42 protein-coding genes and 1 tRNA gene (2 of these 43 running past the window's edge) are annotated in these 57,671 nt (G+C 67.0%); 20 read left to right on the top strand and 23 right to left on the bottom strand.

All coding sequences use genetic code 11. The annotated features are described in order from the left end of the window. Positions 1 to 1,023: the 3' portion of a YdcF family protein gene (locus FHS02_RS19350; RefSeq protein WP_217496853.1), read on the top strand. Its footprint begins 141 nt before the window's first position; the window shows 1,023 of its 1,164 coding nt (coding positions 142-1,164); its start codon lies beyond the left edge, outside the window; it ends in the stop codon at positions 1,021 to 1,023. 10 nt (positions 1,024 to 1,033) lie between these two features. Here FHS02_RS19350 and FHS02_RS19345 read toward each other — a convergent pair whose 3' ends face one another. Together FHS02_RS19345 and FHS02_RS19340 are read right to left on the bottom strand one after the other, a co-directional pair. Beyond that, positions 1,034 to 3,322, bottom strand: coding sequence for a sensor domain-containing diguanylate cyclase (locus FHS02_RS19345; protein WP_221403899.1), 2,289 nt, complete (start codon positions 3,320 to 3,322; stop codon positions 1,034 to 1,036). A 151-nt stretch (positions 3,323 to 3,473) separates the two neighbouring features. Then, positions 3,474 to 4,013, bottom strand: a complete 540-nt coding sequence (locus FHS02_RS19340; RefSeq protein WP_137317650.1) for a DUF2058 domain-containing protein — start codon at positions 4,011 to 4,013, stop codon at positions 3,474 to 3,476. 104 nt (positions 4,014 to 4,117) lie between these two features. Here FHS02_RS19340 and kefC point away from each other — a divergent pair, with 104 nt between their 5' ends. Further along, positions 4,118 to 5,908, top strand: coding sequence for a glutathione-regulated potassium-efflux system protein KefC (gene kefC, locus FHS02_RS19335; RefSeq protein WP_137315959.1), 1,791 nt, complete (start codon positions 4,118 to 4,120; stop codon positions 5,906 to 5,908). Positions 5,909 to 5,975: 67 nt separating this feature from the next. Further along, a complete protein-coding gene (locus FHS02_RS19330; RefSeq protein WP_137315958.1) occupies positions 5,976 to 7,619 on the top strand; it encodes a M28 family metallopeptidase in 1,644 nt (547 codons plus the stop codon). On the opposite strand, the gene FHS02_RS19325 is transcribed toward FHS02_RS19330, so the two are convergent. From FHS02_RS19325 to FHS02_RS19315, 3 genes are read right to left on the bottom strand one after another with little or no spacing between them, the layout of a single operon-like run. Then, positions 7,616 to 8,563: a DMT family transporter gene (locus FHS02_RS19325; protein ID WP_137315957.1), complete on the bottom strand. Its 948-nt coding sequence runs from the start codon at positions 8,561 to 8,563 to the stop codon at positions 7,616 to 7,618. The two genes, FHS02_RS19330 and FHS02_RS19325, sit on opposite strands and share 4 nt — an antisense overlap. Before the next feature lie 41 nt (positions 8,564 to 8,604). Further along, positions 8,605 to 9,387: a helix-turn-helix transcriptional regulator gene (locus tag FHS02_RS19320; protein WP_137315956.1), complete on the bottom strand. Its 783-nt coding sequence runs from the start codon at positions 9,385 to 9,387 to the stop codon at positions 8,605 to 8,607. 49 nt (positions 9,388 to 9,436) lie between these two features. Next, entirely contained in the window at positions 9,437 to 11,266 is a 1,830-nt protein-coding gene (locus FHS02_RS19315) for a SagB/ThcOx family dehydrogenase (protein WP_137315955.1), read from the bottom strand. A gap of 115 nt (positions 11,267 to 11,381) precedes the next feature. Between FHS02_RS19315 and FHS02_RS19310 the strand changes: the two genes are divergently transcribed. The 4 genes from FHS02_RS19310 (at position 11,382) to FHS02_RS19295 (ending at position 18,742) form a co-directional block, all read left to right on the top strand. Beyond that, a complete protein-coding gene (locus tag FHS02_RS19310; RefSeq protein ID WP_137315954.1) occupies positions 11,382 to 13,175 on the top strand; it encodes a tetratricopeptide repeat protein in 1,794 nt (597 codons plus the stop codon). A 142-nt stretch (positions 13,176 to 13,317) separates the two neighbouring features. Next, on the top strand, positions 13,318 to 14,760 hold the full coding sequence (locus FHS02_RS19305; protein ID WP_137315953.1) for a hypothetical protein: 1,443 nt from the start codon (positions 13,318 to 13,320) through the stop codon (positions 14,758 to 14,760). Between the two features lie 168 nt (positions 14,761 to 14,928). Beyond that, positions 14,929 to 17,250, top strand: coding sequence for a putative bifunctional diguanylate cyclase/phosphodiesterase (locus FHS02_RS19300; protein ID WP_229422331.1), 2,322 nt, complete (start codon positions 14,929 to 14,931; stop codon positions 17,248 to 17,250). Between the two features lie 334 nt (positions 17,251 to 17,584). Next, positions 17,585 to 18,742: an acyltransferase family protein gene (locus tag FHS02_RS19295; RefSeq protein WP_137315952.1), complete on the top strand. Its 1,158-nt coding sequence runs from the start codon at positions 17,585 to 17,587 to the stop codon at positions 18,740 to 18,742. Positions 18,743 to 18,776: 34 nt separating this feature from the next. On the opposite strand, the gene FHS02_RS19290 is transcribed toward FHS02_RS19295, so the two are convergent. After that, positions 18,777 to 19,055: a hypothetical protein gene (locus FHS02_RS19290; protein ID WP_137315951.1), complete on the bottom strand. Its 279-nt coding sequence runs from the start codon at positions 19,053 to 19,055 to the stop codon at positions 18,777 to 18,779. A 388-nt stretch (positions 19,056 to 19,443) separates the two neighbouring features. Here FHS02_RS19290 and FHS02_RS19285 point away from each other — a divergent pair, with 388 nt between their 5' ends. After that, complete coding sequence (locus FHS02_RS19285; protein WP_137315950.1) at positions 19,444 to 20,334, top strand: cyanophycinase; 891 nt, start codon at positions 19,444 to 19,446, stop codon at positions 20,332 to 20,334. Beyond that, positions 20,331 to 22,961 (top strand): cyanophycin synthetase, encoded by a 2,631-nt coding sequence (gene cphA / locus FHS02_RS19280; protein ID WP_137315949.1) that lies wholly within the window; start codon positions 20,331 to 20,333, stop codon positions 22,959 to 22,961. Before FHS02_RS19285 ends, cphA begins: the two co-directional genes overlap by 4 nt. A gap of 128 nt (positions 22,962 to 23,089) precedes the next feature. On the opposite strand, the gene FHS02_RS19275 is transcribed toward cphA, so the two are convergent. Further along, complete coding sequence (locus tag FHS02_RS19275) at positions 23,090 to 24,373, bottom strand: hypothetical protein (RefSeq protein ID WP_137315948.1); 1,284 nt, start codon at positions 24,371 to 24,373, stop codon at positions 23,090 to 23,092. Continuing rightward, positions 24,370 to 25,539 carry a mechanosensitive ion channel family protein gene (locus FHS02_RS19270; protein WP_137315947.1) on the bottom strand — a complete coding sequence of 390 codons (1,170 nt, stop codon included), beginning with the start codon at positions 25,537 to 25,539 and terminating at the stop codon, positions 24,370 to 24,372. Before FHS02_RS19270 ends, FHS02_RS19275 begins: the two co-directional genes overlap by 4 nt. 186 nt (positions 25,540 to 25,725) lie before the next feature. On the opposite strand from FHS02_RS19270, the gene FHS02_RS19265 reads away from it, so the two are divergent. Then, the gene (locus tag FHS02_RS19265) at positions 25,726 to 27,978 is read left to right on the top strand and encodes a sugar nucleotide-binding protein (RefSeq protein ID WP_229422330.1); all 2,253 of its coding nucleotides are present in this window, start codon (positions 25,726 to 25,728) and stop codon (positions 27,976 to 27,978) included. A 105-nt stretch (positions 27,979 to 28,083) separates the two neighbouring features. Here the strand turns inward: FHS02_RS19265 and FHS02_RS19260 are convergent, their stop codons facing one another. Then, complete coding sequence (locus FHS02_RS19260; RefSeq protein WP_137315946.1) at positions 28,084 to 30,054, bottom strand: hybrid sensor histidine kinase/response regulator; 1,971 nt, start codon at positions 30,052 to 30,054, stop codon at positions 28,084 to 28,086. 117 nt (positions 30,055 to 30,171) lie between these two features. On the opposite strand from FHS02_RS19260, the gene FHS02_RS19255 reads away from it, so the two are divergent. Further along, the gene (locus FHS02_RS19255; protein WP_229422329.1) at positions 30,172 to 31,197 is read left to right on the top strand and encodes an outer membrane protein assembly factor BamE; all 1,026 of its coding nucleotides are present in this window, start codon (positions 30,172 to 30,174) and stop codon (positions 31,195 to 31,197) included. 73 nt (positions 31,198 to 31,270) lie between these two features. Here FHS02_RS19255 and FHS02_RS19250 read toward each other — a convergent pair whose 3' ends face one another. Beyond that, entirely contained in the window at positions 31,271 to 32,014 is a 744-nt protein-coding gene (locus tag FHS02_RS19250) for a YoaK family protein (protein WP_137315945.1), read from the bottom strand. 133 nt (positions 32,015 to 32,147) lie between these two features. Between FHS02_RS19250 and FHS02_RS19245 the strand changes: the two genes are divergently transcribed. After that, a tRNA-Phe gene (locus tag FHS02_RS19245) sits at positions 32,148 to 32,223 on the top strand. Positions 32,224 to 32,403: 180 nt separating this feature from the next. Then, positions 32,404 to 32,676: a DUF4242 domain-containing protein gene (locus FHS02_RS19240; RefSeq protein WP_137315944.1), complete on the top strand. Its 273-nt coding sequence runs from the start codon at positions 32,404 to 32,406 to the stop codon at positions 32,674 to 32,676. Between the two features lie 208 nt (positions 32,677 to 32,884). On the opposite strand, the gene FHS02_RS19235 is transcribed toward FHS02_RS19240, so the two are convergent. From FHS02_RS19235 to FHS02_RS19225, 3 genes are all read right to left on the bottom strand, one after another. After that, entirely contained in the window at positions 32,885 to 35,674 is a 2,790-nt protein-coding gene (locus FHS02_RS19235) for a TonB-dependent receptor domain-containing protein (RefSeq protein ID WP_137315943.1), read from the bottom strand. 112 nt (positions 35,675 to 35,786) lie between these two features. Then, a complete protein-coding gene (locus FHS02_RS19230) occupies positions 35,787 to 36,983 on the bottom strand; it encodes a glutamate carboxypeptidase (protein ID WP_137315942.1) in 1,197 nt (398 codons plus the stop codon). Next, positions 36,980 to 38,446, bottom strand: coding sequence for a M20 family peptidase (locus tag FHS02_RS19225; RefSeq protein ID WP_229422328.1), 1,467 nt, complete (start codon positions 38,444 to 38,446; stop codon positions 36,980 to 36,982). The genes FHS02_RS19230 and FHS02_RS19225 overlap by 4 nt, the downstream gene beginning before the upstream one ends. A 184-nt stretch (positions 38,447 to 38,630) precedes the next feature. Between FHS02_RS19225 and FHS02_RS19220 the strand changes: the two genes are divergently transcribed. The 3 genes from FHS02_RS19220 (at position 38,631) to FHS02_RS19210 (ending at position 43,756) form a co-directional block, all read left to right on the top strand. Continuing rightward, positions 38,631 to 39,734, top strand: a complete 1,104-nt coding sequence (locus FHS02_RS19220) for a GlxA family transcriptional regulator (protein WP_229422327.1) — start codon at positions 38,631 to 38,633, stop codon at positions 39,732 to 39,734. Next, on the top strand, positions 39,731 to 41,146 hold the full coding sequence (locus FHS02_RS19215) for an MFS transporter (RefSeq protein ID WP_137315940.1): 1,416 nt from the start codon (positions 39,731 to 39,733) through the stop codon (positions 41,144 to 41,146). Before FHS02_RS19220 ends, FHS02_RS19215 begins: the two co-directional genes overlap by 4 nt. Before the next feature lie 288 nt (positions 41,147 to 41,434). Next, positions 41,435 to 43,756 (top strand): putative bifunctional diguanylate cyclase/phosphodiesterase, encoded by a 2,322-nt coding sequence (locus FHS02_RS19210; RefSeq protein ID WP_229422326.1) that lies wholly within the window; start codon positions 41,435 to 41,437, stop codon positions 43,754 to 43,756. Between the two features lie 77 nt (positions 43,757 to 43,833). Here FHS02_RS19210 and FHS02_RS19205 read toward each other — a convergent pair whose 3' ends face one another. The 5 genes from FHS02_RS19205 to FHS02_RS19185 form a co-directional block, all read right to left on the bottom strand. Beyond that, positions 43,834 to 45,363 (bottom strand): carboxylesterase/lipase family protein, encoded by a 1,530-nt coding sequence (locus FHS02_RS19205; protein ID WP_137315939.1) that lies wholly within the window; start codon positions 45,361 to 45,363, stop codon positions 43,834 to 43,836. Positions 45,364 to 45,495: 132 nt separating this feature from the next. Continuing rightward, positions 45,496 to 46,491 carry an MYG1 family protein gene (locus tag FHS02_RS19200; RefSeq protein WP_229422325.1) on the bottom strand — a complete coding sequence of 332 codons (996 nt, stop codon included), beginning with the start codon at positions 46,489 to 46,491 and terminating at the stop codon, positions 45,496 to 45,498. Positions 46,492 to 46,544: 53 nt separating this feature from the next. Continuing rightward, positions 46,545 to 46,979, bottom strand: a complete 435-nt coding sequence (locus tag FHS02_RS19195) for a YgiW/YdeI family stress tolerance OB fold protein (RefSeq protein WP_137315938.1) — start codon at positions 46,977 to 46,979, stop codon at positions 46,545 to 46,547. A 94-nt stretch (positions 46,980 to 47,073) separates the two neighbouring features. After that, on the bottom strand, positions 47,074 to 48,480 hold the full coding sequence (locus FHS02_RS19190) for an ATP-binding protein (protein WP_137315937.1): 1,407 nt from the start codon (positions 48,478 to 48,480) through the stop codon (positions 47,074 to 47,076). Further along, positions 48,470 to 49,135 carry a response regulator gene (locus FHS02_RS19185; protein ID WP_137315936.1) on the bottom strand — a complete coding sequence of 222 codons (666 nt, stop codon included), beginning with the start codon at positions 49,133 to 49,135 and terminating at the stop codon, positions 48,470 to 48,472. Before FHS02_RS19185 ends, FHS02_RS19190 begins: the two co-directional genes overlap by 11 nt. A gap of 311 nt (positions 49,136 to 49,446) precedes the next feature. On the opposite strand from FHS02_RS19185, the gene hpaI reads away from it, so the two are divergent. Genes hpaI through FHS02_RS19170 form a run of 3 tightly spaced genes read left to right on the top strand, consistent with a single transcriptional unit; the run spans position 49,447 to position 52,439 of the window. Further along, positions 49,447 to 50,217, top strand: coding sequence for a 4-hydroxy-2-oxoheptanedioate aldolase (gene hpaI / locus FHS02_RS19180; RefSeq protein WP_137315935.1), 771 nt, complete (start codon positions 49,447 to 49,449; stop codon positions 50,215 to 50,217). A gap of 42 nt (positions 50,218 to 50,259) precedes the next feature. Next, the gene (locus tag FHS02_RS19175) at positions 50,260 to 51,156 is read left to right on the top strand and encodes a 2-hydroxy-3-oxopropionate reductase (RefSeq protein ID WP_137315934.1); all 897 of its coding nucleotides are present in this window, start codon (positions 50,260 to 50,262) and stop codon (positions 51,154 to 51,156) included. Beyond that, positions 51,153 to 52,439, top strand: coding sequence for a glycerate kinase type-2 family protein (locus FHS02_RS19170; RefSeq protein ID WP_217496852.1), 1,287 nt, complete (start codon positions 51,153 to 51,155; stop codon positions 52,437 to 52,439). Before FHS02_RS19175 ends, FHS02_RS19170 begins: the two co-directional genes overlap by 4 nt. 52 nt (positions 52,440 to 52,491) lie before the next feature. On the opposite strand, the gene FHS02_RS19165 is transcribed toward FHS02_RS19170, so the two are convergent. Both FHS02_RS19165 and FHS02_RS19160 read right to left on the bottom strand, forming a co-directional pair. Continuing rightward, entirely contained in the window at positions 52,492 to 53,808 is a 1,317-nt protein-coding gene (locus tag FHS02_RS19165) for a GGDEF domain-containing protein (protein WP_137315933.1), read from the bottom strand. A 98-nt stretch (positions 53,809 to 53,906) separates the two neighbouring features. Continuing rightward, positions 53,907 to 54,116: a hypervirulence associated TUDOR domain-containing protein gene (locus tag FHS02_RS19160; protein WP_137315932.1), complete on the bottom strand. Its 210-nt coding sequence runs from the start codon at positions 54,114 to 54,116 to the stop codon at positions 53,907 to 53,909. A gap of 139 nt (positions 54,117 to 54,255) precedes the next feature. Between FHS02_RS19160 and uvsE the strand changes: the two genes are divergently transcribed. Beyond that, positions 54,256 to 55,143, top strand: a complete 888-nt coding sequence (gene uvsE / locus FHS02_RS19155) for a UV DNA damage repair endonuclease UvsE (RefSeq protein ID WP_137315931.1) — start codon at positions 54,256 to 54,258, stop codon at positions 55,141 to 55,143. 14 nt (positions 55,144 to 55,157) lie between these two features. On the opposite strand, the gene FHS02_RS31965 is transcribed toward uvsE, so the two are convergent. The 3 genes from FHS02_RS31965 to pepN all read right to left on the bottom strand — a co-directional run. After that, positions 55,158 to 55,475, bottom strand: coding sequence for a hypothetical protein (locus FHS02_RS31965; protein WP_307722168.1), 318 nt, complete (start codon positions 55,473 to 55,475; stop codon positions 55,158 to 55,160). Between the two features lie 204 nt (positions 55,476 to 55,679). After that, complete coding sequence (locus FHS02_RS19145; protein ID WP_137315930.1) at positions 55,680 to 56,939, bottom strand: hypothetical protein; 1,260 nt, start codon at positions 56,937 to 56,939, stop codon at positions 55,680 to 55,682. Positions 56,940 to 57,240: 301 nt separating this feature from the next. Then, positions 57,241 to 57,671, bottom strand: the final stretch of a protein-coding gene (pepN, locus tag FHS02_RS19140; protein ID WP_137315929.1) for an aminopeptidase N. Its footprint extends 2,215 nt past the window's final position; the window shows 431 of its 2,646 coding nt (coding positions 2,216-2,646); its start codon lies beyond the right edge, outside the window — the gene reads right to left on this strand; it ends in the stop codon at positions 57,241 to 57,243.

The following is a 57,671-nucleotide window of genomic DNA, read 5'->3' as shown; positions in this document are numbered from 1 at the left end:
GCCGCGCCGCCGCCGGCGCTGGCCGCGGTGCTGGACAGCCGCAGGAAGCGCATCGACGCATGCCAGGGCGCTTCGAAGTGCCTGTTCCTGGCATCCACCTGGACCGACGAGGAAATGGACGCGGTGGCGCGCGCCGTGCCGGCGCTTCCCACGGTCGCGCCGAACGGCCCGCCGATCGCCGACGACGGCGTCAAGGCGCAGGTCGTGCGCGAACTGCGCGGCCTGAACGCGATCCTGCAGATCTACGGTTTCGGGACCGAGTCGCGTTATCCGAAGATCGACGGATCGGTGGAAAAGACGGGCAGCGACGAGTTCAAGGCGCTGGTGGCGGACGCCATCTGGCTGGCCGGGGCGGGCAGGAATGATCCGGCCCTGAGCCTGGATGCCAGCATTCCGCTGGCGGTCGCCCTCATCGACGTCAACGAACGGCGCGACGCGGTGGCGTTCGAGCCGCTCGACAAGACGCACAACGCGGCGGCGTTCGCGCGGGCCCGCGGCATCGACTGGAAGCGCTACCGGTACACGGCGATCATCATCCCGGGCGTGGGGCCGGAGAACCCGGCGATCTCGCTGAGCGCGCGCGGCAAGCTGCACCTGCGGCTGGCCGCCAGCCGGTTCGCCGAGGGCGAAGCGGCGTTCATCATCACCAGCGGCGCGGCCGTCCATCCGAAGGATTCGCGCTTCAACGAGGCCGTCGAAATGCGCAAGGTGCTGATCGAGCGCTACGGGATTCCGGCGGACCGCATCGTCATCGAGCCCTATGCGCGCCATACAACGACGAACCTGCGCAACGCCACGCGGCGCCTGGTGGGCATGGGCGCGCCGCTCGACCGGCCGACGCTGATCGTCGCCAATTCCAGCCAGAGCGCCTACATCGAGAGTCCCGAGTTCGCGGCGCGCAATCCGGCGGAACTGGGCTACCAGCCGGGCACGGTCGGCACCCGGCTGTCGCCCTACGAGCTGGAGTTCCTGCCGTCGCCGCGCTCGCTGCGCGTCGACCCGTGGGATCCGCTCGATCCCTGATGCGCCTGGCCTAGGTCACGCTCCGGTCGTCGCCCGCCGCGGCGATCCGGAAGCAGTTCCGCCCCGCCCGCTTGGCGTCGTACATCGCCTGGTCGGCGGCGCGGATCAGCGTGCGCGCGGTCTGGCCCGCGGCGAACGTGGCGATGCCGATACTGGTGGTGACCTGCAGCGTGGCGGCGCCGAGCTGGAACGGCGGCACCATCGCGCCGACGATCTTTTGCGCGATCACGGCGGCGGCCGCGGGGCCTTGCAGGCCTTCGGCGATCAGCACGAATTCGTCGCCGCCCAGGCGCGCCACGAAGTCGGCTTCGCGGACCACGGCCTGCACGCGGCTGGCGAACATGCGGATCACTTCGTCGCCCACGTCGTGGCCATGCGTGTCGTTGATGCCCTTGAAGCGGTCGATGTCGAAATACATCAGCGCCAGGCCGCCGTGCCGCTGGGCGCGCGCGACCGCCTGTTCCAGCTGGCCGTTGAAGTAGCCGCGGTTGGGCAGGCCCGTCAGCGAATCGTGGTGGGCCAGGCGGAACAGCTCCTGTTCCATGTACTTGCGCGCCGTGATGTCCTCCGTCACGGCCAGCACGCCGGTGACGTTGCCGGCATCGTCCTTCAGCGGGATCTTGCTGGTCTCGACCCAGCGCTCGGCGCCGGCGATGTCGCGGTCCAGCGCCTGCATCCGCATCCGCGCCACGCCGGACTGCATCACTTCCAGGTCCACCTGCCGGTATTGCGGCGCCCGGTCCTTCCAGTGCAGGTCGGCATCGGTCCTGCCGATCAGGTCCGCATCGGTGGCCAGCCCCGCATCGGCCAGCAGCGCACGGTTGCCGCCTTCGTACACGCTGTCGGCGTTCTTCCAGAACACGCTTTGCGGGATATTGTCGAGGATCAGCTGCAGCATCTGCCGCGACTCGTACAGCGCCCGTTCGGCGTCCTTGCGCTCGGTGATGTTCTCGGCAAAACCCAGCACGTGCGTGACGTCGTCGCGGGTGCTCATCGGGATCAGCACGATCGACATGTCCACCATGCGGCCGGCGGCACCCGGCACGCGGGTCGCGAAGGCCACCGCACGCCCGGCCAGCGCTTCGTCCAGCTGCCGTTCCACGCTGGCAAGGTCGGCCGGATCCACATAGGCGCCGGCCCGCTTGCCGAGCAGTGCCTGCCGGTCGACCCCCAGCTCCCTGAGCAACTGGTCGTTGGCATGCAGGAAGCGCCGCTGCTTGTCGATCGCACACACGGAAAACGGATGATGCTCGAAGAAGGCGGCGAAGCGTTCGCTGAAATCGTGCATGGCACGCTGGCGCGCGCGGTTGCGCAGCCATGCGGCCGTTGCCCAGGCGGCAGCCAGCGACAGCAGCGAACTGGCCATCGCGAACAGCACCGCCGCGCGGGCGGGTTCCGTATCGCCTGCCCCCGGCCTGGCATAAAGATGAATCAGCCACGCGCGGTTGGCAAACCGCACGGCGCTGCCGTAGGCGGGGCGCTCGCCCCGCTGCGCCAGCGCATGGGGCGCACGCGCCGCGCCGTACACCAGGTTTTCCGGCGCCACCGAGCCGTCATAGACTTCCAGGTCGAACTGGCGCGACATGCGGCCGTTGTCCAGGCCGGCGAACATCACGTTCGTGTACAGCGTGGAGAAGATGTACCCTTTCACAGTCCCCGAGCCCGGCGGCCTCACCGGTGCATAGACCTGGACGATCGAGCGCCCTTGCGAGTCGAGGATGGTCGACATGCGCCGCGTCGCCACCGGCTCGCCGCGCCGCGCCGCCTCCTGCATCGCCGCCCGGCGTTCGGGAAACGCCGCGAAGTCGACGCCCAGCAACGCCGTCATCCGCGCCGGGTCGAAGGCATGCTCGCCGTACACCACCGGGTAATACTCGTGCGCGGGCGCAGGATCGACGAGGTGGAAACCCGGCACTTCGCGGCGCGTATCGCGTTCGAACCGGGCCACGTCGCCGGCCGGCACGCGTGCCACGTAGCCGAACACGCGGATACCGTCGTAGCGCTGGAACACCTGGCTGGCGGTAATGAAGGCGGAAAACTCTTCGGCCCGGATGGCATCGGAAGCACTGAACAGCGCAGCCAGGTCGCGGGTCGCGCCCTCGTACAGCGTCAGGCGGTGCCGCAGCAGGAACAGGAAATCCTCGGCGGCGTCCTGCTGTGCGGCCGCGCGCTCCGTCTGCGCATGGTCGTAACGGACCACGCCGGCATAGGTGGAGGCGAGTACGCCGGCAACGAAAACGCCCACCGGAAGCGCGCGCGCCCCCAGTGACAGTCCGATACGTTGAAAAAGCGAACCCATGTTGTCCTCGCGGCCGACAGCCTGAGCCGACATGGTAGCAGTCCGCTAGTTTCTTTACGTTAATACCTGTTTTCCAAACAACGCTTTCAGCGGAAATGCAACAGTGTGTTTTCCTTTATGACACAATTGCGCCGCCGGCCGCCAACGCCGCTTACCAGTCGAAGTCGTCCGGGATCTTGTAGTCGGCATATGGATCGTCTTCCGCTGCCACGGCGGCGGAGGGCTTGCTGACGCGAACCACCAGCGACGCATCGCGCTCGGCGATCTTGTCCGCCACCACGCGCGGCACCAGCTCGAACGTCTGGCCCTGGCCGACGATCACCAGCCGCCCCGCCACCAGGTGGTCGCGCACGGCGGCCGACACATGGATCCGCTCGACCTTCGTGCCGTACGTGAAGTTGTAGGCAATGTCGCCGTTGCCCTTCGGCTGCCGGTTCTGCTTCACCAGTTGCGCGATCTGCGCGGCGATCGCCTTCTGCTGCGCCGCCGCGTCGCGCTGCGCGTTCAATTCGCGTGCCCGCTCGGCATTGCGGCGCTGCGCCTCGAGGGCCGCTTCCTTCGTTTCATTGACCACCACCGTGCCGCTGCGCAGTGCTTCCTTCTTCTGCTTGCTCTTGTCCTGGTGGACCTTGGCGGCCTTTTTCTTGTCGACCAGGCCGGCCTTCATCAATTGTTCCTGCAACGAGACCATCATTCGCTCCGTAATTCGTTGAACTTCGCAGCATAGCAAATGCGCCGCGGACAGTGCCAGGAAGACGTACCATTGCAACCTGCTCAACTGCAACCCACGACGCCATGCACGACCTGCTGCTCACACCCATCGTCTTCCTCGTTACCGCCGTGCTGCTGGTGCCGCTGGCCCAGCGCCTCGGCCTCGGCTCGGTGCTCGGCTACCTGATCGGCGGCGCCATCATCGGCCCGTGGGGGCTGGGCCTGATCGGCGAGGTGGAACTGATCGGCCACGTGGCCGAGATCGGCGTGGTGCTGATGCTGTTCCTGATCGGCCTGGAGCTGCAGCCGGCCAAGCTGGTGGCGATGCGCCGTCTGGTATTGGGCGGCGGCGCACTGCAGATGGCGGCCTGCGGCCTCGTGCTCGGCGCCGTGGCCTGGCTGCTCGGCATGCCGTGGCTCGGCGCGCTGGTGGCCGGCATCGCGCTGGCCCTGTCGTCGACAGCCATCGCGGTACAGAACATGAACGAACGCCACCTGGACAACACGCCGGCCGGCCAGGCGGCCTTTGCGATCCTGCTGTTCCAGGACATGGCGGCGATCCCGCTGCTGGTGGCGGTGCCGCTGCTGGGCGGCGGCGGCGCGGCCGACTTCAACCCGCTGTTCGCCGTCGCCGCCGTGGCCTGCGTGCTGCTGGTCGGCCGCTATGCGATGCGCCCCGCGCTGCGGCTGATCGCCCGCACCGGCCTGCGCGAGATTTTCACGGCGTTCGCGCTGCTGCTGGTGCTCGGCATCGCCCAGCTGATGGAACTGGCCGACCTGTCGATGGGCCTGGGCGCCTTCCTGGCCGGCGTGCTGCTGGCCGGCTCCGAATACCGCAAGGCGCTGGAAACCGACCTGGAACCATTCAAGGGCCTGCTGCTGGGGCTGTTCTTCACGTCGGTCGGCATGTCGGTCAATTTCGGCCTGCTGGCCGCGGCGCCGCTGTGGATCGCCGCGCTGACCGTCGGCTACGTGCTGCTGAAGATGGTGCTGCTCGGCCTGGCCGCGCGCGCGCTGCCGGTGCCGGCGGTGCAGCGCTGGCCGTTCGCCGGGCTGCTGGCACAGGGCAGCGAATTCGCCTTCGTGGTGCTGGCCGTGGCGCAGGACGCCAACGTGCTCACGGCCCAATGGCGCGAGACGCTGGTACTGGTAGTGGCGGTATCGATGGCGCTGACGCCGCTGGCGATGGCGGGCGCCGAGCGGCTGAGCCGGCGCCTGCACGCCGTGCCGCCGAAGCCGGCCGACACCATCGAACCCGATGGCGCGCGCGTCATCATCGCCGGCTTCGGCCGCGTGGGCCAGATCGCCGGCCGCATGCTGGCCGCCTCCGGCATCCGCATGACGGTGCTGGACAACGATCCGGACCTGATCGACATGCTGCGCCGCTTCGGCCTGCGGGTGTTCTACGGCGACGCCACGCGGCTCGACCTGCTGCGCGCCGCCGAGGCGGACAAGGCGGTGCTGCTGATCAATGCGATCGACGACATGGACACCAGCCTGCGGCTGGCGGACCTGGTGCGCGAGCATTTCCCGCACCTGAAGATGATCGGCCGGGCGCGCAACGTGACGCACCTGTTCGAGCTGCGCGAACGGGGCGTCGACATCGTCGAGCGCGAAACCTTCGAAGCGGCGCTGCGCATCGGCGAGCACGCCATGCGCCAGCTGGGCATCGACGAAGCCAGCGCGCAGCTGGCGCGCACCAGGTTCCGCGAACACAACCTGGCCACGCTGGAAGCGATGTTCCCGCACTTCCGCGACGAGTCGCAGATGATCTCGATCCAGGAAGAAGCGCGGCAGGAACTGGCGCAGTCGTTCGAGCACGACCGGATCGGCCTGCAGAACGCCGGCAGGCGCGAAGGCGCCGAAATGCCCTGAAGGGTTTACCGCGGCGGCCGTTCGGACGATACTTGCTGCTTCATCGTTTGACACATGGAGATCCCGAGTGAAAAAAACCCTGCTGGCCACGCTGCTGCTGGCCGCGTTCGCGGCGCATGCGGCCACCCCGACATTCGACCCGCAACGCCTGTCCCAGCACGTCAAGGTGCTGTCTTCCGATGCCTTCGAAGGGCGCGAGCCGCATACCGCGGGCGAGACGAAAACGGTCGATTACCTCGTCGAGCAGTTCAAGGCGGCCGGTGCGCAGCCGGGCGGCGACATCGCCGGCGGCAAGCGCGGCTGGACGCAGGAAGTGCCGCTGGGCCGCTTCCAGATCAAGGGCCCGGTGGCGCTGACCGTCCACGCCGGCAAGGATGCGCTGAAGTGGACGCAGGGCGAGCAGATGGCGGTGCGCGCGGCAATGAACGGCAAGCCGCTGGTGGACTTCAAGAACGCGCCGCTGGTGTTCGCCGGCTACGGCGTCACCGCGCCGGAACGCAACTGGGACGATTTCAAGGGCCAGGACCTGAAGGGCAAGCTGGCGATCGTGCTGATCAACGATCCGGATTTCGAAACGGGTGCCGGCGACTTCGGCGGCAAGGCGATGACCTACTACGGCCGCTGGACCTACAAGTACGAGGAGATGGCGCGCCGCGGCGCGCTGGGCACGATCATCGTGCATGAAACGGCGCCGGCATCGTACGGCTGGGCCACCGTGAAGAATTCGAACACCAACGTCATGTACGACATCGTGCGCAAGGATCCGGCCAAATCGCATGCGCCGATGGAAGCATGGATCCAGCGCGACGCCGCGGCCGACCTGTTCAAGCGCGCCGGCCTGGATTTCGACGCGGCCAAGAAGCAGGCGCAAAGCCGCGACTTCAAGCCGGTGCCGCTGGCCGGCGTGACGCTGTCGGCCCGCTACGCGGTCGATGCGCAGGTGATCAAGTCGCGCAACGTGGTGGCGCTGATTCCGGGCAGCGAGCGTGCCGACGAAACCATCATCTACAGCGGCCACTGGGATCACCTGGGCGTGGGCGCGCCGGATGCCAAAGGCGACAAGATCTACAACGGCGCCGTCGACAACGGTACCGGCATGGCCGCGCTGATCGAACTGGCGCGCGCCTATGCGCAGGCGCCGGCACCGAAGCGCAGCGTGGTGTTCCTGGCCGTGACGGCCGAAGAGAAAGGCTTGCTGGGCTCCGAGTACTACGCGGCCAATCCCCTCTACCCGCTGGAGAAGACGGTCGGCGTGATCAACGTCGACGCCCTGAGCCCGCACGGCCCGTCGCGCAACTTCACGATTTCCGGCAGCGCGAAGCTGGACCTGCTGGACCGCCTGGTCGCCAAGGCGCGCGAACGCAACCAGGCCTACGCGCCGGATCCGAAGCCGGAAGCGGGCTACTTCTTCCGCTCCGACCACTTCCCGTTCGCCAAGCGCGGCGTGCCGGCGGTATCGTTCGGTTCTGGCGAGGACTGGGTCGCCGGCGGCACCGCGGCCGGCAAGGCCGAGGAAGAGAACTACACGAAGGACCGCTACCACCAGCCGGCCGACGAGTGGAATCCGAAGTGGCCGTTCACCGGCATGGCCAGCGACCTGGAGATGCTGTATGGCGTGGGCCGCGACCTGGCCGAATCGCGCGACTGGCCGAACTGGGGCAAGGAGTCCGAGTTCCGCGTGCTGCGCGAAGCCAGCGCGGCCAAGCGCTAAGGCAAGGGCTGCGGTTGGGCGCCTGCAGGCGCCCGCCGCGGCCTGTCGCCGCGATGTGCCACGGCGCAGGCCACCACGCCGGCCACCAGCAGCACGATCGCCGCGCTTTCGTACCGCGTGGGCAAGCGTGCTTCCCACAGGAAGCCGTACAGCAGGCCGAACAGCGTCTCGAACACGACCATCTGCCCCGTCAGCGCCAGCGGCAGGGCGCGGCTGGCGAAGTTCCACAAGGTATTGGCGAACACGGAGCACAGCAGGGCGACGGTACTAACGACGCCGATGAAGCGCCACCATGCGGCCGCCTCGTGCGCCCCCTCTGTCCACACGAAGGCCGGTACCGCGAGCACGAGGGCCTCGAGCCCCGTGACCACGCCAACCAGCAAGCTCCACTGCCCACCCGACACCGTGCCCGCCCGCGCCAGCACGCGGCTGTTCCACACCGCGTACAGCGTCCACGAAACCAGTGCACCGAGCGCGCACAGCAAGCCGACTGGCGAACCCGACGTAGACAGCGCATCCCTGCCGATACAGGCCAGGCCGGCCGCGCTCAGTGCCAGCGATGGCATCAGCCGCCGCAGCGGCACAGCGTGCCGGTCGCGGCTGCCGGCAAGCGTGATGGCGATCGGCGCCAGGCCGATGACGAGCGACGCCATGGCCACGCCGCCGGCCTGCACCGCGGCGGCCAGCAGTACGTAGTAGACGATATTGCCGGCCAGCCCCAGGCCGGCCAGCGCGCGCCAGTCGGCCGCCGTGAGCCGCGCCGTCACGGCGCGCCACGTTGGCGCAAGCAGCAGCGCGGCGATGATGCCGTAGGCCAGGTAGCGGCCCGCGGAGAGCTGGAGCGGCGTGAAACCGGGCGCCAGTCCGGGGGCCACGAAGATCAGCCCCCAGACGGCGCCGGCCGCGATGCCCGCGGCGATACCGCGGCGGTGATGTTCGACCATCTCGAATCTCCTCGAAAAGGAGATTCTCGACGTTGGCGGCCTTATTTTCTTGGCGATTCCTCGCGCGTTCTTGCGCCATTCTCCTGGCTGGCGCGGCGGTACGCGGCCGGCGTTGTGCCGAGCGCGGCGCGCATTGCCCGCGTCAGCGCGCTCTGGTCGGTGAAGCCCGCGGCCAGCGCCACCTCGGCGATGGTACCGCTGCCGGCCGCCAGCCATTCGCAGGCACGCCCGAGCCGCCGCGCCATCAGCCATGCATGGGGCGTCGCATCGAGCTCTTCCCGGAACAGCGCATGAAGCCGGCTGATGCTGACGCCGGCGTACCGCGCCATCGATGCCGTCGTCCATGGCTGTCCCGGCCCGGCTTCGATGCCGGCGCATAGCGCGGCCAGCCTGGACCGGGGCTGGGCCGGGGCCTGCGCCAGCGCATCGAGCAGCAGCGGCACCCAGCCATGGACCAGCGCCGGGCGCAGCGCCGGCGTGCCATGCATCAGTGCCATGTACTCGACGAGCTTGCGCGCGGCCGCCGCCAGCGGCGTGAACGGCCGTTCCAGCAGGCGCTGCCAGTCGCCCTGCGCGAGGAAACCGCTGTCGTCCCCGATGTCGACAATGACCGACCGGTTGCCATCGGTACCGCACTGCGCATGCCACGCGCCAGGTGCCACCAGTGCGCCATGCAGCGGATCGAGCCGGCCTTCGTGCCCTTCGATGTCGAGCAGCACCGTGCCCGCGACGGGCAGCACCAGCTGCGCGAACGCATGGCGGTCGGACTCGCGCTGCGCACCGTAGCTGCGCAGGTGGATATCGGCGGCGGGAAGGTCGGGCATGACGAAAAATGGCTGGGGGGAAGCGGAAAGTCTACCATCGGCAGGGCATTTACTGCGGCGCCGCGACGCCCAGCGCGGCAAAGTGCAGCACCCATTCGCGTCGCCCATCGACACCGACCAGCGCGGCGGCTTCGTCGTCGTAGAACGCCCCCACGGGGCAGGCGCCGAGGCCGCGGGCGGTGGCGCCCAGCAGCCACCGTTCGCCGACGAGGCCGGTTTCGAGGAAGGCATGGCGGTAGCCGCGCGCCCCTTCGGCCAGCATGGTGCGGCGGTCGGCGGCGAGGACCAGCACGACGGCGGCATCGCCGATCGCGTCCTGGGCCAGCGCGGCCGAGCGCGCGGCGGCGGCGAACGTGCCGCTGCGCACGCGTTCGAGTCCATGGCCCGGCCCGTAACGATAAACCCCCGGTCTCAACCCCTGCACGCGATTGACGACGAGATGGATGCGCACGGCGGCGGACAGTTGCACCGGCTGCCGCAGGTCGGCCAGCAGCGACGCCAGTACCGGCAGCGGCACGGCAGCGGCGGTGAACCGGCGCTTGCTGCGCCGTTCGGCGATGGCCCGGGCCACCGGCATCGCGGATGGCTGCGGTGCCGGCAGGGCAATGGTGGCCCCGTTGCGGAGAGCGGGGATGCGCAGCGACGTGGCCTGCTGTATCCGGCTGGTGGCACCCAGCGCGGCGGGGTTTGCCGATGCAGGTATCGACGCGGGCGCAAACGCGGCCGGTACCGGGCCGCCGTCACGGCGCAATTCCATCACGGCCAGTGGCGCTTCGCGCACGCCATCGACGCCCAGCGCGCCGGCCAGCAGGCCTTCGTCGAAACGCGATGACAGCGCTGCATGCAGCCCCGCCGCGTGCGCCGCCACGCGCAGGTTTTCCAGCAGGTGGCCGGCATCGGCCACCGCATAGCGCCAGGCCCGCTCGCGATACTTGTAGCCGGAACGGTGGAAGATGGACGTGAGCACGATGGCGGCATCGGCATCGGTGGCGGACGGCATGCCGTCGATCGCCGGCAGCGCGCCCAGCGAAGCGAGGCGCCCGCCTGCCACGTCGTAATGGTAAATGCCGGGCGCCAGCCCTTCGACGCGGCGAGCCAGCAGGTACAGCTCGCTGGGGAACAGCCCGCCGGACGATGGCGCGGCACGCAGCACCTGCCCGCCGCGCCGCTGCGTGATGCCGGCGGCCAGTTGCAGCAGCGTGCCCGCTTCCGCCAGCGTGGGCGCTCCCGTTCGTGCAGCCGGTACCCGCAGGGCGGCCGACAGGGCGGTGCCCGCACCGGCCACCGGCCCGAGCGCAATGCCCGCGGCATCCGGATAGCGCTTGAACGGCGGCGGCGCGTCGCCCCAGTCGAAGCCGGGCATGCTGCCGAACACGCCGGTACGCGATAGCGACGAGTGCTGGTGGAAGCGCACCACGGCAGCCACGTCGTCTTCCAGCGCCACCGCCGCCGGAGCGGGTGCGCGCAACGCGCCCGCCAGATATCCGGCGCCCGCTGACGCTACGACCGCCGCGGCCACGATGGCCAGCGCCGGCAGCGGACGCCGCGGCCCGGCAGCGGTCCTGGCCGTGGTCCGGGCCGTGGTGCGGCCACCGCCGCGCAACGTGCGCCATACGACCGGCAGGTTGAACCACAGGTGCAGCGCCACCAGCGCAAGCGTGCCGTAGCCAAACAGGTAGTGCCAGTCGAACACCGGCAACTGCTGGTTCGCCACCCAGAAGATGCCCAGCCCGGCCGTGGCGAGCAGATAGCCCATCAGCAGCACGCTGAGCTGCACGTTCAGCCCGTGGCGCGACGGTGCCCTGCCGCGCGCCAGCGCCAGGCAAAACCCGGCGCCGTACAGCGCCAGCGGCAACAGGACCCAGGCCAGCTTCGGCATTGCATTCCCGGAGAAATGACGTAACTTGATTCTACACATAACGCCATTCAAGACCCGGAACCCGCCCTGCCTCCGGCATTCAAATCGATTACACCCATAACGTTCGAAGCGAGGGATGATGAAAGCGAAACCGGTACTGGCGGCCGCGGCCGCCGTCGCCGCCGTCACGGCGGTCCTGGCGCCCTCGCTGGCCGAGCGGCGCGGCGGAGCCGGCCCGCTGCCGGCCGATGCGCCCGTGTGCACGTCGGCCCGGCCGGGTCCTCCGCCACTGCCGGCGGGACTCGTGCTGGCGCAGGCCGAAACGGCGCCGTTCCGGCCCTCGGCCAGCGACAGCGCGACACCACCGGCAGGCATGCCGCCGCTGTATGGCAACCTGGGCACGCTGCACGTGCCGGTCACCACGAAGCAGCCGAAGGCGCAGGCCTATTTCGACCAGGGCCTGCGGCTGGCGTTCGGCTTCAACCATGCCGAGGCGGCGCGCGCCTTCAACGCCGCGCGCACGCTCGACCCGGACTGCGCCATGTGCTGGTGGGGCGAGGCGCTGGTGCTGGGTCCCAACATCAATGCGCCGATGTTCGCGCAGGCGGTGGAACCGGCGTTCGCCGCGGCGCAGGCAGCCGCGAAGCTGGCACCGCGGAGCACACCCGTCGAGCAGGCCCTGATCCGCGCGGTGGCCCGGCGCTACGCAGCTTCGCCAGGCGCCGACCGGGCCGCGCTGGACAAGGCCTACGCGGCAGCGATGACGGATGCGGCGCGCGCCTTCCCCAACGACGACACGGTGCAGGTGCTGTTCGCCGAAGCGCTGATGGACCTGGCGCCATGGGATTACTGGGAAGCCGCCGGCACGCGGGCCAAGGGCCGCACGGCCGAGATGGTCGATGCGCTCGAGCGCGTGCTGGAACGCAACCCGCGCCATCCGGGCGCCGCCCACTACTACATCCATGCGGTGGAGGCATCGAGCCATCCGGAAAAGGCGCTGCCCTCCGCCCGGCTGCTGGCGGCGCAGGCGCCGGGCGCCGGCCACCTGGTGCACATGCCCTCCCACATCTACTACCGGGTGGGCCTGTACCGGGAAGCGCTGCGTTCGAACCAGGACGCGATCGCGGCCGACGAAGCCTATTTCGGCAATGCCGCCAGCGATGCGGTGTACAAGGGCGCCTACTATCCGCACAACATCCATTTCGTGATGGTTTCGGCGCTGATGGGCGGCGACGGCGCCACGGCGCTGGATGCCGCCGCCAAGCTCGACCGCGCACTGCCGGCGGAACTGGTGCAGGAATTCGCGATGATGCAGCCGGTGAAGGCGGCGCCCTACTTCTCGCACGTGCAGTTCTCCAGCCCCGATGCGCTGCTGGCCCTGCCCGACCCCGGCAACGGGCTGGTGCTGGTGAAGGCGATGTGGCACTACGCGCGTGCCGTCGGCCACGCCCGCAAGGGGGCCCACGCCGCGGCACAGCGGGAAGTCGCCGCGCTGTCGGCGCTGGAACGCACGGCGGACTTTGCCCCGGTCGAGGCGGCGAACGTGCCGGCGCGGGCCATCGTGCGCACGGCGCGGGCCGTGGCCGCCGGCCGCCTGGCCGATGCGCGCGGCGACCTGCCGGCCGCACTGGCGGCGTACCAGGAAGCGGTGGACGTGCAGGACACGCTGCCCTACACCGAGCCGCCTTACTGGTACTACCCGGTGCGCCAGTCGCTCGGCGCGGTCCAGCTGCGCGCCGGCCGGCTCGATGCCGCCGAACGGACCTTCCGCGCCTCGCTGGCGCGTACCCCTGGCAATGGCTGGGCGCTGCGCGGCCTCGTCGAGGTGTACCGGCAACGCGGCGACGCTGCGGCGCTGGCGGCGACGCAGCAACGCTTCGATGCCACCTGGCTGGGTCGCGATGGCCCGCCGGCGCTGTCGCTGCTGTGAGCTTGTATTGCCACTTACGAAAAGTTATTTCATTGACATTCAATAGTGCGCGCCTTAGCCTGCCTTTTCATCGATCGCGCGGAGGAACAGGATGGCAGGGCAGCGGAACGGCAGCGTCACACGGGCATCGCACGAATCCCGCTTGCGCACGGCCTTCCGGTCCTGCGTGGCCGCCACCGTGTCCGCGGCCTTGCTGGCCGGCTGTTCCGGGCCGCTGGTGCGCAGCGCGATCACGTCCAACATCGTGCAGGAAGATGCGCACAATGCCTACCTGGTACTGAACATCGCCCGCGCGCACGAGCGCATGCCGATGCATTTCACGCAGGTGAACGCGGTGCGCGCCTCGCCCGGTGGCGGCGGTCTCGGCACGCCGATCGTCGGGCTCGACATCCCGTTCGGCGGCGCGGCGGCGCCCTACTACGCCCTGCGGCCCACGCTCGAATCGGCATCGGCGGTGGATACCGTCAGTCTCGTTTCCCAGGAATTCATGAACGGCCTGACGACGCCGGTCGATGCCAGGCTGATGACCTATTTCGCCAGCCAGGGCTGGCCGCTGCCGATTCTGCTGTACATGTTCGTGGGCGCGGTGGAAACCTACGACAGCCACGGCAACCTGCTGCACAACCTGGTCAACAGCCCGCGCAACGAAACCTTCCCGGCATTCGGCGCGCTGGTCGACGTGGTTGCCGGCTGCCGGCTGGTACTGTCCGAATCCACGTCGCACGAGTTTTTCGGCGAGCCGTTCCCGGCTGAAAGACTGGCGGATGTCGGTGTCATCACCACGGCGAAAAACGCCGGGCTGGTGCCGGTGGAAGTGGACGCCGAAGGCCGGCAGCTGGCCGCGGAACCCGGCACGCGCAAGGCCGGCGCGCCACGCTACTACCGCCTCGCGCAGGTGACCAGGGAAGCGGGCGTCAAGCTCGATTCCTATGGCTCGGGCAAGTCCGGCATTGCCGGCGCGGCCGATTGCGCCATCGACGGCAATGCCGTGCAGGCAGCCGTGGCCGACGCTCCTGCCGACGCTCCTGCCGCGCTTTCCGCTGATTCCGGCACCGCCAGCGCAGCCGGCCCGGCCGAACCGCCGGTGGCCGATACGCTGAAGCAGATCGGCAAGGCGCTTTCCACCCTGTCGATCTCGGTAGGTGGCCCGGGCGACAAGCGCCGTCCGCAAGACAAGCCCGCCGATCCAAAGACGCCCGCACCGCGCGCCGCGGCAGGGCCGGACATCGCCGAAGCCAGGCTCGTGCTGCGCTCCACGCAATCGATGATGTACTACCTGGGTGAACTCAGCCGCTACCAGAACGCGACGGACGCGACCCGCATCGAGCCCGTGGCGATGCGCATCGGCCGGCACCGCCAGGCCTACCTGTTCCGCATGCAATGCTGCCAGCCGGCGCCCGGCGCCGCGGTCGCCGTGAACTACCGCGACAAGCACTTCAGCGTGCCGCCCTATGCGGAGTCGGCCGGCACCGGGCGCGAAGACCGCAGCGTGCAGACGCTGGCCCTGCTGTCGCTGGTCTACACCTTGCAAAACCGTTCCGCCGCGCCACCGGCGGTCAGCAATGTGCGCGTGCTGAATCGCTGATGCCGGAGCGGGCTTGCTGCTCCCGGAACTGTTTCCATCGTTGCCATGTTTGTGAGCAAGTCGCAACATGTTGCCACTTAGTTGCGGCACGGCCGTGCTTAAAGGATGACTTACCCCGTCCTGCCGCGTTATCCTATTTCCCATAGGAAACTTCATCCCGGCAGCATCGTGGCATTCAACGACATTGCGCACTGGCGCATCAAGATCTTTACCCTGCTGCTTTCGATCCTCGCGGTGCTCGGCGTGATCATGGCGCTGCCGAGCATCGCGGTCACGGCATACCACGGCCGCTGGATGGTCACGCTCGTCGATACCGTCGCGCTGGCGTGGCTGCTGGCGCTGTGGCGCGCGCACGGCCTGCCGTACCGCGTGCGGGTGTTCAACTTCCTGGCGATCCTGTATTTCGTCGGCGTGGCGATGATGCTGACCATCGGGCCGATCAGCCAGGTCTACCTGCTGGCGCCGCCGATCCTGGCCGCGGTGCTGCTCGGCACCTGGCCTGCCCTGGCCGCGCTGGCGCTGTCCGGCGCCACGATCGGCACGCTGGCGCTGACCGGCCATGCGCGCCTTTACGTGTCGGACCTGCCGGACCAGTCGCCGGTAGCCACGCTGGTCATCGTGCTGAACTACGTGGGCATCGGCCTGCTGCTGACGCTGACCAGCAGTGCGCTGCTGCAACGCCTGTCGCGTTCGATGGACGACCTGCGCTCCTTCAACGGTTCCCTGGAGGATGGCCGCAACAAGCTGCAGGCCGTGAATGCGGAACTGCGGCTGACGTCCGCCGCCGTGGCCAGCCTGAACGAAATGGTGATCATCGCGCAGGCGGTGCCGGAGCCCGGCGCCGAGCAGCCGATCGTGTTCGTCAACGATGCGCTGCTGCGCAGGACCGGTTACACGCGCGCCGAGATGCTGGGACAAAGTACACGCATGCTGCATGGGCCGGATACCGCCCGCGCCGAAGTCGCGCGGGTGGTGCAGGCGATGAAACGCGGCACACCGGTCACCGCGGAAATGCTGAACTACACGCGCAGCGGCGAGCCGTACTGGGTCGAGATGGAACTGACCCCGTTCGCCGGCGAGGATGGCATCAACACGCACTGGGTGCTGGTCGGGCGCGACGTCACCGAGCGCCGCAAGGCTGCCGAGGCAATCCACCAGCTGGCGTTCTACGACGTGCTGACCGGCCTGCCGAACCGCCGCCTGCTGATGGACCGCCTGCAGGCCTTGCTGGACGCCGGCCCCGCGGCGCCGCATGCGGCCGTGATGTTCATCGATCTCGATCACTTCAAGAACATCAACGATGCGCGCGGCCACGCCACCGGCGACCTGCTGCTGCGTGCCGCCGCGCAGCGGCTGTCGCAACTGGCCGGCCCCGCCGACACGGTGGCGCGGCTGGGCGGCGACGAATTCGTGATGCTGCTGGCCGGGCTGGCCGGCGACGATGCCGCCGGCGGCGCGCTGGCGGTGGCGGCGCGCATCCGCGCGGCCCTGGCGCAGCCGTTCGACATCGGCGGGCAGTCGTACCAGTCGAGCGCCAGCATCGGCGTCACGCTGCTGCCACGCGCGGACCAGAGCGTGGACGACCTGCTGCGCGAGGCGGACATCGCGATGTACCGTGCCAAGGCCGGCGGCCGCGACGGCGTAGCGCTGTTCGAGGACACGATGCGCGCCGAAGTGGAACGCCGGCTGGCGATCGAGCGCGACCTCGGCCAGGCGCTGGCCAACGGCGAACTGCAGATGCACGTGCAGTTGCAGGTAGACCGCGACGAGCGGCCGGTCGGCGCCGAACTGCTGATGCGGTGGCGCCGCGCGGACGGCACGTCGGTGCCGCCGGACGTGTTCATTCCCGCCGCCGAAGCCAGCGGCCTGATCGTCGAGCTGGGCTACTGGGCGCTGCAGCAGGCCTGCCTGGCCTGGCTGCGCCTGTCCGCCGCCGGGCATGCGCTGCCGCTGTCGGTGAACGTGAGCCCGTCGCAGTTCCGCGAACCGGATTTCGTCGCGCAGGTGCGCGCGATCCTGCACGAGACGGGCGCACCGGCGGGGCAACTGATCTTCGAAGTCACCGAAGGACTGCTGATCGAAAACCTGGACGACACGATCGCCCGCATGCACGAACTGGCGCGGCTGGGCATCCGCTTCTCGATCGACGACTTCGGCACCGGCTATTCGAACCTGGCCTACCTGCGGCGCATGCCGCTGTACGAGCTGAAGATCGACCGCAGCTTCATCCACGACACCCCGGGCGATGCCAACGGCACGGCGATCGTCCAGTCGATCCTGGCGATGGCGGGGCACCTGGGCTTGCGCGTGGTGGCCGAGGGCGTGGAAACGCAGGACCAGGCGGCATTCCTGGCCGCGCACGGCGGCCCCGGCATGCAGGGCTACCTGTTCGCGCGGCCGATGCCGCTGGCGGACATGCTGGCGCTGCTGGAACGCACGCCACGGGGCACCGCATCCGCGGCTGAATCCCCGGTCGGGACTGCCGCCTGATCTGTCCGGCGCTGTGGCAGCGTTGCCGGTTTTGCGGCGCGGCGTGATGGCCCGCGCCACGATCCCGCTGCTGGCCGCGGCCGCACTGGCGTAGCGCGCCTGGCAAGCCCTCCCGGCGTACCGGCAGCCTGCCGCTCCAGCACCGCTTCACCGCAAGCAGTGCACGGGCCGGCGCTTTGCCCTGGACCGCCGCGCGGCTATCTTCCAGAATCGGGCTGCGGCTGGCTGGCCATTCCTGTATTGCCGGACTTCGGCCACCAACATGCCGCCGCCCTCCGTACCGGCATACCCTTCCCGATAGAAGCGCCTGAACAATTCGAAGAAAATTCGCAAGATGCGTACCGATACGAAACACGTCCGCCTCGCCGGCCTGGATACACTGCGCATGCTCGCCATCGTGCTGGTCCTGATGTCCCACTACAATGGCTTCGTCAGCCAGGCGCCGACTTTCGGTGTCCCCGGCAACATCGGCTGGGCCGGTGTCGACCTGTTCTTCGTGCTGAGCGGCTACCTGATCGGCAACCAGCTGCTGGCGCCCGCCGCGCGCGGCGAGAGCCTGGACCTCGGGACGTTCTTCGCGCGCCGCCTGCTGCGTACACTGCCCAACTACTATGCCGTGCTGGCCGTCTACCTGCTGCTGCCGGACAGCCCGATCGCCGGCAAGAGCATGGCGCCGGCCTGGCGTTTTTTAACTTTCACCCAGAACTTCGGCCTGAACTACGGCGAGACCTTCACCCACTCCTGGTCGCTGTGCATCGAGGAACAGTTCTACCTGGTGCTGCCGCTGGCGGTGCTGGCACTGGTCGGCAGCCGGCGCTCGCCGCGACTGCTCTGGTGCGCCCTGTTCGCCGCCATCGGCGCCGGCATGACGGCGCGCGGCGCAGCGTTCATGGACGGCAAGGATGTCTTTGCCGCGCCGGTGTATTACTCGAGCCTGTGCCGCTTCGATGAATTGCTCCCGGGTGTGGCGATCGCGATGCTGAAGAACTTCCATCCCGGGGCGTTCGCGCGCGTTCTGCGCTACGGAAACACGCTGCTGGCGGCGGGCCTTGCGATGGCAGCGGCTGTCCTTTACGGCGTGATGAACGAGGCGCCAAGCGCCTTCGCGGCATCCGCCTTCGGATTCTCCCTGGTCGCTTGCAGTTTCGCGCTGCTGACCTGCTCGGCGCTCAGCCCGGGCTCGCTGCTGAATCGCCTGCGTATTCCCGGTGCGGCCAGTCTCGCGCTGTGGTCGTACGCGGTCTACCTGGTGCATAAACCTGTGTTCATGGCACTTCGTCCAGCGCTGGAGCGCCACGCCATCGATCCCGGCGCGCCGTCGACCATTGCCGCCGTCATGGCTGCCGGCATCCTGGGCGGCTGGCTACTGTACCGGCTGGTGGAGACGCCGTTCATGCAGCTGCGGGAGCGTTGGTATCCGGGTGTCGCATCGACCACGGGCCACACGGCCGCTTCCAGCGCTACGGGGAATGCGATCGGCCGCCGCGCATAGGGACGCTCGTAATCAGCCGCGCATCAGCCGCGCATCAGCCGGTCCGCCCGCGCGCGTTGCCGCCCTTGAAATCGCGCAGCTGGACCGAGCCGCCCGACACCATTTCCTTTTCGAAATCGGTCAGCTCATCGTCGCTGATGAACAGAACCTGCCGCGCCTCGTCGGCAGTGAAGTCGAAACCGCTGCGGCTGCCCAGTTCCGCCAGGCCGGCATAGTCGATCACCCCGCCGCTGAAATAGGGGACCACCTCGGCTTGCAGGGTGCTCATGCGGTTGATGTGCTGACGGAAATTTCGAGCGGCAATGATGGACATGCTGATACCCCAGATTAGATGTTATCTTATTGTAACTTATATGAACAACCTGCAACTATTTTAGTGCGGACGGCCGTTCGATATCAATCGATTCTCATGCCGCGGTCGAGGCCGCCATTTTAGCGGTGCTGGCCATTATCAAGCGTTTTCCCTTGCCAATTAACAATAAGTCATCTATGTAACTTCTTCGTCATCCAAATCTTACAAATGCACGAGTTGAACGCCACTTCTCCGCAGCCCCTCCCGCCTCTGATACTTCCACCACTATTTGCACCATTATTCAGCGCGAACGCACCGGTGAAGCGCAAATGCACCGGCGAAGCGCAGCGCGCCGACCGGCGCACCGCGACAGTGCAGCTGGCACAACCGGCATATCGAGGACAACGCCATGACTACTTCCGCCACCCAGGACGGCTGCCTGCTGATTATCGGCGGCGACGAACAGCGCAACTGCCGCGAGCGGATCCTCGCGCGTTTCGTCGAACTTGCCGGGGGCCCCGCGCGCAACTTCGTGCTGCTCACCAGCGCCAGCGAGGAGCCGGAGGAGATGGCCCGCCCCTACCGGGAAGCGCTGGCGCGGCTGGGCGTGACCCGATGCGACCTGGTCCACACGGCGGGACGCGAGGAGGCGAACGATCCCGCCGTCGCCGCGCGCATCGCCCATGCGGACGGCATCCTGATTACCGGCGGGGACCAGAAGCGCCTGATGGCCACCATCGGCGGCACGGCGCTGGACCAGGCGCTGCACGAGGCGCTGAAGCGCCGCTGCGCCTGCCTGGCCGGCACCAGCGCGGGCGCATCGGCGATGGCTGGCCACATGCTGGCTTCGGGCGCCGCCGAATACGCACCGGCGAAAGGTGCCGCCACGCTGGGTGCGGGACTGGGCTTCGTGCAGCACATCGTGATCGACCAGCACTTTTCGCAACGCCACCGTATCAACCGGCTGCTCAGCCTGATCGCACAGAATCCTTACCTGTACGGCCTGGGCATCGACGAGGACACGGCGCTCGTCGTCGAACGGGGCGTCGGCATCGAGGTGATCGGCGACGGCGGCGTCACCTTCGTCGACGGCCGCACGATGATCACGAACGCCGCCGACATCGGCGAGGGCGAGCCCGCCGAACTGATCGGCGTGCAATTGCACGTATTGCCGGCGGGCTCCGGCTACCTGCTGCCCGGCGAGGGTACCTCGGCACGGCTGCATCGCGTGACGCGCGAAGCACCGGCGCCACTACATGAATTCATCCGCAATCTGACCAAGAGGAACCCGTTGACATGAACATCATTGAGCAAAGGCTGCTGCGTGGCCGCAACCTGTATTCGCACCACCCATGCCTGTTGACGGTGGTCGATACCGGCGAACTGAAAGATGCCCGTACCGATGCGCTGCCGGGTTTCAACGACCGGCTGCTGGAACTGCTGCCGTCGCTGTACGACCATCGCTGCTCGGTCGGCAAGTACGCCGGCTTCGTGCAGACGCTGCGTTCGGGTACCAACCTGGCCCACGTGGTGGAACACGTGACCCTGGCCCTGCAATGCCTCGCCGGCACCACCGTCAATACGGGCCGCACGCACGAAGCCGGCGACGGCCGCTACCGCGTGGTGTGCGCCTACGAACTGGAGCAGGTGGTGAGCGAAGCGTTCGATGCCGCCGTGGCGCTGGTCACGGCGCTGGCGCGCGGCGAGACATTCGCGCTGGCCGATACCGTGGCCGCGCTGCGCGAAACGGCGGAAGATCATGCGATCGGCACCAGCACCGGCGCCATCGTCGGCGCGGCGAAGGCGCGCGGCATCCCGGTGCTGCGGCTGACGGAAACCGCGAACCTGTTCCTGCTGGGATGGGGCGCGCGCCAAAAACGGCTGCAGGCCACGATCACGGCCGATACCGGCCACATCGCGGTCGGCATCGCCAGCGACAAGCAACTCACCAAGACCCTGCTGCGGGACGCCGGCGTGCCGGTGCCGGAAGGCGTGACGGTGCGCACGCTGGAACAGGCGCAGCGCGCGGCGCGCCGCCTGGACTGCACCGTGACCGTGAAGCCGCTCGACGGCAACCATGGCCGCGGCGTGACCACCCGCTGCAATACCCCCGATGAAGTGGCGCTGGCGTTCGAGCGTGCGCGCCAGCACGGCCGCACCATCATCGTCGAGCGCTTCGTGACGGGGCAGGACTACCGCGTGCTGGTGGCCGACGGCCGCGTGGCCGCCGCCGCGCTGCGCCGCCCGCCCGCGGTCACGGGCGACGGCGTGTCGACCGTGCGCCAGCTGGTCGAGCTGGAAAACCTGAACCCGGCGCGCGGCGAAGGCCATGCCAACATCCTGACGAAGATCCCGCTCGACGGCCACGCCGACACGGTGCTGGCCGAACAGGGCTTCACCGCCGACAGCGTGCCGGCCGCCGGTATCCGCGTGCAATTGCGCGGCAACGCCAACCTGTCCACCGGCGGCACCGCCGAGGACGTCACCGACCTGCTGCCGCCGCAAACGCGGGCGCTGTGCGTGCGCGCCGCGCAGAAGATCGGCCTCGACGTGGCGGGGCTCGACATCGTCTGCGCCGACATCGCCCGGCCGCTGGAAGAACAGGGCGGCGCCATCATCGAAGTCAATGCCGCGCCGGGCATCCGCATGCACCAGTACCCCAGCGCCGGCACGCCACGCAACGCCGGCGAAGCGATCGTGGACGGCATGTTCGGCGACGGCGACGGCCGCATCCCCGTGATCGCGGTCACCGGTACCAACGGCAAGACCACCACCACGCTGATGCTGGAACACAGCATCCGGCAGGCCGGTCACCGCACCGGCTGCACCACGACCGAGGGCGTGTTCATCGACGGCACCTGCATCCGCAAGGGCGACTGTGCCGGCTACTGGTCGGCGCGCAGTGTGCTGACCGCCCCGGATGTGGACTTTGCCGTGCTGGAAACGGCGCGCGGCGGCATCCTGAAGCGCGGCCTGGCATTCGATCGCTGCGACGTCGCCGTGGTCCTGAACGTCTCCCAGGACCATCTCGGCATGGACGGCGTGAACACGCTGGAGGACCTGGCGCGCGTAAAGGCCGTGGTGGCGAAAGCCGCCTCGCGCGCCGTGGTGCTGAACGCCCAGGACGCCAGCTGCGTGGCGATGGCCGACGCACTGGAAAAGCGCGTGGAACGGCTGTACTTCAGCTGCGATCCGGACAACCCGGTGCTGCTGCGCCACCTGGAAAGCGGCGGCCGCGCGGCCTACCTGCAGGATGGCGCGCTGATCCTGGCGGACGGCACGCGCCGCCACCGCATCCTGTGGGCCGAAGAGATGCCGTCCGCGCTGGACGGCTGCGCGCGCCACAACATCGCCAATGCGCTGGCGGCCGGCGCCGCGATGCTGGCGGCGGGCCTGCAGATCGCGCAGATCGCCGATGGGCTGGCATCGTTCGTGTCCGACAACGTGCGCAATCCGCTGCGCGGCAACGTGTACGACGTGCGCGGCGTGAAGGTGGTAGTCGATTACGCGCATAACCCGGCCGCGTATGCGGCGCTGGGAGACACCGCGCGCGGCATGAGCGCACGCCGTACCGTGGCCGTGGTCACCGCGCCGGGCGACCGCCGCGACGAGGACCTGGAGCGGATCGGCGAGACCTGCGGCGAGGCCTTCGACGAGGTGATCGTCTACGAGTCGCCGGACGAGCACCGCGGCCGCCGGCCGGGCGAACGGGCGGCGCTGATGGCGGCCGGGGCGATCCGGGCTTCCACCCGCGTGCACCTGGAGCTCGCATCCGGCGCCGCGCTGCGCCTCGCCCTCACCCGCTGCCAGCCGGGCGACGTGATGCTGTTCGCCACCGGCACCTCGGTGGCCGAGCTGGTCGAGGCCCTGCGGGACTTCGATCCGGCCAGCGCCGAGAGCATCGCACTGGCGGCCGCCGGCGGCTGAAAAAGTTGCCCGGAAAATGGGGCGGTTCGGTGCTCGGCGCACCCCATTTCTCGGAAAAATGTTGCCCGAAAAATGGGGTACGTCCCCATTTTTCGGGCAACTTTCGCCACTATATTCAAGGCAACTTTTTACCGCAAATCGCTGGCCAGCCGGGGCGTCGACAGCAAGGTCTTGAACGCCGCCCACCGCTGCGCGCGCGCCTGCTGCGGGTCGGTGGCCGTTACCTGCTTCTCGACCCATGCCTTGACGAGGTCCTTGCCGAGGTTGTAGTTGATCACGTAGCCGCGCAGCGCGTCGTAGAACTGCACGCGCTGGCCGGCCTTTTCCGGCGGGTACAGCGCCACGTTGACCAGCCACTCGATCGCCTGCTCGCGCGTGAAGCGCCCTTCCAGGTAATGCATGGCATTGTCGTTGTCCGCGTAGGACAGCTGCGCCAGCAGCTTTTGCAGCGCCGCATACTGGCCGGCCAGGCTGGGGTCCAGGCCGGCCAGCGGATACAGCACGTCGCGCTCGAAGGCGAGGCGCTCTTCGTCGGGGAATGCCATCTCGATGCCGTAGTTCGCACTGCCCTCGGCGATCAGCGACATCGGCGAATACAGCGGGTAGACGCTGAACTCGACCCAGTTGCGCTCCTTCACCAGGTGCTGCTCCAGCAGCGCGTTATAGACGTGGTGGCCCGGATAGCCCTCGTGGCAGCCGAGGTCCACTGCACGCTCGATATAGATCGGGAACTCGGTGTTTATCTGGATCAGGCTGTGCGCATCGCCCTTGTACCAGTTGTAGCCGGACCACGGCTTGCCGGTCACGAATTCCAGCACGAAGCTTTCTTTCTTCGGCAGCGCCAGGTGCGGCGCGGTGCGTTCGCGGCAGGCGGCGATCGCCGCGTCGAACACGGGTTTCAGGCGCTCCTTCGGGATGGCGAAGCGGGCGCGGAACGCCTGCACGCGCTGCGGCAGCGGGCCCTGGCCCGGCACCAGCGCATCGATCTTCTTCAGCAGCGCCTCGTAGTACGCGCGGTCGTGGTGCGGCGTGACGGCGTCGTACAGCAGCGCGGTCTCCTCGTCGAAGCCGAATTTCTTACCGTCCAGCATATCGACACGCGCACGCAATGCCTTCAACTGCTTGTTCAGGAACGCCAGGCGCAGCGCCTCGTCGGGATTGGCGGCCCGCTTGCCGGCCAGGTCGCCCATCGCCGCCTGCGCGTCCTTGCGGATCGCGGCGAGGCTGCGCTTGTCCTTCTCCGCCTGGGCCTGCAGGGCCGGCGGGCCATAATACGCATCGACGTAACTCGCGTCGTGCTGGCCCACCGCCAGTACCAGCTTGCGATAACGCTCGGCCACGTCCTGCACCGAGGCCGCCAGCGCGCCGCCGGCAACCATCATTGCGAGTCCCCCCGCCACCAGTTTCTTCAAGCCCTTGCCCCTTTGTCGAGGCGCGTGTCCGGGCCCTTGTCGATGCCCCTGTTCGCGCCGTTGTCCGCAATGTTGTCGGAAACGGGCCAGTTTAGGGGAGACGACTGGCCGCTGTAAACCTCCGCGGGCCGCAGGTTGAGCTGGGTGGGGAACGCGATGTCGATGCCGCGCTCCGCCAGTCCCCTGACCACGCCGAGCAGCACGGCCTGGTTGGTATCCATGAACACGAAATAATCGGGCGTCTTGATCCAGTAGACGACTTCGTACTCGATCGCCCATTCGCCCAGGTTGCGCAGGTGGGCCCGCTCGAACGATGCGGTTTCTTCCTGCGTCTCGATGATTTCCTTCACCATGGCCGGGATGGCGGCCAGCTGGTCCGGCGTGGTGCCGTAGCGCACGCGGATCATGAACGCGGCGCGGCGCGTGAACATGCGGGTCTGGTTGGCGATGCGCGACTTGAGCATGTCGCCGTTGGCGAAGATGACCTGGTCGCCGCCCAGCCCGCGCAGCCGCGTCGTCTTCAGGCCGATGTATTCGACGGTGCCGAGGTATTCGCCGACGATGATGAAGTCGCCCACGACGAACGGCTTGTCCAGCACGATCGACAACGAGGCGAGCAGGTCGCCCAGGATGTTCTGCACCGCGAGCGCCACGGCGATGCCGCCGATGCCCAGGCTGGCCACCAGGGTCGTGATGTTGAAGCCCAGGTTATCCAGGATCATCAGCATGAACACGACCCATACGAACAGGCGCAGGATGAAGTCGATGATCGCCGTCGATGCCACGCCGGCGGTGCTGTCGGTGCCGCCGATGGCGGCCTGCCGGTAGCGGCGCCGCCAGACGCGCACGCCGGTATCGGCCCATACCGCCGCCTGGATCAGCATCGTCGTGACGGCCACGCGCCACAGCGACACTTCATATTTTTTCGAGAACTCCAGCATCAGCGAGCCGAGGTACAGCGCCAGGATCACGATGGACAGGCTGTAGGTATTGCGCAGCATGCGCAGCAGCCAGTCGTCCACCCGCGTCGCGGAGCGTTCGGCGACCAGGGCCAGCCGATGGATGAGGAAGGTCCGCACCACCAGCATCAGCACCGCCGCGGCGAACGCCACGGCCAGCGCGGTGGCCCATTCCTGGATCGGATTGCCCAACAAGACGTAACGCATGCACTCTCCCACTTTCCTTTACGCTCGCGAGAGTGTACCGAAGCACCGTGTGCCACCGCGCACACGATACGCCGCCGCCGGCCGGGCATTGGCCTCATAAACCCTTAGATGACGCCCGGCAATACGGCGACAGCGTTTTGATTTTTTCGCCATACTTTTCGCTCGTTCGACTAGCTCACCGACTATATGAAAAAAGATGACGCAATCCACACCCGGGCGATCGAGCTCTGGGGCGGACTGGAAGGCACGGTCAACCGCGTGCGCGATCAATATTTCAGCCAGATGGATCAGAATGGGCATGGCCAGCGAATAAGCGATCTGGACCGCTTTGCGGCACTGGGCATCACCGCCATCCGCTACCCCGTGCTATGGGAGCTGACCGCTCCCGACGGCGTCGAGCAGGCCGACTGGACATGGGCCGACGAGCGCCTGCCGGCGCTGCGCGACCTGGGCGTGAACCCCATCGTGGGGCTCGTGCACCACGGCAGCGGCCCCCGCCACACCAGTCTCGTCGATCCCGAATTCGGTCCCAAGCTGGCCGAATTCGCCGGTGCCGTTGCGCGCCGCTTCCCCTGGGTCGAGTACTACACCCCCGTCAACGAACCCTGCACCACCGCGCGCTTTGCCGGCCTGTACGGCGTGTGGTATCCGCACGGCCGCGACGACCTGACGTTCCTGCAGGCGCTGATCAACCAGTGCAAGGGCGTGGTGCTGTCGATGCGGGCGATCCGCGAGGTCAACCCGAACGCCAAGCTGGTGCAGACGGACGACCTGGGCAAGACCTACAGCACGCCCGAGATGGCCGAATGGGCCGACTTCTACAACGAGCGGCGCTGGCTGGCGTGGGACCTGCTGTGCGGCATGGTCGACGAGGACCACGCGCTGTGGAAATACTTCCTGAAGAGCGGCATCAGCGCCGAGGAGGTACTGTGGTTCCGCGACAATCCCTGCCCGCCGGACGTGATGGGCCTGAACTACTACATCACCAGCGAGCGCTGGCTCGATCACCGCGGCGACCGCTACCCGGCCCAGTACGTGGGCCCGCACGGTTTCGCGGACATTGAAACGGCCCGCGCGCTGGCCACGCCCACACCGGGCATCGGCCCGCTGCTGGAAGAAACCTGGGAGCGCTATGGCCTGCCGATGGCGGTGACCGAGGCGCATATCGATGCCAACCGCGAAGACCAGCTGCGCTGGCTGTACGAGGTGTGGAATGCCGCGCACGACGTGCGCCGCAAGGGTGCGGACATGCGCGCCGTCACCGTGTGGTCGCTGCTCGGTTCGTACGACTGGAATTGCCTGGTCACCGAATGCCGCGGCTACTACGAGAACGGCGCCTACGACCTGCGTTCGCCCGAGCCGCGCCCCACCGCGCTGGCCCGCCTGATGCGGGAACTGTCGAGCGGGCGCGCACCATCGTCGCCAGTGCTGCAGGGCCTGGGCTGGTGGCGCCGGCCGGGCCGTTTCCTGTGCCCGCCGGTGGCCACCAGCGCCACCGTGGCGGCCCTGCCGGCCGAACGCAACCTGGCGCACCGCCCGGTGCAGCCGATCCTGATCAGCGGCGCCACCGGCACGCTGGGCAGCGCGTTCGCCCGCATCTGCGAGGAACGCAACCTGGCGTTCAAGGTGCTGACGCGGCAGGAGATGGACATCGCCGATCCCGCCTCGGTGGAAGCGGCGATCCGCAAGCACCGGCCGTGGGCGATCATCAACGCCGGCGGCTACGTGCGGGTCCACGATGCCGAACAGGAATCGGACCGCTGCCTGCGCGAGAATGCGCACGGCCCGGTGGTGCTGGCCAACGCCTGCGCACGCCACGAGATCCGGCTGCTGAGTTTTTCCAGCGACCTGGTGTTCGACGGCTCGAAAGGCGCCGCCTACGTGGAAAGCGACCCCGTCGCGCCGCTGAACGTGTATGGCCAGAGCAAGGCCGAAGCGGAGCGCCGCGTGCTGGCGGTGAATCCGGACGTGCTGATGGTGCGCACCAGCGCCTTCTTCGGCCCGTGGGACCGCCACAACTTCGTCACGCTGGCGCTGCAGGCCCTGCAGGAAGGCCGTGCCTTCACGGCCGCCAGCGACCTGGTGGTATCGCCGACCTATGTGCCGGACCTGGTGCAGACCTGCCTGGACCTGCTGATCGACAACGAGCACGGCATCTGGCACCTGTCGAACGGCGAAGCGGTATCGTGGGCCGAGCTGGCACGCCGCGTCTGCACGCTGGCGGGGCTGGACGAAGCGCTGGTCGACGCGCAGCCGGCCACCGCGCTGGAAGGCCAGGCGCCGCAGCCGCGCTACTCGGCGCTGGGCAGCGAACGGGGCAAACTGATGCCCACGCTGGACGACGCGTTGCAGCGCTACCTGAAGGCGGTGGAGGAAGTGCGGCGCCAGGGCGACACGCATGTGGGCGCGGCACAGGCCGCGCATTACGGCAGCAGCTGAACGTTGCATTTGAGCGTTGCATTTGAGCGTTGCAGCTGAGCAGTGAATGAAGTCTCGCGGCCCCATGATCGGGGCCGCGGTTTTTTTATCGTCTCCCTGCGCGGATCACCCCGGTGCGCGCAGGTGCCGCGCCAGGTCGGACAGCCGGTAGGGCTTGCCGACAAAGTCGAACCCGCTCAGGTCCGCCGGCTCGCCATGCAGCGCCTGCTGCGGGTAGCCGGAGGCGATGATGATCTTGATCTGCGGCCAGCGCTCGCGCACGGTGCGCGCCAGCTCCAGCCCCGTCATCCCGTTCGGCATCATCAGGTCGGTGAACAGCACGTCCACCGCCATGTCCATGCCGCGCTGTTCCAGCAGGCGCAGCGCGGCCACGCCATCCGGCGCGCTCTGCACCTGGTACCCCATCGTTTCAAACAGGTCGCAGGCGACCGCCATCACCAGCTGGTCATCCTCGACGATCAGCACGCGTTCGGCGTGCGCCTGCGGGCCGCCATCCACTTCGGCCGCATTCTCGTGGGCCGGCAGGAACAGCGTGATCGCCGTACCCTTCCCCAGTTCGGTGCGGATCTGCACGTCGCCGCCGGACTGCGTGATGAAACCATAGACCTGCGACAGTCCCAGGCCGGTGCCCTTGCCGACGGGCTTGGTCGTGAAGAACGGTTCGAACGCGCGGTTCACCACTTCCGGCGTCATGCCGGTGCCGCTGTCGCGCACCGTCACGCGCACGTAGTCACCGGCCGGCAGCGTGCCCACTTCGTGCTCGCGCAGACGCACGTTGCGCGTTTCCAGCGCCAGCGAGCCGCCACCCGGCATGGCATCGCGCGCGTTGACGACGAGGTTCAGCAGCGTGGCTTCGAAACGCGCTTCGTCGACGACGATGCTGGGCAGCCGCGGCGCCAGGTCGAATATGAACGATACCTGCGGACCGCTGGCCCGGCGCAACACCTGCTCGAAGCTGCCGATCAGCGCATTGGCCTGGTGCAGCGCAGTGGACAGCGGCTGCTGCCGCGCGAACGACAGCAATTGCTGCGTCAGCAGCGCGCCGCGGTCGATCGCACGGCGCATGCTGTCCAGCACCCGCACCGTGGTGGTGCCGGGATTCTGCGCATGCAGGATGTCGACGCCCGAGGAAAGCACGGCCAGCAGGTTGTTGAAATCGTGCGCGACGCCACCGGTGAGCTGGCCGATCGCCTCCATCTTCTGCGCCTGGAACAGCGCATTGCGGGTCTGTTCCAGCGACTCGGCCGTGGCACGCTGCTCGGTCACGTCGCGCGTGATCTTGGCGAAGCCGATCAGCGTGCCCTGCTCGTCATGGATCGCATCGAGCACGGCGTGGGCGAAGAAGCGGGTGCCGTCGCGGCGCACGCGCCAGCCTTCGCTTTCGAAGCGGCCTTCGCGCGCCGCCGTTTCCAGGGCGCGCTGCGGCACGCCGGCGGCACGGTCCTCGTCGGTGAAGAAGCGGCTGAAATGGCTGCCCAGCACCTCTTCCTGGGAATAGCCCTTGATGCGCTGCGCGCCCACGTTCCAGTTCGTGATTTCGCCCTGCGGCGACAGCATGTAGATCGCATAGTCGGTGACGCCCTGCACCAGCAGGCGGAAATGCTGCTCGCTTTGCCGCAGCGCTTCCTGCGCGTCGCGGCGGTCGGTGATGTCGCGCGTGATCTTGGCGAAACCGACCAGCTCTCCGTCGGCATTGCGGATCGGGTCGATGACGACGCTGGCCCAGAAGCGCGTGCCATCGTTGCGCACGCGCCAGCCTTCGCCTTCGAAGCGGCCGTCATTGCGCGCCGCGTTCAGGGCCCGTTCGGGCAGCGCGGCTTCCTTGTCTTCTTCCGTATAAAAGCGGGAGAAGTGCTGCCCCATGATTTCGTGCGCCTTGTAACCCTTGAAACGCTCGGCGCCGGCGTTCCAGCTGCTGACATAACCTTCCGAATCCAGCATGTAGATCGCATAGTCGCTGATGCTGGCCACCAGCAGCTCGTAACGCTGCTGGAAATCGGGCAGGGCCGGCTTGCGGGTGGGTGCAACGGATGCGGGCACGGGCAGCGACGAACTGTTGGCTGACTTTTCGCTCATCGTGTCTTTCGCTGACGTTTGTTATGCGGCGATTGTAACGCCAACCGTGCGGGCGCACGGGAAGCCTGCGCGTACCATCTTGGCTGTTCAGGACAGCGAAAGGACAGGAAGGCTTCGATGTTGCAATTTAATAATGTCCCCCGTTGCGCCGTGCTGGTCCTCGCCCTGTCGGGTGCCGGCGGCGCGGCCGCCTCACCGTCCGCGGACCAGCCGGTTCCCAGCGTTGCCGTGACGGCAACGCGCGATCCGGTCGATAAATCGTACCGCCGCATGATCCGCGGCATGGACCGTTTCGCACGCGAGGCACCGGTGCTGGCGCCCGGCGCCGTCCTGCGCTTTCGCCTGCTGCCCCGCCTGCCGGGAACATCGATGGATGGCATCGAGATGAAGGTGGTGGGCGACACGCTCGCCATCCCGGTGCCGGTCAGCACGGACAACGGCTTTACGCTGGCGCGCGACGAACGCGCATGGCGCGAGGATGCGGCACTGGTGGCGAACCGCCGCACCGCCAGCATGACCTGGCGCGCGGACGTGCGCAGTCCGGGCGTGCCCGATGGCATGCGGCGTCTCGGCGACCTGCGCCTGGAATGCCGGGTGGGCATGGAGGCGGGGCTGGTATCGAACAATGCCCACCTGTTCGCCTGGCTGGGCGACCTGCTGGCCAACCCGGACCAGGTCTGCAACGATGCCGACGGCCGTTACCTGTTCTTCACCGACCGGCCGGTCTTTGCGGTAACGCTGCATGCGAGCGGTCGCGCCACGCCGGCACCGCTGCGGTTCCTGTACACCGGCGGGCACGTGCAGGCGCCGGACCTGCCCTGGTGCGATTGCCAGGTGCTGCTCGAGCGCAGCTACCACGCCCCCATCTGGGACCGTGCCTGGCCGGACGATACGCTGCTGTCGTTCGAAACCATGGACGATCCGCCGCCGCCCGGCGCGCCCGCCGCCCCCGGTGTGGAACCGGGCTACACGCGCGGACAGGTGCGCGCGCTGCTGGGGCCGGGGACGGCGGTGGCCTTCCGCGACGGCCGCGAGGCATGGCTGTATCCACGCACCGACGACCGCCGCGCCGCGGAAAAACCCGAGTACCTCGTACTGTTCGATGCCGGCGGCAGGGTCGTCAAGAGCCGCATGCGGCGCTGAACGATATGCCCGGTGTCCAGTACGGCGGCAGGAAGGGTGGCAGGCATGATGGCTGGTCGTCTGTTTCAGCGATTTAGTGAATGCGCAGCTGGCGCAGGTCATCCACCACCGGCACGATGGCCAGCAGCACGAGCATCATCGCCAGCGGAACCGTGGCTGAATAGCCGAGGCGCGCGAAACCCATGGCGCCGGCGATGCCGCCAGTGAAGAAGCACAGTGCCAGCATGGCCAGCAGCCGCAGCCGGCCCCGGTTGGCGAGCACGGGCACCGCCGTGGCATCCCGGTTCGGGTACAGCGCCTTGCCCAGCTCGATGCCGATATCGGTCACCACGCCGGTGATGTGCGTGGTGCGGATTTCCGCGTTCGACAGCTTGGTGACGACGGCGTTCTGCAAGCCCATCATGAAGCACAGCAGCGCGATGGTGGCCGGCACGACCAGCACCTCGACGGAGGCGAGCCACGTGCCCAGCACGCCGAACGCCAGCAGCAGCATGGCTTCGAGCAGCAGCGGCAGCGCATATACGCTGTGCATTTCCCGCCGGCGCGCGTAGTTGACGATCAGCGCGCAGCAGGCCGCGCCGGCAACGAACGCCACCAGTGCGCCGAGTCCCGCGGCGGCAAGGTCGAAGACGCCGGCGGCGACGTCGTCCGCCACTGCCGACACGATGCCCGTCATGTGCGAAGTGTATTGGCGCACGGCGACGAACCCGCCGGCGTTGGCGGCACCGGCCACGAAGGCTAGCACCATGCCGAGCTGCCGGTTGCCGCCGGCCTCGCGCTGGCGTCCCGTCAGGCGGCGGGCGTAATTGATGGGCATCCCGGCTCCCGTGGCAAAAACCCAAAGTACACCCGGGGCCGGCAACGGGTCAATGGTCGAGCAGCGCGGCCGGGCAGCGGCTTCACAAAGGACTAGGCAAACCCGAAACAGGGCTGCTATAATTGCGCGCCTTGGCCTGGTAGCTCAGTTGGTAGAGCAGAGGATTGAAAATCCTTGTGTCGGTGGTTCGATTCCGCCCCGGGCCACCAAGAATTCAGCAGTAAAGCAAAACGCCACCTTCGGGTGGCGTTTTGCTTTACTGAACGTTCGACCATCTTATACGGCATTGCACCGCAAAGCGATTGCCCTGCGTTTAGTTTTACGCTACTTTATCTGGGCACTCTCATAAGGTGTCATCGCTAGTCCTTCATAACAGCAAGGAGACAGATATGCCGCGCTATATGGTTGAACGCAGTTTCCCCGATGGTCTCAACATACCCGTCAACGCCGCTGGCGCAGACGCCTTGAGCAAGGTTGTCCAGACCAACAGCGAGCAAGGCGTTACCTGGGTCCATTCCTACGTGAGTGCCGATAAGACCCACACGTTCTGCATTTACGATGCGCCAACGCCCGAGGCAATCCGGCAAGTCGCCGAGCGCAACGGATTACCGGTCGATAATATTACTGAAGTTGCGGTGCTGGCACCGTATTTCTATCATTGAAGGCCAGGCAGAGGATTGAAAATCCTTGTGCCGGTGGTTCGATTCCGCGCCGGGCCACCAAGAACAGATTCGAACGATACGCCAACCCTCGCCGGTTGGCGTTTTCGTTTCCGGACCAACGCGGCCTTCCTGAGCACACGAACGGAGCGGCCGCCCGCGCAGCCACTCCTCGCGCCCGAAGCCACGCCCGCGCCGGCACCGCCTTCGCCTAACGGAACGCGTAACTGGCGTTGACGTACACGAAACGCCCGCGCGGATCGTAGGTGTTGACGTCGTAGCCATACTGGAACTGCGCCGCGATCGGCACGAAGGCCTGCGGCTGGCGATCGAGCAGATTGCGCACGCCCAGCGTCAGCGTGGTGTTCCTGATGCCGCGCCAGGCCAGGTTGGCGTCGTAGGTCGCCGCCGCCTTCATGAGCACCCGGTTACCCAGCAGATCATGCGCCGCCTCGTAACGCGAGTGATAGTTCTGGATCAGCGTGGAGGACAGTGCGCCCTGGGTCCACGACGCGCTCAACGTGTGCTTCCAGCGCAGCACCACGCCGCCGGCATCGGCGCCGATGACCGCCGTGCCGGCGGCGTCGACCAGCGTGCCCACTTTGTGCGACACCGTGCCGCCCGGGCTGGTCTGGTCGAACTTGTCCATATACGTGCCGTTCAACGCAACGTCCAATCTGCCGTTGGCGAATTTCTGCCGGCCGATGACGAACAGGTCCGCGCCCTGGACCGTTGCCTCGCCCGTATTGGCCAGTACCGTTTTCACCAGGTCGATGTCATTGCCGTTCTGGACCACCAGGTTGGCGTAGGCCGGATCGCCGGCGCGGAAGCGCGACACCACCTCCTGCGCCGACGGCGTCGCCAGCATGTCGCTGACCTTGATGCGGAAGTAGTCGACGCCGGCATTGAGCCAGCTGGCCGGCGACCACACCATGCCGACCGATGCCTGGCGCGATTTCTCCGGCCTCAGGTCCGGATTGCCGCCGGTCAGGCCATTGACCTGCAGCGAACCCTGTCCGGTCTTCGGATCGGTGAATGCCACCGTCGTGCCCAGCACTTGCGGCGTCCACAAATCGTCCAGCGTCGGCGCGCGAAAGCCGCTACCCAGCGAACCGCGCAACAGCAGGCTGCGCAGCGGTTGCCAGCGCAGGCTGGCCTTGTAGTTGGTCGATGAACCGACATCGCTGTAGTGGTCGTTGCGCAGCGCCAGGTTGGCCTCCACGGTTTTCAGGAGCGGCACATTGAGCTCGCCGAACACCGAGCGAATGGTGCGGCTGCGATCCACCGCCGCCAGCGCGCCGCCGGCGCCGCCGACATCGCCGCTCAGGAGCGCCGCGCTGGGCGAGACCTGGTAGCTTTCGTGGCGCGCCTGCGCGCCGGCCGCATACTGCACCGCGCGGCCGTCGATGCTGAACAGGTCGCCGGTGATCTTGCCATCGGCCAGCTCGCTATCCGACCAGCCGTCGACGGTCTTGCCGGTGTACTGCGCGGCTTTCAGCTTGTCCGCCAGCGCGCCGGTCTGCACCCCGCCCGGCGCCCACGGATTCCAGTTGTTGGCCGGGTCATTGATGATCTTCGCGTACTCCACCTGGAGGAAGTAACCCGACGGCAGGGAGCCGGAGACCTTGCTGCGGTTGGAGGTCAGCGCCACCTCGTAGTCCTGCCCCCACAACGTGCCGCGCGCGCCGCCGGTAAAGCGCGACTGCGTGGCAACGTCGCGCGACTGGCGCGGGCCGTAATCGAACACGCGGCTGGTGATCGCCAGCGGCTGGCCGATGATGGAAGAGTAGCCTTGCGCCGCCAGGTAAGGCGCCGCGATCGACTGGTAAGCCGGATTGCCTGGATACAGTATCAGCGCCGGATCGACCTTCTGCTGCGTGAACGCGCTGTCCACCACCAGGAAGCTGCGCCGCACGGGGCTGGCCTGGATGGTATTGGTCACCACGCTGCGCGACAGCAGCGCGTCGGCAAACAGCTGGTGCTCGTCGTTGATCTGGTACGTCAGGTTGCCCGTCAGGTTGGCCAGTTCACGCGCCGGTATCAGGTTGGTGGCCGGCGCGCTGTCATAGGCACAGTAAGGCGCGCCTTTGGAAGTGGGCGTCGGATTCTGGAACATCTGGATATCCGCGCACTTGCCGCTGGCCGCCAGCGGATTGCCGTAGCCGGTAGCCGGCGAGGCGCCGAAGCCGGCACCCCGGTCGTTCGGATATGCGCCGGGGATCACCACGCCTTCGATATTGCCCTGCCCGGTGGCGCCGGACACATAGTACGGAAGGTTATTGCCCGACCTGGCGTAATCACGGTCACGCCCGAACAGCGCTTTGTCCTTTTCCCACGAGACCGACACCACCGCGCTGTACCGATCCCGGTCCAGGTCGCCGATGCCGGCGGTGATCGACGCCTTGTTATTCTGCCCGCCGCCATGCGTGGTCGGCGAGCCGGCGCCGGCGCTCACCTGCACGCCTTCGAAGTTTTTCGACAGGATGAAGTTGACCACGCCGGCCACCGCATCGCTGCCATACACGCCGGAGGCGCCATCCTTCAGCACCTCGATGCGCTCGATCGCCGCCAGCGGAATCACATTGACGTTGACCGTGGCGCCGCCACCGCCGGCGAACGCCGCCAGGCGGCGGCCATTGACCAGCACCAGCGTGCGCTCCCCGCCCAGCCCGCGCAACGAGATCGACGACAGGCCGAAAGTGCCGCTGGACGCGCCTGCCGCATTCGACGTCGCGCCCGCCGACGACAGCGAGGAGATCGACGCCAGCAAGCTTTCCGTACTGGTCGCGCCGATGCGCTGGATGTCCTCCTTGCTGATCATCTGCACCGGCAGGGCGGTTTCCGAATCGGTGCGTTTGACCGAGGAGCCCGTGACCTCGACACGCTGCATCTTTCCGCCCTCCTCCTGCGCCAGCACTGGCAGTGCAGCCGTTGTCGCGATCACGGCCAATCCACCTGCAAACATCATGCGCAACGAATGCGCCAGTACGGTTTCCTTCATGGTGCTCTACTCCCTTTGGTTGACGTTTTAACTTTTTTTGACGCGACAATGCCCGCCGGGCGGCATGGAGGCCGTCCGGTGTGGAATTGCTGGAAGTGCTAGTGGGTTGTGATTACTGCGAGGCGCCGGCTTCCTGCATCATGCGGCTGAGCAGATAGAGTCGCGGCACCACCGAGTCGATGGTGATGTATTCATCCTTGGCATGCATGCCATCGCCGGCCAGGCCGAATGCCTCCAGCACGATCGCCTTGCCGGACCGGCTGGCGTAGCCGGCATCGGTGCCGCCGCCGGTGGCGGGATACAGCGCCAGCTTGCGGCCGATCTCGCCGTAGATGGCTTGCGCCTTCGCGGCCCATGTGCGCGCCGCATCGGTGGCGATGAACGGCGGCCGTCCCGGCTGGATCTCGACCTTGGTGACGGTATCCGGCACCAGCGGTGTCGCCACCTTCTGGTTCAAGGCCTGCAGCAGGCGCTCTGCGCCATCGGTGGCGCTCAGGCGCACATCGCCCTGCACCGTGGCACTGGCGGGAATCTGGTTGGTCGCCAGGCCGGCATTGGCACGCGTCCAGTTCAGCTGCGCACCCGGCACATTGATGTCCTGTGTTTGCAGGACCTGGTGCGACAGCTCGACCAGCGCGTTACGCCCGGACTTCGGCGCCACGCCGGCGTGCGCGGCACGGCCCTCTACCGTCATCCTGGCGGTGGCGATGCCACTTGCACTCAGCAGCAGTCCTTCCGCCTGCACGCCATTCGGTTCGCAGGAAAACACAAAGTCATGCAGTGCCGCCTGCGAGGCGATCCACTCGCCGGACGCGGGCGAACCGATCTCCTCGTCCGGATTGAAGATGACGGTCAGCTGCGCGTAATCGTGCCAGCCGCGCGCGTGCAGCATCTCGATGGTGTGCAGGATCAGCGCCACGCCGCTCTTGTCGTCGGCAATGCCGGGACCATAGATGCGGTTGCCGTCGACGCGATAAGGCTGGGTAGCGAGAATGCCCGGCTGGTACACCGTATCCATGTGGGCAATCAGCATCAGCTTCTTGCGACCCTTGCCGCTGAAGCGGCCGGTGACAATGCCGTCCTTGCGCTCTACCGCCGCCCCCAGCGCCTTCAGCCGCGCCGCGCTGTAATCGGCTACACGCGCCAGGCCGGCGCTGTCGCTGCTGCCGGATTCAATCAGCACCAGATCCTTGAGCGTCGCCAGCAAAGGTGCCTGCTGCGTGCGGGCGGCCTCCAGTAATGCCTGGTCGGCTGCCATCGCGCCATGCAGCGCGGTGCCCAACAGCGCTGCGGATATCAACCTTTTCATTTTCCATTCCTCGCAAGTTGTACATAGAAGCGAACCGCTTCCAGATAGTTGTCTACGCCGATGCGTTCGTTGGTGCCGTGGAAGCGCGGCAGATCGTCAGGCCCTGCGCGCACCGGCGAGAAGCGGTAGACATGGTCGCTGACGTCCTTGTAGTGGCGCGAATCCGTCGCGCCGATGACGATGCCCGGCGCCACCACCGCGTCGCTGAACACCTCGCGGATCGTGCGGTTGATGAGCGCATACTGGGCCGATGCGATCGGCGACACACGCGATGGGTCGGACGATCCGGCCTGCAGCTCCGCATGCACCGCGCCGCTGTCCACAGTCTGCTTGACGTGCTCCATCACGCCGTCCACCGTATCGCCAGGACGGATGCGGAAGTTGACCACCGCGTCGGCGCGGCCAGGCAGCACGTTGTCCTTGTTCCCCGCGTGGACCACCGTCAGCGCGGTAGTGGTGCGCAGCATGGCATTGGTGCCGGCCGATTGCGCCAGCTGCCGCTGCACAAGGGGCCCGAACAACCAGAGGTTGGACAACGCCACGCGGCTCATGCCCTCCATCTCCGGCGCAATGGTGTCGAACATGTCTTGCGCCACACCGGTCAATTGCGCAGGCATCTGCTTGCGTTCCAGGTCTGCCAGCGCGGCGCTCATCATGCCGATGGCGGTGTTCTGCGGCGGCATCGACGAATGGCCCGGTGCCGTGGCCACCGCCAGGTTGACGCTTGCATAGCCCTTCTCCGCCACGCCGATCAGCGCCACCGGCCGGCTGATGCCGCGCATGATGCCTTCGGTGACCAGCATGCCCTCATCGAGTATGTAATCGAGCCGCACGCCACGTGACTTCAGCAGACGCGCGATTTCCACCGCGCCACGCCGGCCGCCGACTTCCTCGTCCGCGCCGTAAGCCAGGTAGATCGTCGCGCGCGGCTGGTAGCCCGATTCCAGCAAGGTCTCCACCGCCTCCATCTGCGCCACCAGGCTGCCCTTGTCGTCCCATGAGCCACGGCCCCAGATGAAGCCATCTTTCACCACGCCGTCGAACGGCGCCTGATGCCAGTTGCCCTCCGTGCCTGGCGCCACCGGCACCACGTCCTGATGTGCCAGCCACATCACCGGCCTGGCCTGCGCATCGCTGCCCTGCCAGGTGAACAGCATGCTGTGGCCGACCATCTCGCGCTTGAGCGTTGCATGCAGGCGCGGAAAAGCCTGCGCAAGGTAGGCCTGCATGCGTTTGAATTCCTCGGCATTGGCATCGCCTGACGCCGCGTCGGAAATTGTCCGGAACTGCAGCGCGCCGGCCAGCCGCGCCGCCACCGCGTCGCGCTCCAGCGCCAGCACCGAAACCGGTGTGACATCGATCTGGCGCGATGACAGCCGCAAGGTATTCCACGCCACCACTGCTGCCATGATGGCGATGACTGCGAGCGCCAGCAGCCCGGCATATATAAGTCGCTTCAACATGAAATGAGAGTCCGTGAAATGAGAGTCCGTGAAATGAGTCCGTGAAATGAGTCCATATAAAGACTGGAAAAGTGCGCCGCGATGGTGCGGATTCGTCGCAATGCACGCTCCATTTCGTCGCACTGCGCGCCCCATTTTGGGCACTGTTGTTTTGAATTCCTGCGAACAATTCTAGAGCTTGCTTATGCAATATCGTGCAGCTAGTATCGCCAACATGCAGACCAATCCCGCCACTCAAATTGCACCTCTCGATGTGCAACTGCTATGGCTGCCGGAAGCGATGCCCGGCAATCTGTTTGCCGCGGTCGATGTGCTGAATGTGGCGGTAGGAATACTGCGACTGCGCAAACCGCATCTGCCGCCGCCGCTGACGTGGCGCGTGATCACACCGCCCGGCGTGGAAGCGCCACTGAACAGCGGCATCATGGCCGGCCTGCAGAAACCATCACCAGAGCCGTTGCCGGCGGCACGCACGCTGATCGTGGTACCCGGCCTGGCCACCCGCAATGCGCCGCACATGGGCGAGATCGCGCAGAGCCATCCCGAAGTCCTGGCGATGCTGCACAATCACGCGCTGGACGGCGGCCTGATCGCCGCCTGCTTTACCGGCATGGTGTTCCCGGCCCGTCTTGGCCTGCTGGCCGGCGCGCGTTGCGCGCCGCCATGGGCCTATCAATCGTGGATGAAGCTGCACTTCCCCGATGGCGACTTCGATACCGACGAGCCGATGTCGTTCCACGAACGGGTATTCACCTGTGTGGCCCCCGGCCTGCAAACGGAGTTCATCTCCGCGCTGCTGGGCCGTTTACTCGATCCGGATTTGATGGAAGGCTGCCTGCAGGTACTGCAATACCAGCAGCGCCGCCAGCAGATCACCTCCGAGTTGAGCGGCGTGTGGCTGACACCGACGTCGGACAGCCCGGTGTACCGGGCCACGCAATGGCTGCAGGTCAACCTGGAACAGCCATACAACCTGCAAACGCTGGCCGAAGTCGCCGCCACCAGCGAACGCACGCTGCTGCGCCACTTCCGCCAGGCGGTCGGCATGACGCCGCTGGAATACCTGCACAAGCTCCGCGTCGAACGCGCCAAGGTGATGATGGAAGTCTCGCTGCATAACTTCCACACCATCGCCTCGGCGTGCGGCTATGCCGACGCCGGCTCGTTCCGCCGCCTGTTCCAGCAAGCCACCGGCATGAACCCCAGCGTCTACCGCGAGCGCTTCACGCTGCGCGCGCGCCGGCCGCACTGGAAGGTCGAACAAAAATCGCAAAGGGCGCTCGCATGACACAAGGCGCCCGTATCGCGCACCTGCGCTGCGCCGCCGGGATGGATGCCATCTACCGCAAGATCAGCTGGCGCCTGCTGCCGCTGCTGATGCTGTGCTACGCCATCGCCTACCTGGACCGTGTCAACATCAGCTACGCTCATCTGCAAATGGGTGCCGACCTCGGTTTCAGCAACCAGGTGTATGCCTGGGGCGCCGGCATTTTCTTCGTCGGCTACTGCCTGTGCGAGATCCCGAGCAATCTGCTGATGGAAAAAATCGGTGCGCGCAAGACCCTGCTGCGCATCATGCTGTGCTGGGGAGTGACCGCGGCGGCCTGCGCCTTCGTGCGCGAGCCGGTCGAGTTCTACGTGCTGCGCTTCCTCCTCGGCGTCTTTGAAGCGGGCTTCTTCCCCGGCGTGATTCTCTACCTGACCTACTGGTATCCGGCCGCGCGGCGCGCGCGCGTGATCGCCATCTTCGCCTCTGCCGCCTTGATGGCAGGCGTGATAGCTGGCCCCTTGTGCGGCGCGACGCTGCAATACCTGCACCATGTCGCCGGCCTGCAAGGCTGGCAATGGCTGCTGCTGATGCAAGGCATGCCAGCGGTGGTGCTCGGCGTGGTGGCCTGGTTCTGCCTGGACGACAAACCGCAGGATGCGCGCTGGCTCTCGTCGCTTGAGCTGCAGATGATCGAACAGGACCTGAAGCACGACGAGGATGCGCTGAACGGCGCGACCAGTACCAATGCGCGTGCCACCCCCAGCGGTGTCGGCGTCGAGGAACCGCCATCGGCCTTCGGCACTATCCGGTCGCTGCTGCGCGAACCGTCCATCGGCCTGCTGGCCCTGGCCAACCTGCTGCTGATGGGTGCCAGCTATGCGCTGGTGTTCTGGTCGCCGGCGCTGATGCAGCGCTGGGGCGCAGGAAGCCATGCGGAAATCGGGCTGCTGTCCGCAATTCCGAACCTGGCCGGCGTGATCGGCATGATCGTGATCGGCCACCACTCCGACCGCCGCCGCGAACGGCGCGGCCACTTCGTCGCCTGCATGGCGCTGGCCGCCGGCGGCCTGGGCCTGGCCATCGCCGCGGACAACAACCTGGCCTGGTCGCTGGCCGGCATGACACTGGCATCGCTGGGCATCGCCTCGGCATCGCCGCTGCTGGTGTCCATCCTCACCGTCCTGCTGGACCGCCGCCGCGCCGCCACCGGCATCGCGCTGGTGGGCAGTTGCGGCCTGCTGGGTGGCGCCCTCGGGCCGCTGCTCGGCGAACGCATGCTGGCCTGGGGAGACAGCGCCGCCATGCTGGCCGCGTTGATCGTCCTGTATCTTGCGGCGGCCACCATCCTGGTGCTGGCATTGCGGCTGGCGCCGCGCGCTGGCGGTTCACGCGCCGTCCAGGGCCAAACCGGCAGGATGGCTCGCGCCTAGTGTAGCGAACCACTGGTTGGTTGACTGCTCAGCCAGGAAAGCAAAGCAACCGGCGCCAGCCTCGGCCCATGAGAGCCTGCATTTAAGGTACCCTTGATTTTTTGGGCACTCCTGTCACCCCTTCGGGTACCGGTGCAGCGCCGCTCCGCTGCACCGCTCACGCAACACCCGCACCGGTTTAAGTTGGGCGACAAATGGCAGGCCGCCCCGAACTCGGCTACACTATTGCGTTGCAGCAAAAAATAGTGCATTTATTTTAATGACACTGAATTGTGCCGAAGGCAACCTGTGACCCCCCATACCGATATCGCTCATTGGCGCAGCCAGATCATCAACCGCATGATCGCCATCGTGCTCGCGCTGGGCACTCTTACCGCCGTCCCGTCGATCGTCATGGCCGTGCGCAACGACATGTGGCCGATCGTCGCCGTCGATGTTCTCTCCATCGTCTGGCTGGCGGCGCTGTGGCGCCTGCCGCGCCTGTCCTACATGGCGCGGGTTGTCAATTTTATTGCCATCGTCGTCTTTTTCTCGATCGCCCTGCTGGTCACCGTGGGCTACGTTGCCCAGATCTTCCTGATCGCGGCACCGGTCTTTGCTGTCGTACTGCTGGGAATGCGCCCTGCGCTGATGGCTGTCGCGGGCAGCGGGCTCGTCATTCTGGTGCTTGGACTTACCGGCTGGGCCCGGCCCGAGCTTGCCGGCTTTCCCCACGAGGGTGCCGTGGCCCCGATCCTGGCCACACTCAATTACCTGCTCGTCGGCACGGCAATCACCGTATCCTGCGGCACGCTGCTGCAAAAGCTGTTGAAGTCGCTGGACGACGTGCACCAGTTCGCGGACTCGCTCGAGGACGGCAAGAACGCACTGCACGCGGTCAACGCTGAACTGCGGCTCACGGCTGCCGCCGTGGCCCAGCTCAACGACAGGGTCATCATCGCCCGCGCCACCGATGGGATGGACCGGCCGCAGCCGATCATCTTCGCCAACGATGCGTGCGTGCGCGGCACCGGCTACTCGCGCGAGGAATTGCTCGGCCAAAGCATGAACCTGTTTGTCGGGCCGGATACCGATTCCGCGGAGGCGGCACGCATCGTCAGGGCGATGGCACATGGCGAGAGGGTATCGGGCGAGCTGCTGATCTATGCGAAATCGGGCACGCCCCACTGGATCGAACTGGACATTTCCCCCTTCGTGGACGAGAGCGGAGCCCTGACCCATTGGGTCAGCGTCGGGCGCGACATCAGCGAGCGCAAGAAGGCCGCCACGGCAATCCACCGGCTGGCCTATTACGATGTGCTGACCGGCCTGCCGAACCGGCGGCGCCTGATGGAGCAGCTCGATGCCCGGCTGCTGAAGGCGGGCAATGCCCGCGGCGCGCTGCTGTTCATCGACCTCGATCACTTCAAGTACGTGAACGACGCACGGGGCCATGCAGCGGGCGACGACCTGCTCCGGAATGTAGCGCAGGTGATCTCCCGGCTGGTACGGGGCGACGATATCGTGGCACGCCTGGGCGGCGACGAATTCGTCGTGCTGCTGACCGGCATCGCCGGCGACGAGGCCGCCGTGGCCGCAGCCGCAATGGCCCGCGCGCGCGCGATCGGCGCGGCGCTCGCCCGCGAGGTCTCCATCGACAGCAATCATTACAGCGCATCGGCCAGCATCGGCATCGCGCTGATGCTGCGCCGCGACCAGAGCGCCGACGACCTGCTGCGCGAGGCGGATACGGCGATGTACCGCGCCAAGGCCAACGGGCGCAACGGCGTTGCCCTGTTCGAGTCGACCATGCGCGCCGAGATGGAAGAGCGGCTGACCCTCGAGACCGACCTGGCGAACGCGCTCAAGCGGGGCGAGCTGGCGATGCACCTGCAACTGCAGTTCGATGCCGATGCCCGTCCCGCCGGCGCCGAATTGCTGATGCGCTGGCGGCGCGCCGACGGCAAGATGGTGCCGCCGGATGTCTTCATTCCCGTGGCCGAATCCACCGGCCTGATCGCCCCGCTGGGCGACTGGGCCCTGCACCAGGCATGCCTGGCGTGGCGGCAGCTGGCGGAGGCGGGCCACGCGATGCCGTTGTCGGTCAACGTCAGCCCCTCGCAGTTCGGCCAGGCCGGCTTCGTCGGCTCGGTACAGCGCCTGCTCTCCGATCACGGCATGCCGCCGGATCAACTGATCCTGGAAGTGACCGAGGGTATCGCCGTCGGCGACCGCGACGGGACGATCGCGCGCATGCGCGAACTGGCCGACATGGGCATCCGTTTCTCGATCGACGATTTCGGCACCGGTTATTCGAACCTGGCCTACCTGAAGCGCATGCCGCTGTACGAACTGAAAATCGACAAGAGCTTCATCCGCGAAGCGCCGGGCGATGCCGACGGCACGGCCATCGTGAACTCGATCCTGGCGATGGCCGCGCACCTGCGCCTGCGCGTGGTGGCCGAGGGCGTGGAAACGCAGGAACAGGCACAGTACCTGATGGCCAATGGCGCGCCGCACATGCAGGGCTACCTGTTCGCACGCCCGATGCCGCTGGCGGACGTGCTGGCCGAACTGGCGGGCCTGGACGAGGCGATAGCGGGCGGCGCGGTCCAGGGCCAGACTGCCTGAATCCGGCACGCCACGGCCCCTTGGCCAGCAACCGGTGCCCACTTTCGTGGAAGACCGCATGCCTGCCGTGCTTTGTATTATTCGAGGCGTTGCGTAAACAACGAAAAATCCGGCAACGGCACCGCCCCGTCGCCGCCGATGCGCAGGATGGATGCGTTCGAGCCATCGAACACCGGCCAGGGCGGCAAGCCTTTTCCTTCCGGTTTCCCGGTGCGGGCAAAACCCACCCACGTTTCGGCCAGCCGCGTTGCCAGTTGCCGGTCCGCCGCCGTCCATGCGCGCGGGTCCAGGTGCAGGTTATCGAACACATACTGGATTTCCGCACCGTGCCCGGCGCCGCAACCGTAGCCGCAGGGTGTCGACGGCTGCGCGGGCCGATGCGCGAAGAAGTAGGCATACGACGGCGAGCGACCATGCCGCGCCTGCAGCCCCGCCCAGTGCACCATGCGCCAGCCCCACCAGTCATTGGTGAGCCGGTCGATCGATGCACGGGCCTGCGCGTCGGTGGCGCCGGGATAGGCAGCCAGCAACGCGGTGGAAGGAGCATGGCCCAGCAGGTTCGACACCAGGTCACGATGATTGGCCGCGGTGAATCGATCCGTGCCGAGGATTTCCGGGGCCAGGTCCTTGCCTTCCTCGGCATTCCACCCCACCAGCAGCGGAACGTCGTTGTGGCGGTGGGCGCGATAGGTGGCAGCCAGGTCTTCGCGCAGCAGGTGGCCGTCGACGAGTGTGCGTGGCAACCACGCCGGTTTCTGCAACGCCTCGGCAGGCATCGCACGCAAGGCAGCCAGGCTTCCCGCGCCGGCGGCCGTGGCGAACGCCAGCCCCTTGCCTTCGGCGGCGGCCTTGCTGGCGAAACGGTGGTTTTCACCCGCATCCATCGGCAAGCCGTCGTTGCCGCTCTGCGCAATGGCGCGCTGGAACAGCCCCTTCCCCAGCGGCGATGCGACGAGGATCGCGACCGATTCGCCGCCCGCCGATTCGCCCATGATCGTCACGCGGTCCGGGTCGCCGCCGAAGGCCGCGATGTTGTCCTTCACCCAGCGCAGCGCAGCGATCTGGTCGAGGATGCCCTGATTGCCGGAAGCACGGTGCCGCGATTCCGCCGTCAGTTCGGGATGCGCGAAAAAGCCGAAGATGCCGAGGCGGTAGTTGACCGTGACGACGACCGCGCCATGCCTTGCCAGGTTGGCACCGTCGTACAGCGGCTGCGCGGCAGTGCCGCCGTAGAAGCCGCCGCCGTGCAGCCAGACGAGGACCGGCAGTTTCGCGGCCTGGTCGGGTGCCCAGACATTGAGGTAAAGGCAGTCTTCGCTTTTCGGCTGCGTGATCCACTCGGCGGCCTGGGCGCAGGCGGCGGAAAAGCTGCGTGCCTGCCTGATGCCCTGCCATGGCACGACCGGCTGCGGTGCGCGCCAGCGCAGGGAGCCGACCGGCGGCGCCGCGAACGGGATGCCCAGCCAGGTCTTCATCGCGCCGGTTTGCAGGCCGGCGATTTCGCCGCCCGTTACCTGTATCGGACCGGTTGGCTGGGCGGCGTGGCAGGCCACTGCCGAAACGGCCGCCAGGCATGCCGCGGCCAGCGGGATTGCACGACATCGCATCGGGACCACTCCTCCGGAAAGACCTGCCGGCGAAACGCGCGGCGGTGAGGAATGCTACTCCGCTTTATTTTTCAACAATAGTACGAATTCGGCGAATCGCGATGCCGATATCCGCGACGCCTGCCGGCAGCTTTATCGCTGCCCCTCGGCGACGGCCTGCAATGCCTGCAACGCCATCGCATACGCCCCTTCATAGGACTTGGCGGCGGCGATGAAGCGGCCGTTGTGGCAGAACGCGGCATCGGGCACGCCCGTCACGGCGGCCAGTTCCGCGTCGCGCAATCCCGCCCACGCCGCCGGCAGGTCGGCGCGCGCCGTGAAGTTTTCCGGGCTGACGGGCACCGTGTGCAGCATGTAGCGTTTTTCGGCGATGCTGTGGCTGAGCACGAACAGCACCTTCGGCATTTCCTTTCTCACCACCTGGGTCCAGGGCAGCGCGCTGTTATGCAGGAAAAGCAGCCGGCCATCCTCCAGCACTTCCGCATCGCGTACCTGTTCCACGGCCAGCAAGGCGCCGACGCGGTATTTCACGGCATTGACGAGGATGTCGGTCAGCAGCGTCATCGCACGCTGGAACTGCTCGAGCCGGTAGACATCGGCCGCGCCGTCGTAGCCCAGCCTTTGCTCGTCCAGCCAGTTGGGATTGAAGCCGGAGATCACCGCCGACAGCCCGTAGCCGCCCGGCGCGTTCTTCGCCGCGCCGACGTCAGACAGGTCGAGGTATTGCACGATGTCGGCATCGATCGCATAGGCGATCTCGCGCGCCGTATCGTTCGGCAGTTGGCGGCCGGTATGCGTGACGGCCAGCGTGCTCACGCAGCGGGCACCGTACTCGCGCCACACCAGGCCTGCGCTGGCGTACGGCACGCCGGTCTGCCGGGCGCCATCGAAACCTTTCTGGTGGTGGTCGAAGCGGCCGGCCGCCGGGTTCCAGATGCCGCCGACGTCGACCGCGAAGTCGGCCGCCTCGATGATGGCCGGGTCGCGCGTGCGAACCAGCTCGGCGTGCGGGAACAGGACGAACAGGACGGCGGCGGCCCATGCGTCGTCCGCGTGGAATTTGCCGTTGTGGGTGACGATCACCATGTAGATCTCCGGTAGCGTGGCCGCGTGGGTGCGGCCCTTCATGGTGATGATACCGGGTTGGCGCCGCTGCCCGTGCCGGGCAGCCTGGCGGAAACTTACTTGCCGACGACTTTCAGCTGGTCCACGTCCAGCTTCGATTCGCCGATCATGTCCTTGTCGAACTCGCCGTACAGCTCGACCTCGGTTGTGTGGTCGACCTTCGCGCCTGCCGGGAAAAGCTTGTCGTCGATTTCCACGGTGATCTTGCCGCTGGCGTCGGCGAATTCGTATTCCTCGTCGCCCTTGTGGCTCAGCAGCTTGCCTTTCAGGCGCACTTTCTGGTCGTCCTTGCCGTTGGCCAGCAGGTCCTTCGCCGTCATCAGCGGCACGCTCGACGGGCCGCTATAGCCCGCCGGCGCGGCCTTGGCGGCCGCCGGTGCCGCCGTGGCAGGGGCGGCGGATGGGCCGGTGTAGCCGCCCGTCTGGGCGATGGCGACGGCCGATGCGGCCAGCACGGCGGTCATGCAGGAAAGTTGGATGAAGCGTTTCATGGTCAGTCCTCCGATTGGTTGAGTGGAGCCGCCGCTGGCTTCTTGAATTGCGGCAGGCATGGACGCATTACACCGGGCGGACATGAATCGAATCTTAAGGTGCCGGCAGCGTCACGGTCGCCTCCAGCCCGCGCCCGTCGAGCCCGGGGCCGAAGGCCAGCGTACCGCCATGCAGCTCGGCGATCCGCCGCACGATCGACAACCCCAGCCCGCTGCCCCCCTGCCCCTGCCCCAGCACGCGGAAGAAGCGTTCGGCCAGCCGCGCCATCGACACCTGGTCGACACCGGGACCATCGTCGCGCACGGCGATGCGGGCATGGTCGCCGACGCGCATCGCTTCGATCTCGATGCGGCTGCCGTCCGGGCAGTAGCGCAGCGCGTTGTCGACCAGGTTGCGTACGGCGATTTCCAGCATGTGCGGATCGGCCTCCACGCCATCGAGCCCGCAGCGCACGGTGAGCGCAATGCGGCGCTGCGCGGCTGGCGGCGCATGCGTGGCGCGCACCCGCTCCAGCAGCGGCGCCAGCGCCACCGGTACGCGCACCAGCTGTTCGCGCGACAGCGGATCCATGCGGGCCAGCGCCAGCAGGCTGTCCACCAGCGCCGTCACGCGGCCGATATCGTCGCGCAGCTTGCGGAACGGGCCGGCCAGGTCGGGGTGCTGGCGCTGCAGCAGCTGCACGTGCATGTGCAGGCCGGCCAGCGGCGTGCGCAGTTCGTGTGCGGCATCCGCGGTGAAGCGCCGCTCGGCCTGCAGCGCCGCGTCCAGCCGCGCCAGCACGCCGTTCAGCGCCTGCACGATCGGCAGCAGTTCCTTCGGCTGACCTGCGAGCGGCACCTGCGCCAGGTCGTCCGGCGTCTTGGCGGCGATGGCCGATGCGGTGCGGCGCAGCGGTTGCAGCACGCGGCCCGTGAGCAGCCAGCACACCAGCGCCAGCAGCACCAGGAAGCCCAGTACCGGCAGCCACAAATGCTCGGCCAGTTCCTCCAGGATGTCGAAGCGCTTGGAATTCTTCTGGCCGACCTGCACCTCGACATTGCGCTCCCTGTCGCGCACCACGAAGACGCGCCAGCGGCGCTGGTCCACCTCGACGTCGGCAAAACCGTCGTCGTCCTCGAAGCCGGCCACGAACGGCCGCGCCGGCGCGCCGCCGGTGCGCTGGATCACGCGGCCGGCGACGACGAGCTGGTACTGCATGTCCACCTTGCGTTCCTGGGCGCTGCCGGGCCGCGCCAGCGCCAGCAGGCCGCGCTCGTCCCAGTCGGTGGTGGCGGCCATCAGCATGTAGCCCGATTCCTCCAGCGCGTCGTCGAACACGCCATTGGTTTCCTGCCAGGCGATCACGGTGACGATGCCCAGGCTGGCCAGCCACAGCACGGTGCTGGCGGCCACGATGGCGGCCAGCAGCCGCCGCCGCAGCGACCATGGCTGCGGCCCGTGCGGTTGCTGCCGCTCTGGCACGCGCTCTGGCACGCGCTCTGGCACGATGTTAGCCGCCATCGTTCTTCAGGCGATAGCCCAGGCCGCGCACGGTCACGATGCTGTCGCTGCCCAGTTTCTTGCGCAGGTTGTAGATGTAGACCTCGATGGCATTGCTTTCCACCTCGTCGCCCCAGCCATACAGGGTTTCCTCGATCTGCGCGCGGGTGACGATGCTGTTCCTGCGCAGCAGCAGCGCGTACAGCACGTGATATTCGCGCGCCGTCAGCGCCACCGGCTGGCCGGCCAGCGTGGCTTGCCGGGTATCGAGGTTCAGCGCGATGTCGCCATGGGCCAGCGCGTTGCTGGCCTGGTCCGCGCCGCGGCGCACCGCCGCGCGGATGCGGGCCGACATTTCCTCGAGCTCGAACGGCTTGACGAGGTAATCGTCCGCGCCCAGGTCCAGCCCTTCCACCCGGTCCGCCAGCGCGTTGAAGGCGGTGATCAGGATCACCGGCACGCGGTTGCCTGCCGCGCGCAGTTGCGCCAGCAGCGCATCGCCGGACAGGCCGGGCAGGCCGCGGTCGAGCAGCACGCAGTCGTAGCGGTGGGTCATCAGCGCCGTTTGCGCGGAGTCGCCGCGCTGCACCCAGTCGACGGCGTGGCTGTCGAGCCGCAGCCAGGCCTGGATGGTGTCGCCAAGGGAGATGTCGTCTTCGGCCAGCAGGATGCGCATAAGGAACCGGGCAGGAATGAGTAGGTGTGCCGCAGCGGCGACTGTGCAGCCGCTTCGTGAAGCGGATCTTAAGACAGAAAACAGAATTGCCGGTGTTGAGGCAGATCAAATTATGGAAAAATTAAGTTGTATGACGTCGTACAAATAAGTGGTATCTTGATGTGTAAGTTGCATCTGCGCACTGAGTTTGGAAGCCTATATTTCGCTTAGCCTTTGTTTCTTAAGTATCTTATGTCTTATAGATGACTGCACGCAACTAACGAACGCTGGCTTAGTTGTATGACGTCTTACAACATTTAATGGAGGAAGACATGACTGTGCCTGTAAATCCTTTCAAGCAAGCATTACGTAATCGGCAAATGCAGCTTGGCCTGTGGTCCGGCCTGTCGAGCCACGTGACAGTCGAAGTACTGGCCAACGCCGGCTTCGACTGGCTGCTGATCGATACCGAGCACTCGCCGAACGAGCTGCCGATGGTGCACTCGCAGCTGCAGGCGGTGGCACGCGGTGCCACCCATCCGATCGTGCGCCCCACGTGGAACGACACGGTGGTCATCAAGCGCCTGCTCGACATCGGCGCGCAGACCCTGCTGATCCCCTTCGTGGAAAACGCCGACGAAGCGCGCAATGCGGTGGCGGCCACGCGCTATCCGCCGCTGGGCGTACGCGGCTACGCCGCGGCGGCCCGCGCCTCGGACTTCGGCCGCATCAAGGATTACCCGCATGCCTGCGAAGAGCAGCTGTGCGTGCTCCTGCAGGTGGAAACGCCGGCCGCGCTGGCCAACATCGAAGCGATCGCCGCGGTCGACGGCGTGGACGGCATCTTCATCGGCCCCGGCGACCTGGCGGCCAGCATGGGCCACATCGGCCAGATCGGCCATCCGGACGTGGTGGCGGCGATCGACGATGCGCTGGCGCGCATCCGCGCCACCGGCAAGCCGGCCGGCATCCTGGCGTCCGATGAAAAACTGGCGCGCCGCTGGATCGAACAGGGCGTGGACTTCATCGCCGTCGGCAGCGATACGGGCCTGCTGGCACGCGGCGCCGAACAGCTGGCAGCAAAGTTCAGGAACGTCGCCTGATCGAACAATCGCAAGCAATCATCTCAATACAAAGGAAAAACAATGAGCAAAATCGGATTCATCGGCCTGGGCATCATGGGTACGCCGATGGCAAGCCACCTGCTGCGTGGCGGCCATGAACTGTTCGTGCATGACGTAAAACCGATTCCCGCCGAACTGCTGGACGGGGGCGCGCAGGTGCGCGACTCCGGCCGCGCAGTGGCGCAGGATGCCGAGATCGTGATCGTGATGGTGCCGGATACGCCGCACGTGGCGGCCGTGCTGTTCGACGAAGGCGGCGTGGCCGAGGGCCTGTCGGCAGGCAAGGTGGTGGTCGACATGAGCTCGATCTCTCCCATCGAGACGAAGCAGTTCGCGGCCCGCATCAACGCCCTCGATTGCGACTACCTCGATGCGCCGGTATCCGGTGGTGAAGTGGGTGCCCGTGCCGGCAGCCTGACGATCATGGTGGGCGGCACGCCTGAAGCTTTTTCCAGGGTCAAGCCGTTGTTCGAGCTGATGGGCAAGAACATCACGCTGGTGGGCGGCAATGGCGACGGCCAGACGACCAAGGTGGCCAACCAGATCATCGTGGCGCTGAACATCGAAGCGGTGGGCGAGGCGCTGCTGTTCGCCGCCCGCATGGGTGCCGATGCCGGCAAGGTGCGCGAGGCGCTGATGGGCGGCTTTGCCGCCTCCCGGGTGCTGGAAGTGCATGGCGACCGCATGGTCAAGCGTACGTTCGATCCCGGCTTCCGCATCGAACTGCACCAGAAGGACCTGAACCTGGCCCTGTCCAGTGCACGCCAGCTGGGGCTCTCGCTGCCCAATACCGCCACCGCGCAACAGCTGTTCAGCGCCTGCGCGGCCCATGGCGGCAAGGCCTGGGACCATTCGGCGCTGGTGCGCGCGCTGGAAACGCTGGCCAATTTCCAGATCGGCGACACGGTAAAAGAATGATGCGGCCGACATCGACGCCGGCCGTGCAACCTCGCGACCTGCTGCGCGCGATGTTCGATGCCGCGGTGGCCGCGGCACAGCCGGCGCTGTGCCTGCCGCCGCACCTGCCGCCACCGCCGCGCGGGCGCACGCTGGTGATCGGCGCGGGCAAGGCATCGGCCGAGATGGCGCGCGTTCTGGAACAGCACTGGCAGGGCGAGCTCACCGGACTGGTCGTCACGCGCTACGGCTATGCGGTACCTTGCGAACGCATCGAGATCGTCGAAGCGGCCCACCCGGTACCGGACGAAGCCGGCCTCGCCGCCGCGCGGCGCATGCTGGACTTCGTGGCGGGCCTGACGCCGGACGACCTGGTGATCTGCCTGATCTCGGGCGGCGGGTCCGCCCTGCTGCCCCTGCCGGCGCAGGGCCTGTCGCTGGCCGACAAGCAGCGCCTGAACAGCGCGCTGCTGGCCAGCGGCGCCACGATCAGCGAGATGAACTGCGTGCGGCGCCACTTGTCCGCCATCAAGGGCGGCCGGCTGGCGGCGGCATGCCACCCGGCGCGTGTGCTGACGCTGCTCATTTCCGACGTGCCGGGCGACGATCCGGTGGACATCGCCAGCGGCCCCACGTGCGCCGATGCGAGCACTTGCGACGACGCGCTGGCCGTGCTGCGCCGCCACGACATCGACGTGCCGGCCCACGTGCGCGCCGTGCTGGAAAGCGGCCGCGGTGAATCCGTGAAGCCGGGCGACCCGCGCCTGGCGGGCCACGAGATCCGCTTCATCGCCACGCCGCAGATGGCGCTGGAAGCCGCCGCAGCGGTGGCTGCCGGGGCGGGCGTGCCGGCGCACATCCTGGGCGACGGCATCGAGGGCGAAGCGCGCGAAGTGGGTATCGTGTTATCCGGGATTGCCCGGCAGGTGGCCGCGCGCGGGCAGCCGTTCGCACCGCCATGCATCCTGCTGTCCGGCGGCGAGACGACGGTGACGGTACGCGGCAAGGGCCGCGGCGGGCGCAACGTGGAATTCCTGCTGTCCCTCGCGGTGGCGCTGGACGGGCACGCGGGCGTGCATGCGATGGCCTGCGATACGGACGGCGTGGACGGCCAGGAGGAAATCGCCGGCGCCTACGCCGGCCCGGCAACGCTGGAACGCGCCCGGCAACTGGGCATCCGCGCGCGCGACAGCCTCGCCAACAACGATGGCCACGGCTTTTTCCAGGCGCTGGACGATTCGGTGGTATGCGGCCCCACGCTCACCAACGTCAACGATTTCCGGGCCATCCTGGTCGAGGGTTGAAAACCACCTGGCGCCGCTGGCACACGGCGCAGCACGCAGTCATGCGGCCGTGTCAGCGGCTCAAGGGGGCTATGCGGATCTGGTTGCGACCGCCCTGCTTCGCTTCATACAGCATCGCATCGGCACGCAGGAACATTTCGTTTCCGGTCTTGTACTCCGGGTAGGCCGCCACGCCGCCGCTGAACGAGAAGTGGCGCACCGTGCCGGGCGTGACCTCGAACGGGATCGCGCCGAACGCCTGCCGCATCGCATCGAGCCTGCGGGCGCCCTCTTCGAGCTGGCAATCCCAGAACACGACGACGAATTCCTCGCCGCCGAAACGGCTCAGCAGGTCGTATTCGCCGACATGCGACGACAGTGTCAGCGACAGCCGCTTGATGACGATATCGCCGAAGTAATGGCCCCAGGTATCGTTGATGGTCTTGAACTTGTCGATGTCGACCACGCCGAGCGCCAGCGGCCGCCCCTCGCGGCCCGCGGTGCAGATCAGTTCCTGCGTTTTCTTCTGCAGGCCCACCTTGTTCAGCAGGCCGGTGGCGCGGTCCTTGCCGATCAGGTCCTTGCTGACGCGGATCTTGTTGGCGCGGTTCACCAGCTGCGCCGTCAGCAGCTCGCGGCTGATCAGCGGGATGATCCCGTCGAAACCGCTGGCCAGCGCGTTGCGGGTCAGGTCGACGTCGACACGGCGCTGCAGCATCATGATCTCGCGTACCGGGTCGGCCTCGATATTCTTCTTCAGCACGCGCACGATGGCCTCGGTGCGCTCGTATTCCGTATCGGTGATCATCACCATGTCCGGCTGCAGGTCCCTGACGCGCAGGTGCAGCGTGTGGACATCGTCGTAACGTATCAGTTCGACTCGCCGTTCCAGCAGCGCCTCGGCATCGACGTGCGTGGCGTCGCCCAGGAAGATGAGGCGCACCAGGTCGCCCCGCTTCTTTTGCACGAACAGGTTGAACAGCTTGTCGACCAGCACGTCGTTGGCGATCGGCTTTTCCGCATAGGCCAGGCAGTCGCTGTCCACCAGGCGCTGCTGCAGCAGGAAGCGGCCGCCCTGGCGCGCGGACTGCAGGTAGACATAACTGTGGCCAGCGGGCAGCCGCGCCAGCAATTCGCCGAGCAACAGCGTCTTGCGGGCCGACTGCATATCGGCCTGCATGTTGTGCAGTGCATCGAGATCGATCACGAACAGGCTGTTGTCGCCGCTGGCCTCGACGGCATGCGCAAAATCGCTGACTTCGCTGAAAAAAGTAATGTCGAAGTCGTACTTGTGCGCATGCAGCAGCAGCTCAGCCTTGTTGTCCTTGATGAAGAAGCTCTGCGACAACAACAATGCGTGATTTTTATAAAGCGGCGCTTCGCTGTTCATGGCGTTATTCGCGTCGTGGTGGATAGGCATCACCTTACACAAGAACCGCGCGTCGGGTCGCATATTCGGCCATGCCGCTGTTGCTCGCCGTTACTTTTTCAGGCTTTTTTCAGTGCACTGCCTTTATGCGCGGCTTCGGCTCCCGTTTTATCGCTGACGACGAGGTACTCGGGGTTTTCCTTCGACGCGGCGACATGGTGACCCTTGATGTCGGTGGGGGAAGTGAGTTTCTTCTTGACCGTTCCATGCACCGTGCCCTGGGCCGATTGCCACTGCACCTTGTCGCCCGCCTTGAAGTCGTCTGCCATGATGCATTCTCCGGTTTGAACAGGACAGGCATTTGACCATGGATTGTCCCGCATTTCTCGCACGTTACAAGCTGTGCGGCGCCACATGGCACACGTCGCGGGCTAGAATCCGGAACTTCCGTCATCCACACGTTCCGGCATGCCACCACACCTCGGCCTCGTCTGCATCACCGTGTCAACCGCCGTGCGGTACCGCACGGTCACGCGCAAACGGCTGCTGGAGCATTCGCCCGACGGCCAGCGCAAGCTGCTCGACGAACTGTACCGCAGCAATATCCAGGTCCTGGACAACGCCCTGCGCTATTGCGAGACGGAGGGCATCAGGCTGTACCGCATGCCCTCTTCCCTGTTCCCGTTCGCGGACGAGGATATCGGGCGCGAAGTGCTGGCCCCGTTCGCGGCAACGCTGGCGCGCACGGGGACGCGGGCGCTGGAACGGGGTATCCGGCTGGTGATGCATCCCGACCAGTTCGTGGTGCTGAGTTCCGACTCGGCCGGCGTGGTGGAAAACAGCATCAAGATCCTGCAGATGCATGCGGACATCATGGACCTGCTGGCGCAGCCGCGCACGCCGTGGGCGCTGCTGGAAGTCCACGGCGGCAAGGCCGACCGCGACGATGCGCTGGTGGCCAACATCGCCCGGCTGCCGGACGCGATCCGCTGCCGCCTGGGGCTGGAAAACGACGAGTACGCCTACAGCGCCAGCGAGATCCACGACATCTGCCTGCGCAGCGGCGTGCCGATGGTGTTCGATGCCCATCACCATATCGTGCATGAAAAACTGGACAGCTACGACCACCCCAGCGTGGGCGAGATGCTGGACAAGGCACGCGGCACCTGGGCCGTTCCCGAGCACCAGCTGGTGCACATCTCGAATGGCCGCACGTCGTTCAACGACCGGCAGCATTCGGACCTGATCGCCACGATGCCGTCATCGTACGCCCGCGCGCCGTGGATCGAGATCGAGGCCAAGGCGAAGGAAGAGGCGATCAGCGGCCTGGCGGGATGGCGGGCCGCGGCGGGATGAGCGCCCCGCCCTGCTTATTTGGAAGGCTTTGCCGGGCCTTTGGCTGACTTGACTGGCGGCTTGGCTGCTGGCTTCGCTGCCGGATTGGCCGCTGGTTTGGCTGCCGCATTGGCCGCTGGCTTGGCTGCCAGCTTGACGCCGGCGGCCTCGAACAGCGTCTTGGCATCCTTGTGCGCCTGGTCGATATTGCGCAGCTTGGCGCTTTTATCGTGCCGCACGAAGAACTCCTTATCCTGCGCAGCCATCACGATCTTGACGGCTTCGTTCTCGGGAATGTCATATTTCTCGAAGATCAGCGTGGTGACTTCGTCCAGGTATTCTTCGTAGGTCATGTGGGGCTCCGGTGAAGGCGGCATTGTAGCGCGCCCGCACAACCGGCGACGCAGCAGTAAAAAAACCGGTGACAGGCACCAGTTAATTTGAAATGTTTCCTGAAAACCGGTGACAGACACCAGTTAATTTGAAATGTTTCAGAATAACTGGACGGTCCGCCGCCGCGGCCTGTCACCGGTTTTGGCTGTCGCTGCTGCTATTGCTTAGAAGTAGATCAGCTCGCCTTCCCGCCGCGCCTGCGCCTTCGAGTAGCTGACCCGGTGCGCCACTTTGCCGTCCGGTGTCAGCAGCGTGATCTCGCCACCCTTGTTCGACAGTTGCATCGAGCCTTTCGGCAGGCTGACCGTGATCGCGCCACGGGCGGGGATCGTGCCGAATTCGTCCGGGACGGCCAAGCGGTTCCGGTTCGCATCGCGCAGGACGAAGCCGGCCAACGACACGTCGCGTTCGCCGCCATTGGCCAGCAGCACGCGCTCGCCGCCGGGATCGTCGCCCTGCGGATTGACCAGCGCCGCCAGGATGCGCAGCTTGCCGGGTTCGACCGGGTCCGGCGCCGGGCCGACCGGCGGAGTGACGTCGGATGCCGGGCCCAGGTAGATAGGGTAGAACGTGCGGATATGCTGGTTGTTCTCGCTGCGGAACACCTTCAGCTCATAGCGCGCGCCGTTGATCACCGCCTCCTTCGGCGCGCGGGCGCCAAGGTGGGCGCGCACGGTACCCAGCGCCATCAGCCCTTCCACGCTGCAGCCGACGAAGAAGCCCCCGGTCGGCTTCGTCAACGGGCGCAGCACCTGGGCATCGTAGTCGGGCGCCATCCATTTATACGAGATCGTGACGGACTCCGGGAACTGCTCCTGGCCATCCTTGTACTGCCCGCGCAGGTAGACGATGCGGTCGTCGTCCAGGCCGGGGAATGCCGCGCGGATGCCTTCGCGCTGTGCCATGCCATCGTCCAGGTAGTACTTGTACCAGAAGTGGTAGCCCTGCACTTTCGGCCCCTGCTGCTCGCCCACGAACACGTGCTCGAAGCCGGACAGCGCCGGGTCGCCGCCGGCGCTGAACGTGCGGAACCACATCTCCAGCAAGGTGGCATACCAGCGCGCGCTGCTGACCGAGGTGCCGGTGGCTTCTTCCACGTACTGGCGGGCCACCAGCATCGGCGGGCTGTCGACCACGGCGTCCAGCAGGTCGTGGATCTCTTCCCTTTCCTCCGGCGTTTCCGCCTCGCCATGCTGCTCGTCCAGCGCGTAGTTGTCGAACAGCGCGTGGGCCAGGTCGTACGTAGTGCGCTTGTGCTGCGGCAGCGCGAGGTCGAACAGGATGTTCGGGTCGCGCAGCGTTTCGGTCTTCGTCAGGACACGGATAAACCCGTGTTCTTCCTGCCCTTCATTGGACGTGGCAAGCAGCGGCTTGATGCCGCTGCCGGCCTGGTCCGCATCCCAGATAGCCTGGTAGATGTTCATGGCCTTCCCCTTTCAGATGATCCCTTCCGCTGCCAGTGCGGCGCTTTATTGGTGTAACCCGGCCGTTGTGGAAGGGAATGAACAGGCGGGTGGAAGTGGTGGCGAATGCGGGCAAGTGGTGGGTAGCCTGCTTGTGCTCGCCATTCCCTGGAATGGTGACACCGGAAAATGACAGGCGTATGTGAAAGTGAGTCGGAAGATAAGAAAATACGCCGGGCGGCGAGTGCCGTCAAACATGCAATTCACTACCCATCAATAAAAACGCCGGCTTGCGCCGGCGTTTTTACAGGGTATGGATGACTCAGCCCAGCGGCACCGTCATCGCCTTGCGGATCGCCACGCAGCGCGCATCCTCCTGCTGCGTTTCCAGCAATGCGCGGCGGGTGCCGGCCGACAGTTCCTTTTGCTGCCCGGCGGCGTCCGCCAGCCGCTGCACGCTTTGTGGCGTGCAGGTGGCCGGGATCATCGACTCGGCAAAGCTGCGCATGTAGACGGGGCCGGCGGCCTTGTCCAGTTCCGGCAGTTGCGACAGCCGCTGCGCGGCGCTTTGCTCGCTGAGCGACGCCTGCGCGGCCGGGTAGATGTGTTCCATCGCCGTGCGGATGCGCGAGAACGGCAGCTTGGTCTGCAGGTCGGCGATCTTTGCCAGCCACTCCCCTTTCACCGCAGGATCGGGCCGCGCCACCTGTGCCGCCAACGCGGCGGCCTGGCCGGAATCGGACTTGTCGCGCG

The organism is Pseudoduganella umbonata (assembly GCF_014192225.1).
Classification (GTDB): Bacteria; Pseudomonadota; Gammaproteobacteria; order Burkholderiales; family Burkholderiaceae_D; genus Rugamonas; species Rugamonas umbonata.
The sequence above is the reverse complement of the archived record's forward strand: the minus strand, read 5'-3'. Positions and strand labels throughout refer to the sequence as shown.

Excerpts from the sequence above, each read along its gene's own strand:
- hpaI (WP_137315935.1), top strand. The coding sequence starts at position 49,447 with ATGACTGTGCCTGTAAATCCTTTCAAGCAAGCATTACGTAATCGGCAA.
- FHS02_RS19185 (WP_137315936.1), bottom strand. The coding sequence starts at position 49,135 with ATGCGCATCCTGCTGGCCGAAGACGACATCTCCCTTGGCGACACCATC.
- FHS02_RS19315 (WP_137315955.1), bottom strand. The coding sequence starts at position 11,266 with ATGCCGAAGCTGGCCTGGGTCCTGTTGCCGCTGGCGCTGTACGGCGCC.
- FHS02_RS19325 (WP_137315957.1), bottom strand. The coding sequence starts at position 8,563 with ATGGTCGAACATCACCGCCGCGGTATCGCCGCGGGCATCGCGGCCGGC.
- cphA (WP_137315949.1), top strand. The coding sequence starts at position 20,331 with ATGAACATCATTGAGCAAAGGCTGCTGCGTGGCCGCAACCTGTATTCG.
- FHS02_RS19190 (WP_137315937.1), bottom strand. The coding sequence starts at position 48,480 with ATGGCGGCTAACATCGTGCCAGAGCGCGTGCCAGAGCGCGTGCCAGAG.
- FHS02_RS19255 (WP_229422329.1), top strand. The coding sequence starts at position 30,172 with ATGTTGCAATTTAATAATGTCCCCCGTTGCGCCGTGCTGGTCCTCGCC.
- FHS02_RS19205 (WP_137315939.1), bottom strand. The coding sequence starts at position 45,363 with ATGCGATGTCGTGCAATCCCGCTGGCCGCGGCATGCCTGGCGGCCGTT.
- FHS02_RS31965 (WP_307722168.1), bottom strand. The coding sequence starts at position 55,475 with ATGACCTACGAAGAATACCTGGACGAAGTCACCACGCTGATCTTCGAG.
- FHS02_RS19230 (WP_137315942.1), bottom strand. The coding sequence starts at position 36,983 with ATGAAAAGGTTGATATCCGCAGCGCTGTTGGGCACCGCGCTGCATGGC.
- FHS02_RS19225 (WP_229422328.1), bottom strand. The coding sequence starts at position 38,446 with ATGTTGAAGCGACTTATATATGCCGGGCTGCTGGCGCTCGCAGTCATC.
- FHS02_RS19235 (WP_137315943.1), bottom strand. The coding sequence starts at position 35,674 with ATGAAGGAAACCGTACTGGCGCATTCGTTGCGCATGATGTTTGCAGGT.
- FHS02_RS19260 (WP_137315946.1), bottom strand. The coding sequence starts at position 30,054 with ATGAGCGAAAAGTCAGCCAACAGTTCGTCGCTGCCCGTGCCCGCATCC.
- FHS02_RS19175 (WP_137315934.1), top strand. The coding sequence starts at position 50,260 with ATGAGCAAAATCGGATTCATCGGCCTGGGCATCATGGGTACGCCGATG.
- FHS02_RS19250 (WP_137315945.1), bottom strand. The coding sequence starts at position 32,014 with ATGCCCATCAATTACGCCCGCCGCCTGACGGGACGCCAGCGCGAGGCC.
- FHS02_RS19285 (WP_137315950.1), top strand. The coding sequence starts at position 19,444 with ATGACTACTTCCGCCACCCAGGACGGCTGCCTGCTGATTATCGGCGGC.
- FHS02_RS19270 (WP_137315947.1), bottom strand. The coding sequence starts at position 25,539 with ATGCGTTACGTCTTGTTGGGCAATCCGATCCAGGAATGGGCCACCGCG.
- FHS02_RS19345 (WP_221403899.1), bottom strand. The coding sequence starts at position 3,322 with ATGGGTTCGCTTTTTCAACGTATCGGACTGTCACTGGGGGCGCGCGCG.
- FHS02_RS19160 (WP_137315932.1), bottom strand. The coding sequence starts at position 54,116 with ATGGCAGACGACTTCAAGGCGGGCGACAAGGTGCAGTGGCAATCGGCC.
- FHS02_RS19165 (WP_137315933.1), bottom strand. The coding sequence starts at position 53,808 with ATGAACAGCGAAGCGCCGCTTTATAAAAATCACGCATTGTTGTTGTCG.
- FHS02_RS19145 (WP_137315930.1), bottom strand. The coding sequence starts at position 56,939 with ATGAACATCTACCAGGCTATCTGGGATGCGGACCAGGCCGGCAGCGGC.
- FHS02_RS19295 (WP_137315952.1), top strand. The coding sequence starts at position 17,585 with ATGCGTACCGATACGAAACACGTCCGCCTCGCCGGCCTGGATACACTG.
- kefC (WP_137315959.1), top strand. The coding sequence starts at position 4,118 with ATGCACGACCTGCTGCTCACACCCATCGTCTTCCTCGTTACCGCCGTG.
- FHS02_RS19220 (WP_229422327.1), top strand. The coding sequence starts at position 38,631 with ATGCAATATCGTGCAGCTAGTATCGCCAACATGCAGACCAATCCCGCC.
- FHS02_RS19265 (WP_229422330.1), top strand. The coding sequence starts at position 25,726 with ATGAAAAAAGATGACGCAATCCACACCCGGGCGATCGAGCTCTGGGGC.
- FHS02_RS19200 (WP_229422325.1), bottom strand. The coding sequence starts at position 46,491 with ATGAAGGGCCGCACCCACGCGGCCACGCTACCGGAGATCTACATGGTG.
- FHS02_RS19215 (WP_137315940.1), top strand. The coding sequence starts at position 39,731 with ATGACACAAGGCGCCCGTATCGCGCACCTGCGCTGCGCCGCCGGGATG.
- FHS02_RS19170 (WP_217496852.1), top strand. The coding sequence starts at position 51,153 with ATGATGCGGCCGACATCGACGCCGGCCGTGCAACCTCGCGACCTGCTG.
- uvsE (WP_137315931.1), top strand. The coding sequence starts at position 54,256 with ATGCCACCACACCTCGGCCTCGTCTGCATCACCGTGTCAACCGCCGTG.
- FHS02_RS19320 (WP_137315956.1), bottom strand. The coding sequence starts at position 9,387 with ATGCCCGACCTTCCCGCCGCCGATATCCACCTGCGCAGCTACGGTGCG.
- FHS02_RS19310 (WP_137315954.1), top strand. The coding sequence starts at position 11,382 with ATGATGAAAGCGAAACCGGTACTGGCGGCCGCGGCCGCCGTCGCCGCC.
- FHS02_RS19340 (WP_137317650.1), bottom strand. The coding sequence starts at position 4,013 with ATGGTCTCGTTGCAGGAACAATTGATGAAGGCCGGCCTGGTCGACAAG.
- FHS02_RS19290 (WP_137315951.1), bottom strand. The coding sequence starts at position 19,055 with ATGTCCATCATTGCCGCTCGAAATTTCCGTCAGCACATCAACCGCATG.
- FHS02_RS19195 (WP_137315938.1), bottom strand. The coding sequence starts at position 46,979 with ATGAAACGCTTCATCCAACTTTCCTGCATGACCGCCGTGCTGGCCGCA.
- FHS02_RS19240 (WP_137315944.1), top strand. The coding sequence starts at position 32,404 with ATGCCGCGCTATATGGTTGAACGCAGTTTCCCCGATGGTCTCAACATA.